Origin of the sequence: Shewanella fidelis ATCC BAA-318, from assembly GCF_000518605.1 — a bacterium.
Lineage (GTDB): Bacteria > Pseudomonadota > Gammaproteobacteria > Enterobacterales > Shewanellaceae > Shewanella > Shewanella fidelis.
The window spans coordinates 458,729-516,399 of the sequence record NZ_KI912458.1 but is presented as its reverse complement, the minus strand read 5'-3'; the positions used below and the strand labels follow the sequence as shown (position 1 = coordinate 516,399).

48 protein-coding genes and 1 pseudogene are annotated in these 57,671 nt (G+C 42.3%); 19 read left to right on the top strand and 30 right to left on the bottom strand.

Translation table 11 applies throughout. The features are described 5' to 3' along the window. Positions 1-142 precede the first annotated feature (142 nt). The 4 genes from L884_RS0115775 to L884_RS0115760 all read left to right on the top strand — a co-directional run bounded on the left by L884_RS0115775 (position 143) and on the right by L884_RS0115760 (position 3,672). Positions 143-1,651 (top strand): serine hydrolase domain-containing protein, encoded by a 1,509-nt coding sequence (locus tag L884_RS0115775; protein WP_037411019.1) that lies wholly within the window; start codon positions 143-145, stop codon positions 1,649-1,651. Between the two features lie 139 nt (positions 1,652-1,790). After that, the gene (locus L884_RS0115770; protein ID WP_028768400.1) at positions 1,791-2,303 is read left to right on the top strand and encodes a ClbS/DfsB family four-helix bundle protein; all 513 of its coding nucleotides are present in this window, start codon (positions 1,791-1,793) and stop codon (positions 2,301-2,303) included. A 138-nt stretch (positions 2,304-2,441) separates the two neighbouring features. Further along, positions 2,442-2,972, top strand: a complete 531-nt coding sequence (locus L884_RS0115765; RefSeq protein ID WP_028768399.1) for a GNAT family N-acetyltransferase — start codon at positions 2,442-2,444, stop codon at positions 2,970-2,972. 271 nt (positions 2,973-3,243) lie between these two features. Then, positions 3,244-3,672: a hypothetical protein gene (locus L884_RS0115760; RefSeq protein WP_028768398.1), complete on the top strand. Its 429-nt coding sequence runs from the start codon at positions 3,244-3,246 to the stop codon at positions 3,670-3,672. Positions 3,673-3,787: 115 nt separating this feature from the next. On the opposite strand, the gene sohB is transcribed toward L884_RS0115760, so the two are convergent. Together sohB and L884_RS0115750 are read right to left on the bottom strand one after the other, a co-directional pair. Next, positions 3,788-4,816 carry a protease SohB gene (gene sohB / locus L884_RS0115755; protein ID WP_028768397.1) on the bottom strand — a complete coding sequence of 343 codons (1,029 nt, stop codon included), beginning with the start codon at positions 4,814-4,816 and terminating at the stop codon, positions 3,788-3,790. Positions 4,817-4,959: 143 nt separating this feature from the next. After that, positions 4,960-7,446, bottom strand: coding sequence for a VolA/Pla-1 family phospholipase (locus L884_RS0115750; protein ID WP_028768396.1), 2,487 nt, complete (start codon positions 7,444-7,446; stop codon positions 4,960-4,962). A 261-nt stretch (positions 7,447-7,707) separates the two neighbouring features. Here L884_RS0115750 and L884_RS0115745 point away from each other — a divergent pair, with 261 nt between their 5' ends. Next, the gene (locus tag L884_RS0115745; protein WP_028768395.1) at positions 7,708-8,445 is read left to right on the top strand and encodes a YciK family oxidoreductase; all 738 of its coding nucleotides are present in this window, start codon (positions 7,708-7,710) and stop codon (positions 8,443-8,445) included. Between the two features lie 67 nt (positions 8,446-8,512). On the opposite strand, the gene rluB is transcribed toward L884_RS0115745, so the two are convergent. The 5 genes from rluB to rnm all read right to left on the bottom strand — a co-directional run bounded on the left by rluB (position 8,513) and on the right by rnm (position 12,343). Further along, a complete protein-coding gene (gene rluB, locus L884_RS0115740; protein ID WP_028768394.1) occupies positions 8,513-9,385 on the bottom strand; it encodes a 23S rRNA pseudouridine(2605) synthase RluB in 873 nt (290 codons plus the stop codon). After that, positions 9,378-9,992, bottom strand: coding sequence for an SMC-Scp complex subunit ScpB (gene scpB / locus L884_RS0115735; protein ID WP_037411017.1), 615 nt, complete (start codon positions 9,990-9,992; stop codon positions 9,378-9,380). Before scpB ends, rluB begins: the two co-directional genes overlap by 8 nt. Continuing rightward, entirely contained in the window at positions 9,976-10,764 is a 789-nt protein-coding gene (locus tag L884_RS0115730; protein ID WP_028768392.1) for a segregation and condensation protein A, read from the bottom strand. The genes scpB and L884_RS0115730 overlap by 17 nt, the downstream gene beginning before the upstream one ends. Before the next feature lie 89 nt (positions 10,765-10,853). Beyond that, entirely contained in the window at positions 10,854-11,474 is a 621-nt protein-coding gene (locus L884_RS0115725; protein ID WP_028768391.1) for an L-threonylcarbamoyladenylate synthase, read from the bottom strand. Next, positions 11,471-12,343 (bottom strand): RNase RNM, encoded by an 873-nt coding sequence (gene rnm, locus L884_RS0115720; RefSeq protein ID WP_028768390.1) that lies wholly within the window; start codon positions 12,341-12,343, stop codon positions 11,471-11,473. Before rnm ends, L884_RS0115725 begins: the two co-directional genes overlap by 4 nt. A gap of 399 nt (positions 12,344-12,742) precedes the next feature. On the opposite strand from rnm, the gene L884_RS0115715 reads away from it, so the two are divergent. After that, positions 12,743-14,146 carry a multiheme c-type cytochrome gene (locus L884_RS0115715; RefSeq protein WP_028768389.1) on the top strand — a complete coding sequence of 468 codons (1,404 nt, stop codon included), beginning with the start codon at positions 12,743-12,745 and terminating at the stop codon, positions 14,144-14,146. A 248-nt stretch (positions 14,147-14,394) separates the two neighbouring features. On the opposite strand, the gene L884_RS0115710 is transcribed toward L884_RS0115715, so the two are convergent. Then, the gene (locus L884_RS0115710) at positions 14,395-14,760 is read right to left on the bottom strand and encodes a cupin domain-containing protein (protein WP_028768388.1); all 366 of its coding nucleotides are present in this window, start codon (positions 14,758-14,760) and stop codon (positions 14,395-14,397) included. 349 nt (positions 14,761-15,109) lie between these two features. Here L884_RS0115710 and L884_RS0115705 point away from each other — a divergent pair, with 349 nt between their 5' ends. The 3 genes from L884_RS0115705 to xthA are packed head-to-tail and all read left to right on the top strand — an operon-like array spanning position 15,110 to position 16,776. Continuing rightward, entirely contained in the window at positions 15,110-15,655 is a 546-nt protein-coding gene (locus L884_RS0115705; RefSeq protein WP_028768387.1) for a septation protein A, read from the top strand. Then, positions 15,655-15,954 (top strand): YciI family protein, encoded by a 300-nt coding sequence (locus L884_RS0115700; protein WP_028768386.1) that lies wholly within the window; start codon positions 15,655-15,657, stop codon positions 15,952-15,954. Before L884_RS0115705 ends, L884_RS0115700 begins: the two co-directional genes overlap by 1 nt. A gap of 15 nt (positions 15,955-15,969) precedes the next feature. Then, positions 15,970-16,776, top strand: a complete 807-nt coding sequence (xthA, locus tag L884_RS0115695) for an exodeoxyribonuclease III (RefSeq protein ID WP_028768385.1) — start codon at positions 15,970-15,972, stop codon at positions 16,774-16,776. Between the two features lie 71 nt (positions 16,777-16,847). Here the strand turns inward: xthA and L884_RS0115690 are convergent, their stop codons facing one another. Both L884_RS0115690 and L884_RS0115685 read right to left on the bottom strand, forming a co-directional pair. Then, positions 16,848-17,339, bottom strand: a complete 492-nt coding sequence (locus L884_RS0115690) for a DUF1097 domain-containing protein (protein WP_028768384.1) — start codon at positions 17,337-17,339, stop codon at positions 16,848-16,850. A 289-nt stretch (positions 17,340-17,628) separates the two neighbouring features. After that, entirely contained in the window at positions 17,629-18,273 is a 645-nt protein-coding gene (locus L884_RS0115685; protein ID WP_028768383.1) for an MBL fold metallo-hydrolase, read from the bottom strand. Positions 18,274-18,574: 301 nt separating this feature from the next. On the opposite strand from L884_RS0115685, the gene L884_RS0115680 reads away from it, so the two are divergent. From L884_RS0115680 to L884_RS0115670, 3 genes are all read left to right on the top strand, one after another. Beyond that, a complete protein-coding gene (locus L884_RS0115680) occupies positions 18,575-19,876 on the top strand; it encodes an alpha/beta fold hydrolase (protein WP_028768382.1) in 1,302 nt (433 codons plus the stop codon). 231 nt (positions 19,877-20,107) lie between these two features. After that, positions 20,108-20,302 (top strand): DUF4250 domain-containing protein, encoded by a 195-nt coding sequence (locus L884_RS0115675; protein ID WP_028768381.1) that lies wholly within the window; start codon positions 20,108-20,110, stop codon positions 20,300-20,302. A gap of 219 nt (positions 20,303-20,521) precedes the next feature. Beyond that, positions 20,522-22,450, top strand: a complete 1,929-nt coding sequence (locus tag L884_RS0115670; RefSeq protein WP_028768380.1) for a B12-binding domain-containing radical SAM protein — start codon at positions 20,522-20,524, stop codon at positions 22,448-22,450. Positions 22,451-22,726: 276 nt separating this feature from the next. Here the strand turns inward: L884_RS0115670 and L884_RS0115660 are convergent, their stop codons facing one another. After that, entirely contained in the window at positions 22,727-23,155 is a 429-nt protein-coding gene (locus tag L884_RS0115660) for a GNAT family N-acetyltransferase (RefSeq protein ID WP_028768379.1), read from the bottom strand. Between the two features lie 189 nt (positions 23,156-23,344). On the opposite strand from L884_RS0115660, the gene L884_RS0115655 reads away from it, so the two are divergent. Next, positions 23,345-24,238 (top strand): LysR family transcriptional regulator, encoded by an 894-nt coding sequence (locus L884_RS0115655; protein ID WP_028768378.1) that lies wholly within the window; start codon positions 23,345-23,347, stop codon positions 24,236-24,238. A gap of 70 nt (positions 24,239-24,308) precedes the next feature. Here the strand turns inward: L884_RS0115655 and L884_RS0115650 are convergent, their stop codons facing one another. Continuing rightward, entirely contained in the window at positions 24,309-26,333 is a 2,025-nt protein-coding gene (locus L884_RS0115650) for a DNA topoisomerase III (RefSeq protein ID WP_028768377.1), read from the bottom strand. Positions 26,334-26,525: 192 nt separating this feature from the next. On the opposite strand from L884_RS0115650, the gene L884_RS0115645 reads away from it, so the two are divergent. Further along, the gene (locus tag L884_RS0115645; RefSeq protein WP_028768376.1) at positions 26,526-26,792 is read left to right on the top strand and encodes a hypothetical protein; all 267 of its coding nucleotides are present in this window, start codon (positions 26,526-26,528) and stop codon (positions 26,790-26,792) included. Positions 26,793-26,852: 60 nt separating this feature from the next. Here the strand turns inward: L884_RS0115645 and purF are convergent, their stop codons facing one another. The 10 genes from purF to fabB form a co-directional block, all read right to left on the bottom strand. Next, positions 26,853-28,367: an amidophosphoribosyltransferase gene (gene purF, locus L884_RS0115640; RefSeq protein ID WP_028768375.1), complete on the bottom strand. Its 1,515-nt coding sequence runs from the start codon at positions 28,365-28,367 to the stop codon at positions 26,853-26,855. A gap of 98 nt (positions 28,368-28,465) precedes the next feature. After that, positions 28,466-28,954, bottom strand: coding sequence for a CvpA family protein (locus L884_RS0115635; protein WP_028768374.1), 489 nt, complete (start codon positions 28,952-28,954; stop codon positions 28,466-28,468). 115 nt (positions 28,955-29,069) lie between these two features. Continuing rightward, entirely contained in the window at positions 29,070-29,681 is a 612-nt protein-coding gene (locus L884_RS0115630; protein ID WP_028768373.1) for an SPOR domain-containing protein, read from the bottom strand. Beyond that, positions 29,674-30,939, bottom strand: a complete 1,266-nt coding sequence (gene folC / locus L884_RS0115625) for a bifunctional tetrahydrofolate synthase/dihydrofolate synthase (protein ID WP_028768372.1) — start codon at positions 30,937-30,939, stop codon at positions 29,674-29,676. The genes L884_RS0115630 and folC overlap by 8 nt, the downstream gene beginning before the upstream one ends. Before the next feature lie 84 nt (positions 30,940-31,023). Next, positions 31,024-31,809: a tRNA pseudouridine(38-40) synthase TruA gene (truA, locus tag L884_RS0115620; RefSeq protein ID WP_028768371.1), complete on the bottom strand. Its 786-nt coding sequence runs from the start codon at positions 31,807-31,809 to the stop codon at positions 31,024-31,026. Positions 31,810-31,967: 158 nt separating this feature from the next. After that, a complete protein-coding gene (locus L884_RS0115615) occupies positions 31,968-35,237 on the bottom strand; it encodes a FimV/HubP family polar landmark protein (protein ID WP_028768370.1) in 3,270 nt (1,089 codons plus the stop codon). 182 nt (positions 35,238-35,419) lie between these two features. Next, a complete protein-coding gene (locus L884_RS0115610) occupies positions 35,420-36,436 on the bottom strand; it encodes an aspartate-semialdehyde dehydrogenase (RefSeq protein WP_028768369.1) in 1,017 nt (338 codons plus the stop codon). Positions 36,437-36,438: 2 nt separating this feature from the next. Further along, positions 36,439-37,569: a 4-phosphoerythronate dehydrogenase gene (locus L884_RS0115605; RefSeq protein WP_028768368.1), complete on the bottom strand. Its 1,131-nt coding sequence runs from the start codon at positions 37,567-37,569 to the stop codon at positions 36,439-36,441. A 184-nt stretch (positions 37,570-37,753) separates the two neighbouring features. Continuing rightward, positions 37,754-38,119, bottom strand: a complete 366-nt coding sequence (locus tag L884_RS0115600; RefSeq protein WP_028768367.1) for a metalloregulator ArsR/SmtB family transcription factor — start codon at positions 38,117-38,119, stop codon at positions 37,754-37,756. A 156-nt stretch (positions 38,120-38,275) separates the two neighbouring features. Further along, a complete protein-coding gene (gene fabB / locus L884_RS0115595) occupies positions 38,276-39,487 on the bottom strand; it encodes a beta-ketoacyl-ACP synthase I (RefSeq protein ID WP_028768366.1) in 1,212 nt (403 codons plus the stop codon). Positions 39,488-39,717: 230 nt separating this feature from the next. On the opposite strand from fabB, the gene mnmC1 reads away from it, so the two are divergent. Beyond that, entirely contained in the window at positions 39,718-41,628 is a 1,911-nt protein-coding gene (gene mnmC1, locus L884_RS0115590) for an FAD-dependent 5-carboxymethylaminomethyl-2-thiouridine(34) oxidoreductase MnmC1 (RefSeq protein WP_028768365.1), read from the top strand. 54 nt (positions 41,629-41,682) lie between these two features. Here mnmC1 and L884_RS0115585 read toward each other — a convergent pair whose 3' ends face one another. From L884_RS0115585 to prmB, 7 genes are all read right to left on the bottom strand, one after another. Next, entirely contained in the window at positions 41,683-42,384 is a 702-nt protein-coding gene (locus L884_RS0115585; protein WP_028768364.1) for a DUF3313 family protein, read from the bottom strand. A gap of 132 nt (positions 42,385-42,516) precedes the next feature. Then, on the bottom strand, positions 42,517-43,044 hold the full coding sequence (locus L884_RS0115580) for an RNA methyltransferase (RefSeq protein WP_028768363.1): 528 nt from the start codon (positions 43,042-43,044) through the stop codon (positions 42,517-42,519). 92 nt (positions 43,045-43,136) lie between these two features. After that, entirely contained in the window at positions 43,137-43,406 is a 270-nt protein-coding gene (locus tag L884_RS0115575; RefSeq protein WP_028768362.1) for a YfcL family protein, read from the bottom strand. Between the two features lie 138 nt (positions 43,407-43,544). Then, positions 43,545-44,678, bottom strand: coding sequence for an ATP-NAD kinase family protein (locus tag L884_RS0115570; protein WP_028768361.1), 1,134 nt, complete (start codon positions 44,676-44,678; stop codon positions 43,545-43,547). A gap of 46 nt (positions 44,679-44,724) precedes the next feature. Beyond that, a complete protein-coding gene (locus L884_RS0115565) occupies positions 44,725-45,903 on the bottom strand; it encodes an MFS transporter (protein ID WP_028768360.1) in 1,179 nt (392 codons plus the stop codon). Beyond that, positions 45,903-46,997: a chorismate synthase gene (aroC, locus tag L884_RS0115560; protein WP_028768359.1), complete on the bottom strand. Its 1,095-nt coding sequence runs from the start codon at positions 46,995-46,997 to the stop codon at positions 45,903-45,905. Before aroC ends, L884_RS0115565 begins: the two co-directional genes overlap by 1 nt. A 165-nt stretch (positions 46,998-47,162) precedes the next feature. After that, positions 47,163-48,107: a 50S ribosomal protein L3 N(5)-glutamine methyltransferase gene (prmB, locus tag L884_RS0115555; protein WP_028768358.1), complete on the bottom strand. Its 945-nt coding sequence runs from the start codon at positions 48,105-48,107 to the stop codon at positions 47,163-47,165. A 79-nt stretch (positions 48,108-48,186) separates the two neighbouring features. Between prmB and smrB the strand changes: the two genes are divergently transcribed. Then, a complete protein-coding gene (gene smrB / locus L884_RS0115550; RefSeq protein WP_028768357.1) occupies positions 48,187-48,717 on the top strand; it encodes an endonuclease SmrB in 531 nt (176 codons plus the stop codon). A gap of 382 nt (positions 48,718-49,099) precedes the next feature. Here smrB and sixA read toward each other — a convergent pair whose 3' ends face one another. Further along, positions 49,100-49,570 carry a phosphohistidine phosphatase SixA gene (gene sixA, locus L884_RS0115545; protein WP_028768356.1) on the bottom strand — a complete coding sequence of 157 codons (471 nt, stop codon included), beginning with the start codon at positions 49,568-49,570 and terminating at the stop codon, positions 49,100-49,102. 348 nt (positions 49,571-49,918) lie between these two features. Here sixA and L884_RS0115540 point away from each other — a divergent pair, with 348 nt between their 5' ends. From L884_RS0115540 to L884_RS23190, 3 genes and pseudogenes are all read left to right on the top strand, one after another. Further along, positions 49,919-52,708 carry an insulinase family protein gene (locus tag L884_RS0115540; protein ID WP_028768355.1) on the top strand — a complete coding sequence of 930 codons (2,790 nt, stop codon included), beginning with the start codon at positions 49,919-49,921 and terminating at the stop codon, positions 52,706-52,708. A 302-nt stretch (positions 52,709-53,010) separates the two neighbouring features. Continuing rightward, positions 53,011-57,282, top strand: coding sequence for an EAL domain-containing protein (locus tag L884_RS0115535; protein ID WP_028768354.1), 4,272 nt, complete (start codon positions 53,011-53,013; stop codon positions 57,280-57,282). A 99-nt stretch (positions 57,283-57,381) separates the two neighbouring features. After that, positions 57,382-57,671 (top strand): annotated as a pseudogene (locus tag L884_RS23190) (hypothetical protein); the annotation flags it as partial.

The following is a 57,671-nucleotide window of genomic DNA, read 5'->3' as shown; positions in this document are numbered from 1 at the left end:
TTATTCTGAATTGCTTATCGCCCGCAAAAAACATGGGCTGGACTCGCTAACGCTCGCCTTTATATGGGCGTTGGTTAGCTTACCGATGTCTTCAATCGGCAAAGCCTAAATAGCAAGATTAATTTTTAAAAGGACTTAAATAATGAAAGTTTTCCCCCTTCTAGTATCGTTGTCTATCTGGGCAAGTAGCTCTTATGCGATGGATGATTTCTCTGCCATAGATAAATATGTAAACGCAGCGAAAAAGGAAGTAGGCTTGCCTTCTGGCACCGCTATTGCTGTTGTTAAAGAAGGGAAAATTGTTTATGAAGGGTATTTTGGTTACGCTAACATCAAAGAAAACAAGCAAGTAACAGCTGAAACAGCATTCTATATTGCCTCAATTACAAAACCTATGTTCGCTTTGTCTACTTTACTGTTGGAACACAATGGAGATATTAAAGACAGCACTTCAATGGCTGAAATGTTCCCTAAGCAAGACTTTCTGAAATTTGATGCCGACAAAATTCAATTAAAGCACTTAATGTCATGCTCTTCAGGCATAGAGAATGATGCACTTTTAAATACTTTAGCTTTCACGGGCAACCATAATCTTAAACAGCGTCACAGGCTTTTAAGTGCATCGGTTAAAAATCAAAGAAACCCTTTGGGGAAATTCGAATATACTAATCTTGGCTTTAATATTGCCAGTATTTGGGTTGATGACTTTTACTCGCAAGGCTGGCAAAAGATATTATCAGAGACAATTTATCAACCACTTGGCATGAATAATACTAGTTCCTACATGAGTGATGCCGCTAAAAAAAGTATTGAGGTAGCTCGTCCTTATGGATTAACAGGTAACGATCCTACAACAATTTTACCATTTGAAAAAAGCGATATAACTATGCATGCAGCTGGGGGAACAATTGCAACGGCGGCTGATCTCGGACTATTTTTAATCGCGCAACTCAATCAGGGAAAAGTAAATGGCAAACAAGTGTTCCCTGCTGAAGTAATTAAAAAATCTCACCAACAATTAGTATCACACAATGCGAGTTTTCTTGATTTTAAACGCACTGGTTATGCGTGGGGCTGGCAAATAGGCCCATACAAAGGAAGTAGAATGCTTCATCATTTTGGTGGGGTTTCTGGTACTCATACCCACAGTTCTTTTATTCCTGAGCATAATATTGGTTTAGTGGTATTGAATAATGAAAGTCAAATTAGTCAATATTTAACGAATGCTGTAAGTGACATAGCTTATAGTATTTTACTTGATAATGGTGATGCCAATATAAAGGCAGAAGAGCATATTTTAGCGATGCGAAAAATAGTTTCTGAAGAAAAAGCAAACATTAAAAAATGGAATGATATAAAGGCAAAAAAAGCATCATCTAGAGTTATGCAACTTAGCCTCGATAAACAAAAATATGTTGGAGTATTTCATCATCCTCTTTGGGGGCAATTAAATATTAAGCTGCTTAAGTCTGGTGCTTTTGAAGTAAGATTAGGTGAAATTAGTACAATAGCAACAGCTTATACTAAGTTGGATACAATGCGGATCGAGTTCTCTGAAATGAATGAAGGAGGCAAAGTATTAACATATAAATTAAAAGATGGTGAAGTTAAAGGCTTATCGCTTTTCGGAGAAAACTTTAACAAGGTATAACTAAAAAACTGGCGTAAAAGCCAACAAACAAGAAAATCAACAAGCACATGTAACAGTTGGCTGCTTTGCAGTTCGCAGCATAATTTTAGCCAATTAATACTTCCCCTGTTATTAAGGCGTTATGTTAATGGAGGTCAATATGTCTTCTATACCCAAAAATAAGGATGAACTGGAGCTAGCTATAAACTCGATATTTGCGAAACTTATGGCTGACTATCGTTCGACTCCAGAAAGTAACGTTCGTATATCAGGCGTGGAGGGAAACATCAAAGGTACACTCATTAGCGTGAGTGATACGCTGGCTTATCTAATTGGTTGGGGCAAGCTAGTACTAAAATGGCATCGGCTAAAATCCCAAAATCAACGAGTAGATTTTCCGGAAACGGGTTATAAATGGAACCAATTGGGCTTACTCGCTGAAAGCTTCCACGAAGAATACCGTGAGTGGCAATACGATGATTTGCTTATTGAATTTGAGACTACGGTTAACGAGATACTTTTACTTATTTCAAGCTTAAGTGACCATGAGTTATATGGCGTCGCGTGGTATGAGCAATGGACTTTGGGGCGTATGATTCAGTTTAATACATCATCACCGATGAAGAACATGCGTACAAAAGTTAGACGTTTCAACAGAGAATTCAAACCATAATGCGTTTAAGATGGATTCTCAAGGCTTGGAATTTAGCTTATCTTAAGCTAATAGCCTATGTCACAGTGATTTAAGCAAATTTGATTGTATTGCTCACCACTTAACCCAGCGTAATAAGGCTTTATTGGATGTAAGTATATGGAAACAGCTAGACTTAAACTGCTACCTCCTTCAATGGACTATCAGCCTTTAATGCTTGAAGCTATTCAGGAAAGCCAAGATGAACTAAGTGTCTATCTTCCTTGGGTTCCGTTTGCATTAACAGAAACTGAATCAATCGAAAATACACAGCAAGCTATCGAGAACTATGAGAAGTTTGAAGGTGAGTTACGCTATTCAATCATAGAAAAAAGTACTGGACGCTTACTTGGCGCAATAGGGCTAATCATCCGCGATAAAACTGTACCCTACTTTGAAATTGGTTATTGGCTACGTAGTTCCAGTGTAGGTAACGGCTTCGTTTCTGAAGCTGTTAGCGCATTAGAGACATATGCATTTAACGAACTTGGTGCAAACCGAGTTGAAATTAAAGCTGCAGAGCATAACTTAAAAAGCCGAACTGTAGCAGAGCGTTGCGGATATGTCCTAGAAGGAGTCCTACGTAATGACCGAAGATTACCGTCAGGTGAATTAAGCAGCACAGCCGTTTATTCAAAAACGAACATTTAACAACAGACTAAGGCGTCAACAACAGCTTTGGACGATAATAATGTAAATAATACCGTTTACTCAGACTTATTGGCTAAGTAAACAATCCTCCCCATAAAACAGTTATTCGAGCCAGATTTTCTTATCATTAGATGATTGATTATCTGCTTAATTCACAGCAATCAAGGCTAGCTATTGATAAGTGAAAAGTAACCTTGTTATGTTATTGATTAATCTTGATTAGCTAGTGATTAATCATCTTAAAATTAAACAATTACATTGGACGTATAATATGTTTAAAAAAGTACCTTTATTGGCACTATTAGCGCTTCCTGCTTTTGTTGGTTCAAGTTCTACTTATGCTGCTGAAGCATTTATCGAATATTGTGAAAACTGTTCTGATAGTCAAATGGATAGCATAATAACAGCTAAGTTTTCATACAATAAAAATTGCCCATATGCCAAAAAAGATGAGTGTTTTGATGCAGAGTTTAAGGAATACAAACTGTTTATTGCTAACTCAGAACACTCTGCAGTGACTAAGTATGACATCAAACACGGAAAATACTTTCTTGATTATAGTAAGAGTAAGCTTACCAATGATGAGAAAGACTTTTTTTACGAACTTAGAGAGCTGAGAAAACGGTTACTCAAAGACTCTGAGTCAGGCGGTAATTTGTTGCCTCACTCTGGACCTATGAAAGGAAATAGTAACCAGTAGTAATTGCTCCGCATACTTTTTCTAATCTCGTTACCCATAAAAAAACCTGCACTAAGCAGGTTTTATATTTTTAACACAAATGTTGTCAAACTCGTTTGCTAAAACCCTGTCTTAATTATTTAAGTGGCTGGTTTTTCTCGGCAAACTTATCAAATATCGCGTTAAACGATAAAGATGCACCGTGGGCAATTTTATCTGATAGCTTCTTTTTAAGCTGGTAGCTAACTTTAATCACAGTGCGTTCGCTGGCAAGTTTCATAATCACATCATCGCTGGTTGCGATTTCATCAACTAAACCAAGCTCAATTGCTTGCTGACCATACCAATGCTCACCTGTTGCCACCTTTTCAAGATCTAGCTCTGGGCGATACTTTGCGATAAACGCCTTAAATAGCACGTGAGTTTCTTCAAGCTCTTGCTGGAACTTTTCACGGCCTTCGTCGGTGTTCTCACCAAAAATAGTTAGGGTGCGCTTAAAATCACCTGCAGTGTGCTGTTCGTAATCAATATCGTGCTTTTTAAGCAGACGATTAAAGTTTGGCACCTGTGCCACTACGCCAATAGAACCAACGATGGCGAAAGGTGCTGAGTAAATCTTGTTTGCCACACATGCCATCATGTAACCGCCACTGGCAGCAACTTTGTCGACACAAATGCTCAATGGGATCTCAGCTTGTCTTAAACGGTCTAGCTGGCTTGATGCAAGACCATAGCCATGAACCATACCGCCGCCACTTTCAACATTAACAATCACTTCGTCGCCCTTTTCAGCTATAGCTAAAATTGCGCTGATCTCTTCACGTAGTGATGCCACCTCACCTGCGTCGATGCTGCCTTTAAAATCGACAACAAAGACTTTAGGCTCTGTTTCTTCAACCTTGTCTTTTTGCTCTTTCTCTTTCGCTTTTTCGTCAGCTTTTAATTGCTTTTCATAAGCTTTAAAAGCTTTTTTCGACATTAGCTCTTCTTTTAAATCATGCTTTAGTGATGTTAGCTTATCACTTAGGTTGGTCAGCTTAAGCTCACCTTTTTCGGTTTTATGCTTGATTGTTGAAGCCAGTACCACAATCACTACTGCTAGGATCGCTACAACGATTGTCACCGCCTTCGCTAAAAACAAACCGTACTCGTACAGAAATTCCAAAATACTCTCCAGCTTAAACTGATAATCTCTTCAATTGGCGCCTATTCTAGCAGCCTATTTGGCAATAAAACACGCCAATAAAAAACCCAGCTTTCGCTGGGTCTTTTTTTGTACAAAAACTATCGAAAATAGACGTGTTTTGCCTATGGGCAGCTTTGTAACACTGAGCTATCTTGCACTAAGATAGTTGCAGAGCCTTTACCAGCTGTTAGCGCAAATGCGGCAACCTGTTGCTGCATTTCAACTGTAGCTTGTGCCGCTTTACCGTCTGTTACCCCATCAATTTCATCTGGGCTAACAATTGAGCTGTGGTGACCTTTACTAAAGCGCACAGCCCCTGAGCCAGCTTCTGTAGCTGAAACACACTTAAGGCCAAGGTTGGCAATCAACGGCTCTGTACCTGATAACGGGAAGCCTTCTACTGTATTTGGTAATACTTGGTCAGGCTTGTTGGTAGCATCACCTACAACTTCAATTAAGTGAACTGGTAGTTGAGTGCTAGCAAGCGATACAGCGTGGTTAATTGGATCGGCACTATCAAATGCTGTTTGTACTGCAAATGCAAAGGTTGGGATAAACTCAGCATATACTGCAGCCACAATAGCATTGTACTCATCACTACCAGGCTCAGCACCATTTACGTTGGCTTCATCAACCAAGGCTTGGAAGTCCTCTGTAGCAACAATCGTATCAAACAATACTGGACCAAATGTTGGCGAGCCTGCAAAGGCACCAGCTAAGCCGCCTGCAGGAGCAACCAGTGACGCCGCATTCAAGCCATAAGCATTTGGCAGCTCAGTGCCACTCGCTGGGTCGCGTAGTCCTGTTGCAGCGTAGTTAGCGAATGTTGAACCAACAATACCGCCTAAACTTAAGCCTTGTGCACTAATTTGGCTAATATCGAAAATTTGCTGACCACCTGCTTGGGCAATCCCCATGTATAGACCCGTTAGCGCTGCACGTAGAGCAAGATGATCTACCGTTGCTTGGCGGAAATTATCACGTACGGTTAACGTGCTACCAATATTAACAAAGGCTAGCGGGTTACCGTTTTTAAACGCATCTGGCGTACCAACAACTGCCCCATAACTTGGGTCTGTTGCTGACACTTCGTAGATACCATCGCCGTCAGCATCAAATGAACGCGCGCCGTGCAATGGCATATCAATCGCAATCGTCGCAATACCAGAAGCGGCATAAGTACCAGCATATGCTAGCGCCATCTCTTTACCGCCGCCTAAGCCATGCATAGCGACTGTTGTTGGCCAACCATTAGTTGGTGGCGTAAATGGCAGACCTTGCTGTTGATAAAAACCAGCTAACTTAACCGCGTTTGGTAAGGTAATTTGAATCGCTACCTTCTCATAGCCTTTGATGGCTGGAATTGGGTTAAATTTAGTTAAGTGTTTAGTGGTATCTGCTGGGGTACCGTCATCAAGTAACCATGCCTTACCAGCAAGTAATGCAGGATTAGCAATGCCTGCAGCAGGATCAATACCATAAGCCATTGCTTGGCCTGCGTAATTAGCTTGGCTTAATGTACCTGACTCTAGCGCGAGTAATACCGAAACCGGGCTATCGCCTTGTGCTTTCCAGTGGCCATTAATCAATGGGTTTAGATTAGCGTCCAAACAAGCTGTAGATGAACAATCGCCATAAATTGGAATTTGAATCTCAGCTGCATATACATCAGCTAAATCAGATACCACATAAGCTAAGCCGTCTGCTGGCGTTAGGCCTGCTGCTTGTGCAACTGTCACACCGAGTGGTGTAGGCATTGCTGTTAGCTTAGGTGCGTAAGGGTTACCGTCTGTTGGGTCAACCATCAATAATTTAGTGGTTTCATACACATCTGCTACAGACTGAGTGGTAAATAAGCCTGAATAAGTCACCTCTTCTACGCTTGGGCCACCAGCTGCAGCCATGCCTTTTTCATAGCTGTTTACTAGCGTTTGTAAAAATAACTGATCAGGTGTTTCTAATGGCTTAGTTTCAATATCAAGCTTTAATAAAGTGTAAGTCGCTGATGGCGCAATTGAGCGGCCAGCAGAATCTTGAATAAGTGTCGTGGTCGCGTAGATATAAGACTGACCGGCTTTAAGCGGCTTGAGTGGAATAATCGCCACTTTGTTGCCTGACGCTTGCGAGATATAGTCGACACCAAATTGCAGTTCAGCACCGACTTTACATGCCGACACTGAAGGCGCATCGCTACACTCAGGATCAGATGAAAGCGCTCCACCTACTGTTGCCTCAAATACACGTACCGCACCCGGTTGTGCAACTGACGCGGCGTCAATCGTTAACACAGTGCCATCATTATCGGTTGCAGGTACAACATCAATGGTAATTGGTGATGTCAGTGACCAACCATCTAATGCACCTAAAGCAATTTGCGGATCAACATAATCACCAGACTCTTCTCCCGGAATAGCCAATGTGCCGTCAGTTGTACCATTAAACAATAAGTCATTTGGTAAAGGCAGTTCAGCATTTGCAGGATCAAAGACAAAAACGGACTGTGGCACCAGCGGCTCGGTTTTGTCTACTAACTCGTTATAACTGTCTTCACTACAGGCTGTAAGCCCCAGTGCTGAGGTGATTGCTACGCCCAAAAAGAGTTTTTTCATCTTTTTTCCCCAAATCTTGTTGTAATAGTTTTGTTTTCTCTAAGAAATTGGTCACAATAGTCAACAATGTATACCAATAGGACTTATTGTTAGTCCTTAGCTAAGTTCAAGTTAACGTAAAATTATTGACTTAGCTACATTTTTGTCACAACCAAGTGTGAATTGAACGCATAAAAATTAATCGTTTGTTTAAAACAGCTGTTTAACATATCAGCGATTCTAGAAGTGACGGGCGTTTGAGCTCTGAGGAAGTATTAACTCATGTTGGAATATCAAGCAGCAAAAGATTTACTAAAAAACAAGACTATCTTGGTAACCGGTGCTGGCGACGGCATAGGTAAAGCAGCCGCGATAGCATTTGCGAAACATGGCGCCACGGTGATCTTATTAGGCAAAACAGTAAAAAAACTAGAAGCAGTTTATGACCTAATTGAGCAAGCCGGCTACCCAACACCTGCTATTGTGCCGCTCGACTTGAAAGGTGCTACCGAACAAAATTACCAAGACATGGCCGAAACCATTGACGAACAGTTCGGTAAACTTGATGGCCTACTACACAACGCTAGCTTGCTTGGCGTATTAGGGCCGTTCGAGCACATTACCATGAGCACGGTAAATGATGTACTCCAAGTGAACTTGGTTGCTGAGATCATGCTGACCAAAGCTATGTTACCTATCATGCGTAAGTCTGAAAGCGCATCACTGCTATTTACTTCAAGCAGTGTTGGCCGCCAAGGCCGTGCATACTGGGGCGAGTATGCCATTTCAAAGTTTGCGACTGAAGGCATGATGCAGTCGCTAGCTCACGAATATGAAGGCAGCGTTATTCGCGTTAATAGCATTAACCCAGGCGCGACTCGTACTGGCATGCGTGCTAATGCTTATCCAGCTGAAAACCCACAAACCCTAAAAGCGCCTGAAGAGATTATGGCGACCTATCTGTATTTGATGGGTGACGATTCAAAAGAGGTAAATGGTCAGCAATTAAACGCGCAGTAATGACCAAGTCATAAAAGATAACAAAAAGGCCGCTAAAATAGCGGCCTTTTTATGTTTGTAAGCAAGATTAGCTACGCTGACGCGTTGGCTTAGCCTTACCTGTAGCAACTTTATGCTTATGTACTGCACGCTTGATTTTAGCGCTACGAACTTTAGCACGAGCCACGCTGTGTTTGTCGGTACCAAGTAGTGAACGGGTTTCTTCCGCCATACCTGCCGTTTTACGCAAGTAGTTCACTTCTTCGATTGGTAATTCAATCCAACCACCACGTGGTAGTGACTTTGGTAACTCAATCATACCGTAACGAATACGGATCAAGCGGCTAACCTGTACCTCTTGAGATTCCCATAAACGACGAACTTCACGGTTACGGCCTTCAGCTAAGCTAACATGCCACCATTTATTCATGCCTTCGCCACCAGCAGCTTTGACTTTATCAAAGTGTGCTGGACCGTCTTCCAACGTTACGCCCATGCGTAAACGTTGAATACAAGCATCGGTCACTTCACCAAACGTACGTACAGCGTATTCACGCTCAACTTCGTTTGATGGGTGCATTAAACGGTTTGCTAATTCACCATCAGAGGTAAACAACAATAAACCAGAGGTGTTAATATCTAAACGCCCTACCGCAACCCAACGTGAGTCACGTGTTTTTGGTAAACGGTCAAATACCGTTGGACGTCCTTCAGGATCTTTGCGACTACAAATTTCACCTTCAGGCTTATGGTATGCAATAACACGACATACCACATCTTCTTCAGAACGAATTGAAACGGCACGACCATCAATACGAATTTTTGCGTCAGTTTCAACGCGATCGCCTAGGCTTGCAATTTCGCCGTCAACACTAACTCGACCTGCAGCAATCCATGCCTCCATCTCACGACGGGAGCCATGGCCTGCACGGGCCAAGACTTTCTGCAATTTTTCACTCATTAGTAGACTCTTCTGTTTTTTCGCTGACACTCTTTTCCGTTGAAAACAGTGCAGCTAATGATTCAGCATCAGATAAAGGCGGTAGATCCGCAATACTATCTAAGCCGAAATAAGCTAAAAAATCGGTAGTCGTTGCATAAAGAGCGGGTCTTCCCGGCACTTCTTTATGACCAACCACTTTGATCCAATTTCTATCGTTTAAACTTTTTATTATATGGCTGCTAATTGCCACACCGCGCACAAACTCAATGTCACCACGAGTAACAGGTTGACGATATGCGATGACCGCCAATGTTTCTAAAGTCGCCCGCGAATATTTAGGCGCCTTTTCTTGCCATAACGGTTGTAAAAATGGACTGAGTTCAGCCAATGTCTGAAAACGATAGCCCCCTGCCACTTTTACTAATTGTACACCTCGATTTTCATAATCGAGTTGTAACTCTTCAATACACGCCTTAATTTTTACCCTAGACACATTAAAGTTGGCTAATACCGTTTCTTTTAATGCTTTTACTGTCATAGGTTTAGCTAGCACAAATAAGCTAGCTTCAATTAACTGCTTAAGCTGATCTGGATTTATCTGCGACAACTTAATAGGCCCTAACATGTATCGTTGAAAACGGCTCAGCTTGTACTAGCTCAACCAATAACTCTTTCACTAATTCCATTAACGCCAAAAAGCTCACTACCACACCACTTCGCCCTTCTTCGAAATCGAACAGAGCCTCAAATGGCAAGTAAGTCTCAGCATTGAGCTTAGCTAAGATCTGTGCCATACGTTCACGAGTTGACAACACTTCACGAACAACATGGTGGCTTTCAGTGGCCTCAACACGCTTTAAAACTGATGAAAATGCCCGAGCAATCTCGGTCAGAGAAACCTCTGGTGGAAGTAATTCTGGCTTGATGTTTGCTGCTGGTATCGCTCGAGCTTGAAACAGATCTCGCTCCATTCGCGGCAACTCATCAAGTTTCTCCTGTGCATCTTTAATCACTTCATAGGCTTTAAGCTGACGGATCAACTGTGCCCGTGGATCTTCTTCATCTTCATGCTCAACATCTGGCTTAGGTAGTAACAACCGTGACTTAATCTCAGCCAATGTTGCCGCCATCACTAAGTAATCTGCTGCAAGCTCGACCTTAGCGCCTTGCAGCAAATTGACGTACTCTAAATACTGTTGAGTAATAGAAAAAATCGGTAAATCAACAACATCAAGCTTTTGTTTACGGATTAAATACAGTAAAAGATCCAATGGGCCTTCAAAAGACTCAAGAAAGACTTCCAATGCCTCTGGCGGAATAAAAAGGTCTTTCGGCATCACCTTAAAAGGCTCACCCCGAACCACGGCTAAAGGCAATTTTTGTTGAACGCCCTCCATCCGTAACACCCTCTATTTTCGCAAACGCGCGATTATACCTGTAAATTGCCAGCGATTAAAGCTGACAATGACATCGCAGCGACCAAGATTTATAAGAAAGGTGTTACGTCACCTGCACCTTCACGGATAACTTCAATCGTGTCATCAGATAAATCAACGACAGTCGTTGGCTTTTCACCTAAATAACCGCCATGAATAATAAGATCCACTTGGTGCTCAAGAATATCGCGAATATGCTCAGGATCTGACTCAGTGAATTCTTGCCCCGGCAAAATCAAACTGGTCGACATTAGTGGCTCACCCAAAGCTTCAAGCAAAGCCAGTGCAATGACATTGTCTGGCACACGAATACCTATGGTTTTCTTCTTTGAATTTTGTAGTCGTTTTGGTACTTCTTTCGATGCTTTAAAAATAAACGTGTACGGTCCCGGCGTATTTTGCTTTAACAAACGATAAGCTTGGTTATCGACACGGGCGTAATTCGCTAATTCAGACTGATCACGACACATCAAAGAAAAATTATGATCGTTGTCAATTTGTCTAATGCGAGCAATTTTGCTCATCGCATCTTTGTCACCAATTAAACAACCAAGGGCATAACCTGAATCCGTTGGATAAACAATGACACCACCGCTTTTAATGACATTCACAGCTTGACTAATTAAGCGCGCTTGAGGGTTTTCCTCATGCATATAAAAGAATTGACTCATTGTGCTACCTTCCATTTTTCTGATTGCCAAACCCAATTCACACCTTGGGGTTGGTACATATTTTTTCCGATCTCAATCCAGCTACCTGGAAAATGAAAATCACTACCCAACGAACACGTTAGGTCATTATTAATACTGAGCGAGATCAGGTTATTACGGTCATCGATGGTTTGCTGACCCAACACCACCTCCATGGCATCGCCGCCGGCCTCTTTAAATTCGCGAACCAAACGCTTAAGCCATTTAGCGGAGAGTTTATAGCCACTGGGGTGCGCTAACACTGCAACACCACCAGCTTGATGCACAACGGCTATTGCACTAGCCATATCTCCCCAATTATTAGGTACATAACCGGTTTTGCAGCGCGCCAAATACTTTTTAAAGACATTGGCTGTGGTAGTGGCATAACCTTTTTCAGCAAGCCAGCGTGCGTAGTGACCACGACTGATCGCCGCATTGCCAGCGTAGGCTTTAGCGCCTTCATACGCACCTTCAATGCCAGCTTTGGCTAAACGCTCACCAATCTCTTTTGCTCGACTTGATCGTAACTCACGTTGGTTAACTAAAAATGCGGCTAACTCGACATTATCGATATCAATATTGAGCGCAACGATATGAATATCAAAATTATTCCAGCGGGTAGAAATCTCAACCCCGTTAATCAGCTCTAAAGGAGTGTCATGCTGTTGATTAAACTGATGCGCCTCTTTTAAACCGTCAATGGTGTCATGATCGGTTATAGCAAACATCTGCACGCCTTTGGATATCGCACGCTCTACGAGTTCTGAAGGGGACAGTTGACCATCTGATGCAGTGGTATGGCTGTGTAAGTCAACCAAGCTTACATCTGTATTATTTTCATCTTTCATGGGCGTATGATACTTGAGTTTAGCCTGTAAAGGTGATTTTAATCCGCTTTTTAATTATTAAATCTAAATTTGGCTTGCGAGGATAGAAAACAGCCGATGAGTTAACCGCTATTGATTAAACCTAAACCATTAATAAATATGCTTTTAATTTACATCTTCAACCTCTCCTACCAAGAATTCACCTTGTCGGGTAGTCAATTGCGCACATTTATTCAATTTCATGACTAAGCTCAATAAATTTAAGCTAATTCAACAACTTTATGTGCTCTAGCTTGCAGACCTATTGCGCCGATTTGATTACCATGCTCGCGCCTGACTAGGCTGACATCTGCCAATCTAAATCAATGACTTAGATTGCGCTTCACCTAATTTAGTTAGTTATTGGATAAGAACAACCAAATGAAAAAAACATACCTAGCGTTAGCGCTGTTATGCGCTATGCCTATGCTAGCTCACGCCGAAAAACAGATGGATTTTGCACCGTCATACCTAAGTGTTGAAGGTGATAAAAAACCAGAACTAAAACAATGGCGCGACTCCAACACCTGTAAAGGTTGTCACCCTCGCCAATGGAACGGCTGGCAAGGATCAATGCATTCAATCGCCTTTATCGACCCTGTGTTTCAAGCTGAGTGGGCTATGGGAGAAAAAGAGACCAATGGTGCAGCGAAAAACCTTTGTGGCGGCTGCCACACGGTACTAGGTACTGTTACACAAACGGTTGAATTTAAATCAGAGTCTGGCAAGTTTGGCGGATTTACAACTCAAGCCATTGCTAACCAAGGTGTCTCATGTGAAGTGTGCCATAGTGTAGTAGACACAAATATGCAGCATACGGCTATGGGTGAGCACGGTAATGCTTCATTAGAAATTGCCAACGACAAAGTGAAACGCGGCCCATTTGATGACGCTAAACCTCGTGGCCATAAAGCAGAGTATTCAGAGCTACACACTAAATCAGAGTTCTGTGCCAACTGTCATAACGTATTTAACCCAGTGCATGATAATTTTGCCCTAGAGCACACCTATGACGAGTGGAAAAAGTCTGACTACGCTAAAGCAGATATTCAGTGTCAAGACTGCCACATGGTGCCAGTTGAAACTGCAATGCGTGTTGCTGATGAAATGCTACCAGCGAAAAAGCTTGCAGATCACCGCTTAGGTGGCAAAGCAGCTCGTGGCGGCCCAGTACGTTCTTTAGTGCATGATCATGGCTTTGTTGGCGGAAACGCCGTTATCGCGCCACTGCTAGGTGTTAAAAACGGCCAAGCACATGCAGACGAAGCAGTTAAACGTTTGAAATCAGCTGCTGCACTTGAGGCAACAGTGACAGGCTCTGCCAGCGCGCCAGTACTTGAAGTAACGGTATTTAACCGCCGCGCAGGTCATGACTTACCAACTAGCTTGACCTTCATTCGCCAAATCTGGTTAGAAGTGATTGTTCGTGATAACAATGGCAACGAGCTATTACGTTCAGGTACATTAACCGCTGATAACGCACTACCTGCAGGCACAGTTGTATTCCAAGATACAGCGGTTGACGTACACGGTAAGTCTGAGCATAAGCCATGGAAAGTGGCGAGCTTCTCGGTAGAAAACACCATCCCAGCAAAAGGCTCTAAAACGGTTAAGTATCCATTTACTCTACCTGCTGGCGTAACGGATTACAGTGTGGAAACTAAACTTCATTACCGCTCTTTCGATCAAAGCGTTGCTGATCTGCTGCTTGAAGATAAAGTGATTGTGCCTTCGGTTGAAATGGCAAACTTAAGCCAAAACTACCAAGGCTTAAAGGCACTGTAATTTTGGCTTAAATTCAGGGGCTTTTACTTGAAATGAGTACAAGCTAGTTAGTATTAAATTATTAACGTCTAGCTGGTTTTACTTAACCAGTTTAGGCCCCTAGCGAAGCGAGTATTACATTATTAGCTGTCATTGTTGATTAGGCCTGACAGCTAACATCACTGCCTTTGCAATAGCAACTCCAGATAGCTTCTTAGCTAATAACGCCCTAGTAAACCTAATACTGCTGTGTTTTTTCAGTCCACAGGTTAGATCCAAGCTTGGTCAACAGTATCCACTGTTAATTCGCTGACAACACTTCCAGTATGTGCCGTTGATTTAGGTTCTACCATTAAGAAATGCGTCTCTTCGGTCGCTTTGGGACAATGTTCAACCCCTTTAGGCACAACATACATTTCTCCAGGATTAAGCACTATTTCCGTCTCTCTCATCTGCAGTATTAATTGCCCCTTAAATACCAAGAACAATTCATCTTCATTATCATGTTTATGCCAAACTAACTCGCCATGACCTTTAGCTATTTTTACAAGCTGTTCATTTGATTCTGCTATAACTTTTGGAGACCATAACTCAGAAAACAAACTAAACTTCTGTTCAATGTTGATTTTATTCACTGTATTTCCTCCATTGATTTAATACCCTTGATAACCTACACCGAATCAAATCTGCTTAAAACTTAAACAACCCATTGGTTTCAAATCTTAATGTCACGTAATAATGACAATACAAAAATAAGGGATATGCATTTGAAGTACTCCTACAACTTCTTCATTAAAAGTCACCCCGAAATTAGCTTAGTGTCGGTGTAAAAAATTCACCCAACACGATCTATTCTTTAACGCTTTATCAGAATTGATAACGCTTGCGCATAACCTCTAGTGAACAATGGGCTTGCACTTTTTCCCTATAAGCTTGCGTGCTACACTCGGTCGCACTTTTGATTTAAAAACTGAATAGTCTCCTATGAAACAGTTGCTCGATTTTCTGCCTCTTATCATTTTCTTCGCCGTCTATAAGTTTTTCGATATCTATATTGCCAGCGGCGCATTAATCGCAGCCACCGCATTGCAACTTGTTATCAGCTATATGCTGTATAAAAAAATTGAAAAAATGCACCTAATCACTTTTATCATGGTGGCAGTATTTGGCACATTAACCCTTGTGCTTCACGATGATTCATTTATTAAGTGGAAAGTAACCATAGTGTATGCCCTATTTGCTATCGCACTCGGGGTAAGCCAAATGATGAATAAGCCGATTTTAAAAAACATGTTAGGCAAAGACTTAGTTGTTGCTGATAAAATATGGGCACGTGTCACCTGGTACTGGGTAAGCTTTTTTGTTGTCTGCGGCCTAGTGAACATCTATGTGGCATTTAGCTTATCGCAACAAACTTGGGTCAATTTTAAAGTATTCGGCCTAACAGCCCTCACCCTGATTAATACAGTGCTCACTGTTGTGTATTTATTTAAGAATATGTCTGAAGAAGATCGTAAGGAACTCAAATAATGTGGTATATGATTTCATCGCAAGATGTTGAAAATAGCTTGGAAAAACGCCTATCTGTTCGTGCTGACCATTTAGCACGCCTACAGCTTTTAGCGGATGAAGGCCGTCTACTCATCGCTGGCCCTCACCCTGCAATTGATAGTGAAAACCCAGGAGAAGCTGGTTTCACAGGCTCACTCGTTGTTGCCGACTTTGCGTCGTTAGAAGATGCACAATGCTGGGCAGATGCAGACCCTTATATCGCGGCTGGCGTATATGAAAGCGTGATCGTAAAACCTTATAAACTGGTTTTACCTTAATAGAAGGATCGTTTAATGAAAATTGTTTCATTCAATATCAATGGATTAAGAGCAAGGCTACACCAACTACAAGCACTAATTGACAGCCATCAACCTGATATTATTGGTTTACAAGAAACTAAAGTACATGATGAAGCTTTTCCTGTTGCTGATGTTGAAGCCATGGGCTACAAAGTACATTACCACGGTGGTAAAGCCCATTATGGTGTGGCAATGCTGTCAAAACTTGAGCCTGTTAAGCTGCAAAAAGGCTTCCCAACGGATGAAGAAGATGCGCAGCGCCGTATGATTATGGGCACCTTTACCCAAGACAATGGCCGCCCACTGACTGTACTGAATGGTTACTTCCCTCAAGGCGATAACATCAGTCACGAAACTAAGTATCCTGCAAAACGTAAGTTCTACAAAGATCTGATGCTGTACTTAAACGAGTACCATAGCGCTGATGAAGATATCGCTATCATAGGTGACATCAACATCTCTCCTATCGATCTGGATATCGGCATTGGTGAGCCTAACGCCAAGCGCTGGCTAAAAACCGGTAAATGTAGTTTCCAACCAGAAGAGCGTGAGTGGCTAAAAACCTTAATGGATTGGGGGCTAGTCGACACATTCCGTGAGCTACACCCTACTCGCACAGATCGTTATTCGTGGTTTGATTACCGCAGTAAAGGCTTTGATGACAATCGCGGTCTGCGTATCGACGTGGTACTAGCAACTCAATCTTTAGCAAAGCGTTTAGTTGAGTCTGATGTTGACTACGATCTTCGTGGCATTGAAAAACCTTCAGATCACGCGCCCATTTGGAGCAGCTTTAGCTAATCTTAGGTACCACAAAAAATGCCAGCAATCATTGCTGGCATTTTTTTAATTATTTATCTAATCATATACAACTAACTATTATCAGCAGCTTGCTCGGTCACAGCACCTTGAAACTTATTAGTTAAATTGATCAGTTGCCCTGTTAATAGACTCATACTGTACCCCAGCACTGCGCCAATCAATAAAGGCGGAATAATCGCAGCAATGTCAGCTGCCATCGCAAAGGTGATACAACAGCCAATGAACGCACCGGGAATAAATGCCAGCTTCTGGTAGCTTGCTTGCAAACACATGGCAGAGGTCGCAATAGCGGTAAAGATATAGCCAAACATTGGCGACACAAAGAAACTACTACCTGAGATAATCAACCAGCCCCAAAAAACACCCGATAAATTGGTACTCATAGCCATCAACATGCCTTTTAAGCCGGAATGGGTTTGCGCAAAAAACGTGCTACAACTTAAAAAACCGATCCAAGTTACTAATTGAAATGCATCGGCTACACCAGCCCAAACACCAGCAAGTAATCCTGCTGATATTGCAATTTGCCAACGATGTTCCATAGCTCACCTCTTTTACATAGCGCTCAACCCACTGACTACTCGGTAACGAATTTGACAGCGAGTTAAATTGAGGCCAGCTAAACTACCTTTTTTATCAGTAAAAAAACACGATCTAGAACCAAATACTGCATTTAAATGGCGATTAATCGCACAAAAAGCACTATTTTGTAGTAAAAATACCTACAAGTAGTTACTTTGTAATTTCAAAAGCGGCTAGTTAGGTAACAAAAAAGCGCCATAAAGGCGCTTTCTCAATATGACTGCTCTGGTATTAAACTACTCTCGTTAACTATCCAAAAAGTTGATCGGCAACAAACGGGTTCTGCATCCGTTCGTCACCAAAAGTAGATAATGGTCCATGGCCTGGAATAAATTGAACATCTTTACCCAATGGCCATAGTTTTTGGGTTATTGACTCAATTAAATCTTGATGATTTGACAATGGAAAGTCTGTGCGGCCAATTGAGCCTCTAAATAGCACGTCACCTACCCATGCAGTTTTACTCGATTCAGCAAAAAAGACGACATGGCCGGGAGTGTGGCCGGGGCAATGTAAAACCTTTAATACTTGTTCACCAACAGTTACCTCATCGCCCTCTTCTAAATACTGAGTTGGCGCAAAAGCATCACAATGCACAAAACCAAAATGCTGACTCTGCTTCGGTAAACTCTCTAGCCAGTAGTCATCAGCTTTATGTGGACCAACAATAGGAACATTTAGTTGCGCTGCAAGTGCTGCGGCACCGCCCACGTGATCTATGTGGCCATGAGTTAGCAATACCTTTTCGACCACCACATTGTTTTTAGCGACTTCTTCCAAAATACGTTCAATGTTGCCACCGGGATCGACAACAGCCGCTTTCATGGTTTGCGAACACCAAATTAAACTACAATTTTGCTGAAATGGGGTGACGGGTATTAGCTGATACTTCATCGATAAACACCTAAGGCTACTTTTTGCTGTGAATGGCTAAAGAGTACGTTATGTTGGCCAATTCCACTATCTATTATTGGGATAATTTGTCCTATCGCTCACAAAAACTGCATTATATTTTTTACTATTAGGTCTTCAGTTCGTGGCATTTTGTTTCCATACACACAATCTTCATAAAACCATCATCTTTTGGTATACAATCAACGCAGCTTACCCATTATCTTGATGAATTTTTGGGTGGTTATCCATTAGACTTTCATCGATTAGAACATTATTCGAGCATAATTATAAGGTCATGACCATGAACTCAACTTGTTTAGCTGAGCTTACTTTCGCAGGTATAGTTGCCCGTAAACACTATTTCGATCTGCCTTTAAACTATGAGCAGCCTGATGGCGAAAAAATCACCATATTTGCGCGTGAGCTATCAAGCCCTGATACCCTAGATAAAGACTTACCTTTTATTGTATTTTTCCAAGGTGGCCCAGGTTTCGGTGCAGTGCGGCCTGCCGCCAATGGGGGTTGGATAAAACGTGCTCTGCAAGAATACCGAGTATTATTGCTCGACCAACGCGGTACCGGGCTGTCAACACCAGTGAATTTTGCCAGCTTGTCGCACCTGACAAGTGATGAGCAGACTCAATATTTGAGCCATTTTCGCGCCGACAATATTATTCGTGACGCCGAAGCCATTCGCCAGCAACTCACCCATGGCCAAAAATGGACAATTCTAGGGCAAAGTTTTGGCGGCTTTTGTGTATTAAAATACTTAAATGATGCACCCGAGGGACTAGCTGAAGCCTATATTACTGGTGGTATACCGTCATTAACTCGCCACGCAGATGAGGTCTACCAAGCGACTTACAAGCGAGTTTTAGCTAAAAACCAACACTTTTTCAATCGCTTTAGCGATGCACAAGACTTACTTACCTCTCTTGCGGAGCATATCGAGAATCACCCTGTTCAATTAGCAACTGGCGAGCGCTTAACGGTTGAAATGTTGCAATTGCTGGGGATCAATATCGGCATGGAACAAGGCCCTGAGAGTGTCTATTACCTGATTGAACAAGCATTAATAGAAACACCTTCTGGCACCCAAGTTAACCCACTATTTTTGGCGCACTTCTGCCATCTACTGGACTTTAATACCAACCCAATTTTTGCGTTACTGCATGAATCAATTTACTGCCAAAATAGCGCATCAAACTGGGCAGCCCATAGAGTGAGAGAGACTTATCCTGAGTTTAACTACCAAGCTGGCAAGCCATTCCTATTCACCGGTGAAATGGTGTACCCATGGATGTTTGAGCAGTTTACTAACTTAAAGCCACTTAAGCAGACTGCGGAGCAACTTGCACACAAGCAAGACTGGCCGATGCTTTATGATGTCAACAAACTAGCACAAAATCAGGTGCCTGTTTGCGCTGCAATTTACAGCGAAGATATGTTTGTAGAAATGCAATATAGCTTAGAAACCGCTGCACAAGTAGGCAGTCTAAAATACTGGCTTACATCGGAGTATGAACACAATGGTATTCGTATGGATGGCGAACATATTTTGGATAGATTAATTGCAATTAATCGTGGGGAAAAGCTGCGTTAATTAATAAAGGCTTAAGCTTAATAGGACATTATGTAATCTGTTCCTCACCTGTATCACTTTAGCAAGTCTTAACCAAGACTTGCTTTTTTTTACGCCGATAAAAACGCGACCTTTCCCTCTTGCTAATCAATCGTAAGCCGTGCTTATGACTGGCGATTTCGTCATACAGCGCACATACTTTAGCTATATTCACTAACGTCATGCTAATCAAAGCGACATTATGGAGGCTTTATGCATATTGATAATCTCAGTTCACTGCCTGTAGAGATCTTGCTTGGTATTGCCAATGAGCAGTTACGTCTAAATTGCAAAGATAAAGCCGCGTTATTTTATGATCTCGACATTAATAGTGAGCTGCTAGAGCAAAAACTTGCCGCCGGTGGCTATGAATATGATCCCACCAGCAACCAATATAAAATTCGCTGACACAAACAAATGGCCTATCCCAAGTTATACCATCGCTCCACAAGCAATACTCATCGCTCTTGCCTAGGCGACAATTTTACTCGCCGCTAATTTTCGGGTTTTTATCACTGACATTTGCTAGAATCCGGGCTAATTTTCTGCGGCCATAACTGATTGCCGCTCTCAGTGCTTGAAAATGACTTGCAACTGAGTCTCAAGGTTTACTTATTAAGGCAGGCTATGACCGTTCTTTTGATGACTCCACCTATGACCCAGCTGAATACGCCCTATCCGGCAACAGCGTATTTAACGGGCTTTTTACGCGCTCGCGGCTATGAGGCGGTGCAACGTGATCCTGCAATAGAACTGTTTTTAGAGATGATGACAGCGCCAGCGCTAGAGATTATTCGTCAACATGTAGAACATAATTTTGAGCATTTTGAAGATGATGAACTCCCTGATGCCATTTTTAACTTTCTAGCCGAATTTGACCGCTATCAACTAACAGTCGAACCTGCGATTCGCTTTTTACAAGGCAAGGATCCTAGTCTTGCGATGCGTATTAATTCGCGACGCTTTTTGCCTGAAGGGCCTGCATTTGATGCCATCGCCCAAATGGAAGCCGTATCTGGTGATGTATTGCAAGCTGCCTTTGGCAATCTTGGCGTGCAAGATAAAGCTAAGTATTTGGCAACCTTGTTTATTAATGATCTATCAACTGTTATCACGCAAGGTGTTGACCCCTATTTTGAAGTCAGTCGTTACGGCGAACAGTTAGCAGCCGCCAACCCTAGCTTTGATAACCTCTACGACACGCTGATGGATGAGCCAAGTTTTAGCTCAGAAATTTTAGAGCAACTGGTTGAGCAGTACCTTGAAGAAACTCAACCAAGTGTGGTGGCGTTAACTGTGCCTTTCCCCGGCAATATGCTTGGCGCACTTAGGATTGCACAAACCTGCAAAGCGATTAATCCAGAACTGCCTATTGTTATGGGCGGCGGATTTATTAATACCGAGCTACGTGCATTAAAAGATCCACGTGTATTTGAGTTTGTCGATTTCATTTGTCTAGACGATGGTGAGCGACCACTGCTGACCTTGTTGGAGTATTTTCAAGGTCAACGTGAAGTAGACGATTTAGTCAGAACCTACTTTCTTGCAGAAGATGAAAGTGGTAACGCCTACGTACATTTTAATGAAAATGCTGAGCTTCACGATATTCCGCAAGCTGATGTCGGTGCGCCTATCTATGATGGCCTACCACTAGACGAATACTTGTCATTGTGTGAAATGCTCAACCCTATGCATCGTATTTGGAGCGATGGCCGCTGGAATAAACTCACCATTGCCCACGGCTGTTACTGGCGCAAGTGCAGCTTTTGCGATGTGAGTCTCGACTATATCGATCGTTTTGATTCTGCTAGTGCCGATGTACTGGTAGATAGAATTGAACAACTTATCGAAGAAACTGGCGAAACAGGCTTTCATTTTGTGGATGAAGCCCTACCGCCAAAGCTACTGTTTACCATGGCGAAACGGCTTATCGAACGTGGCGTGGTCATTAGTTGGTGGGGCAATATTCGCTTTGAGCGAACATTCAGTAAAGCCCGCTGTCAATTATTAGCAGATTCAGGCTGTATTGCCGTCAGTGGCGGCCTTGAAGTTGCCTCAGACCGCTTACTTAAACTGATGAAAAAAGGCGTCAGTGTCGAGCGTGTAGCGCAAGTGACCAAAGCCTTTAGTGATGCAGGTATTTTGGTACATGCTTACTTAATGTATGGCTTCCCTACACAAACCGAGCAAGAAACGGTGGACTCACTCGAGATGGTGCGTCAAATGATGCAGCAAGGTTGCTTCCAATCCGCTTACTGGCATCGCTTTGTTGCAACGGTGCACAGTCCTATAGGAATCAACCCTGAGCAGTTCGGCATCACCCTTGAAGAGCAACCAGAGATCTTATTTGCTGAAAACGACGTTAACTTTATTGATCCAACAGGTACAGATCATGAAATGCTCGGTGAAGGTCTGCGTAAAGCCATTTATAACTATATGCATGGTATTGGTTTTGACCAGCCGATGAGCTTTTGGTTTAACCAAAATGTGACACCCACAAAGATGAAAAAAGATCTGATTTCAAGAGCCATTACTAACTTACTTGAAACCGACTAACTGATTAGCTAAGTCCTGCTGTAATGAAAATTTACAAGCCACTGTTTACAGTGGCTTGTTTATTATTAATTAGCTTAAACACTAGATATATCATTACAATAGCAATGACTATTCCCATCCACCGCAATTAAATAACTCAATAGTGGCGAATAACTCGCAGCAAAGCTAAAAGCAACGCTAGATAGGCCCACCGCCAACAAGCCTAATACCATAGCTGGAACATATTTCATCTCAAATCCTTTGCTTAGTCAAAATGATACAGAGCCGAATGCAGACTCAAACCTTAATATATTTGCGTAAGCCTAAGCGGCTATGTCCAGCTGGAAAATTATCAAAACGAGTAAACTCCTCAAAGCCTAAACGCTGATAAAACTCAGGCGCTTGCCAGCTTTGAGTCCACAGCCATAAACCGGACAGTTTTTCGCTCACCGCGTATAGCTCTGCTTGCTGCATCAGCTGCCTTCCCATACCGCTGCCACGGCAACGGTCAACAACCCAAAGCTCATCAATATATAACCACTGCCAAAGCAGCTCAGCAGTTAAGGCAGCAACAAGGTTGCCATGCTCATCTTGCACAGTCCAATTGAGTCGCTGCTGCTCATACGCAGGTGCCAATTGTTGCTGACTATGAGATTCAAACCCAGCGCTTAGCTGTGCTTGTAATTGTGGGGCTAATTGGCCGCTGCTAAATTCAATATTCATCATTTTAATCTCTAAAATCAACCCGCTAAATCTACACCATAAATAGATCAACTTGTCACTATTATCGTCTATTTGTAGGGTTAAACTTATCAATACTTCTCATTTCAATAATGGTAAATTATTATTTAACTTATCAGCTTAATTCAATTCTTGTGCATCTTAGTAAATCTCAGATCACAGTAAGGCCGTAACATGCTTAACCCTACTTGGCTCAATACCTTTAAAACACTGATCGAAGTTGGACATTTCACCCAAACAGCTGAAAAATTGTACATGACTCAGCCCGGTGTTAGTCAGCAAATAAAGAAGTTAGAGCAAGCTTGTGGTCATCCGCTGATCAAACGTATCAACAAGCAATTTGAAATCACCGAGCAAGGGAGACAAGTTTATCAATATGCCTTGGATATCGCCCAACATGAAGCCAAGCTATTAGAAAGTTTAGGCTTTGATGATCCCTATTCAGGACAATGCCGTTTAGCATGCTCAGGTTCTTTGGCTTTATTGTATTACCCAGAGTTTCTCAAGCTACAGCAGCAACACCCTAATCTATCGATTCACTTAGAAGCTGCGCCCAATAGTAAAGTGCTAAAAGATATAACCGAAGCAAGCATTGACCTAGGTATTGTTACTCATAAACCTAATGCCTGTGAGTTTAATACTGAACAATTGGGCTGTGAGTATCTATGCCTTATTCTGCCAAAGCGCTTTGAAGGCCAAACCATTACTGCACAGACATTGATGGAGTGCGGCGTTGTAAAACACCCAGATTCAGCTCATTACTTATCACTCTACTTTGACCAATGTGGCGTAGCCGAATTAGCCGAGATCAATATCGACAAATTACCCACCGCAAGTTATGTCAATCAGCTCAGCCAAATTCTATTACCGGTATCCCAAGGCATTGGCTTTACCGTACTGCCAAAAAGCGCTTTCGACAGCTTTATTCACAAGCAAGCGCTCACTTTACATCAAGCGCCACAAAAAGTGACTGAGCAACTCTATTTGGTCAATAAGCGTAACCGTCAGCTACCTGCGCGCTATCAAACCTTGCTAACAGTACTAAAGGCCAACGTATCACCACTCTAAACGGGCAATGTTCATCAGCAATAACGAAATCCCTTTTGCCCGTCTAAGTTAATAAATATGGTTTCGGCAATTAAGATGATGTCCGCTTGCTTGCGGTGGCCTTTCTTGAACGAGGTTTACTAGCGCTAGTTTTAGCTGCAGCAGATTGACTTTTAGCAGCCCCTTTTTTGGCGCTGAAGCGGCGCTTTTTAAATCCTGCATCGGGTGACTTAACCCCTTGCAACGATGTTGGCAACTGCGCGCCGGCTTGTTCAATTAAAGCGTGGATTGAACTAATCAATGGCTGCATAAAGTTTTGATACTTTGCCTCTTTTCGGCTAATAGCATCAAGGTTATTCTCCCACAATGCCGTCATATCTGGTGTGGTCGCACTTTGCGGTAAACTATTGATCAAGCCTTTGCCCACGTCAGTCGCCAAGATTGACTTACCTTGACGACTTAAATAACTACGCTTAAACAATAATTCAATGATGCCTGCCCGGGTCGCCTCTGTACCTAATCCATCCGTATCTTTGAGGATTTTTCTTATCTCGGGGTCGGTCACATAACGGCTAATCCCCGTCATCGCACTTAACAGTGTCGCGTCTGTAAAGTGTTTTGGTGGTTGGGTTTGCTTTTCGACTAATTCGCCACGCTCACAAAGCAGCACTTGCCCCTTTTTAAGTGGTGGAATATTAGCTAGATGCTCGTCATCATCGTTTTTGCCATCATTGCTATTTGTTTTCTCTTTACTCTGCTTTAATAGCTGCTTCCAACCTAAAGCAACTTCTTGTTTTGCTTTAGTTTTAAATAAGCCACCTGCGATAATGATCTCCACTTGAGTCTCTTTATATAGATACGCAGGATAAAACTGCATCAAGTATTGCCGAGCAATTTGCAGATAAAGCTGTTTTTCTGCCTGAGTCAGACTCGCTAAATTAGCTGTTTTTTCAGTTGGTACAATGGCATGGTGCGCATCCACTTTTTTATCATTCCATGCTTTAGATTTAAGCTTGGTATTTGGTTCATCGCAGCCCGCTATTAACTCGCTTGCCCCACTGATAACCGCACGTACAACACTTGGGGCTAAGCTATGTTGCTCAACCGGTAAATAACGACTATCTGAGCGGGGATAAGTGATCAGTTTATGTTTTTCATACAATGACTGACAGGTATCGAGTACCGCTTTTGCGCTCATTCCAAAACGCTTAGCTGCATCAATCTGCAGCGCAGACAAGCTATAGGGTAACGGCGCATTCTGCTTTTTATCTTGGGCAGTGACCTTAGTAACAGTGCCATTTTGACCACTAATTCGTCCAACCACATTTTGTGCTAGCCCCTTGGCTAGCACTCTACCCTCTTCATCCATATAAGGCTGGCAAGCTTCACTTGGTTGCCATTTTGCACTAAAGCGTTGCTGCTCATCAGTGACTAAATGTGCCAACACCTCATAAAAAGGTTTAGACACAAAGTCGGCTATTTCAGCGTCTCGACGCACGACTAGTCCAAGTACAGGGGTTTGCACTCGGCCTACTGATAATACGCCTTGATAGCCGACTTTACGCCCTTGGATGGTATAGGCTCGGGTCATATTCATGCCATATAACCAGTCGGCACGAGAGCGTGCCAACGCTGAGGTAGATAGCGGTACAAACTCTTTATTTAAGCGTAATTGACCTAGCGCTCTTTTTACTGCTTGTGGATTTAAATCACTAATAAGTAATCGCTGAGCATTCTGCAATTTAGCGCCTTTAACGCCTAAATGAGCAATGATTTCATCAACTAACAGCTGGCCTTCTCTATCTGGGTCGCCCGCATTTACCAACTGGCTTGCTTCTTTAACTAAGCCTCTTAGCACTGCTATTTGACCGCGCATCTTATATTTAGGCTTCATCTTCCAAGCATCGGGTACAATTGGTAGATGCTCAAATTTCCATGACTTGTACTCAGGTGAATAGGCATCCGGCTCAGCTTGTTCAAGTAAATGCCCGACACACCAAGACACACAGTCGCCATTCGCTGCACGAATAAAACCATCCCCCTTCTGCAGTGGTTTTGGCAGCACATCGGCTATCGCCCTACCCAGGCTTGGTTTTTCAGCAATATATAAGATCATTAATAATAAAAAAAGATTACTGTATAAATTAACAGTAACTCTACCCTGAAGTCGCTAAGGGTGCAAACAAAAGCAAACTGTTACAGTAAATTTGCTGAGCAATCGCTGCAGCTTGTTCAAACAATGTAAATTTTATTGAGAATGATTATCAATTAAAGTTTAATTGCTTTATCTTAACAAGGAGGGATCAAGATGCTTGCAACCTTAAGTCAGCATGGAGTTAGGCTAGATAAACTGATGCTATTTCACTTTTTGCTGGTCACAGCTTGGTTATTAACTCTGTCGCCTCTAGTGCATCTTACTTACGGGGCTACACCACTGGTGCTTAGCAGTTTAGTGATCCCATTAACCTGTATCAGCACACTCATTGGCCTAAAGATTGGCCATGGATTTGATAAACTCCCCAGCACGCTTTTATTTAGCAGTTGGATGTTAGTTTGGGCGGTGCACTTACTATAATTAAAAAAGCCGAGCTGACGCTCGGCTTTTTGCTTTCTACGCTCAAATGAGCAAACTGACTTATGGATGGCAGACGTTATGCATCTCTAAGTTAGTGCCAATATCTTTATTACGATTCGCTTTGGCATCGTCATTACGTAACTGGGTGATGTAATCTAAATATTCTTGATTAACATCGTTGGTTACATACTTGCCGTCAAATACTGAGGTTTCGAAGCGTTTAATCGCTGGGTTTTCTTGACGAACCGCTTCGATAAGATCTTCTAGCGATTGGAAGATCATGCCATCTGCACCGATTAGCTTGGTGATCTCTTCAACATCACGGCCGTGAGCAATTAGCTCATTAGTCGTTGGCATATCGATACCATAGACGTTCGGGAAACGGATCTCAGGTGCCGCTGAAGCGAAATACACTTTATTTGCCCCCGCTTCGCGCGCCATCTCAATAATCTGTTCAGAGGTCGTACCGCGTACAATCGAGTCGTCTACCAACAAAACGTTCTTGCCTTTAAACTCAGCATTAATCGCATTCAGTTTACGACGAACTGACTTCTTACGTTCTTGCTGACCCGGCATAATGAAGGTACGCCCGATATAACGATTCTTCACGAAACCTTGGCGATATGGAAGATCCATATGACGCGCAATCTCAAGTGCTATATCACATGAAGTTTCAGGAATAGGAATGACCACATCGATATCGTGATCTTCCCATTCTCTTTTTATCTTCTCACCTAGCATTGTTCCCATATTTACACGGCTGCTATAAACAGAAATGTTATCTATGGTTGAGTCTGGACGTGCAAAATAAACAAACTCAAAAATACATGGCGCATAACTTGGAGAATGAGCACATTGACGGGTAAATAACTCACCATCAAGAGTGATGTAGACAGCTTCACCCGGTGCCACATCACGCATAAACTCAAAACCAACAGCATCGAGTGCAACGCTTTCTGAAGCAACCATATATTCGGTGCCAGTCTCGGTTTCATGCTTACCAAGAACCAATGGGCGAATACCAAATGGATCTCTAAATGCAATTAGACCTTGCCCAATAATCATCGCCACAACTGCGTATGCACCACGCGTTAGCTCATGCACTTGCGTTACCGCATTAAACACGTCGTCAGCGCTCAAATTATGCGTCGTCGTATTTTGTAACTCGTCAGCTAGTAGGTTGAGTAGCACCTCTGAGTCAGATGTAGTGTTAACATGACGGCGTTGCTTCACAAGGCGCTCATGCAGCTCAACCGTATTGGTTAAGTTACCATTGTGCGCCAGTGAAATACCGAAAGGCGAGTTAACATAAAACGGTTGCGCCTCAGATGCACTCGAGCTACCTGCTGTAGGGTAACGCACATGACCAATGCCTGAGTTACCTTGCAGACGTTGCATATGTTTTGGCTCAAAAACATCTTTAACCAAACCATTAGCTTTACGTAATCTAAACGCATAGCCATCTACTGTCACAATGCCTGCTGCATCCTGTCCACGATGCTGAAGCACAGTCAGCGCATCATAAATGGTTTGGTTAACCGATGACTGACCTACTATTCCGACGATACCACACATGGGTGAGTTTCCTCATTGTAAGATGTTCTATTATTTAATATTTATAGTCTTAATCGATCATAAAAATCGATTAAGACCAAGTAATGCTTTAATGCATTTTATATTTTGGGTACAAAGCTTGAGGTATTTTCCAAATAGTCAAAAAACCACTGGATCACAACTCCAAATTCGGGCACGAGCGTAGAACTCTGCCACCAATCTGTATTGGGTGCTCCGGTAAAAGCATCCATAAAAAACAGTAATGCACTTACAATTAGTGCGCCTCTCAGCGCACCAAAACATAAGCCCAAAACTCGATCTGTGCCTGACAAACCAGTTTTAGAAACCAATTGTCCAATTAAGTAGTTAACTAATGCGCCAAGCACCAACGTTGCAACAAATAAGATAGCAATGGCGACGCCATTACGTACCATTTCGTCCTGCATCTGAGTCAAATGTGCGGCGAGCTTTAAGTAGAACTGGCTTGCAATAAAAAAGGCGGCAAACCAAACAACGAGAGACATGGCTTCTTTTACAAAACCACGAACCAAACTAATCAGAGTTGATAGTCCGATAACGATAATGATGGCGTAATCAATCCAAACCATTTAAGAAATAATCCAACAAAGAGGTTGAGACGGCGCGATTCTATCAGAGACAGAGTGATTTCTCACCCTTTGGTAACGAAATAACTTTTTCTCTGATAAAGACAATCGCAATTTACTATTTTTCCACGGGATTATAGGCAACAATCCGCCCTTTTAGCTCCGTGAGTTTATAGATATCGTTCTGCATACGGCTCAATTTATCTTTAGAGATATTTGGCCCCACAAATACTTTAGTTAACTGTCCATCGACAGGTTTTGTCGGCAATGTATATGCAGTAAAGCCCTTTTCTCGTAGACGAGTAACAAGCCCTTTAACATTGCTAGCATTATTAAAACTACCCAACTGAATCGTCCAAGCGGCTTCTGTTTTCGCCACAGGTTTAGGTTGCGGCTTAACATCTGCTTGCTTAACGGTTTGCGCATTTTCGGTTACTTTAGCGCTGGTTTGAGTTGTGTTATCAGCTGGGTTGTCAGCAATATGCCAAGAGTCGTCACTCGTTGATTCTGCTTGCTGTTGTGAACCGAGATCTAAGCTATTAACCTCTTGCTCCGGTAAGCTCTCTTGCTCAGATGAAACAGCTTGTTCAAACTCAGGTCTTAAAGGAATTTCTGCAAATTGCTCTTCTTCTCGTTGTTTTTTACCATCTAAAATATCAGGTAAAAAAATCACTCCCAACGCAACAATCACAATGACGCCAACGAGGCGGTTTTGAAATTGATTAGACAAGCTCTTCCCCCTTAAACACATCTTTAAAACCGGCTACGGTATAAAACGAGCCAAACACAATAACAATATCATCTGCTTGTAACTGAGCCTTAATTGCCTGCCAAGCATCTTGCATTTGAGTAAATAATTGCGTTTTTGCCCCTTGGGGCATCATCGCGTTAAGCTCTTGTGCTGATGCTCCGCGCTCACCAGAAAGATCACATAAGAACCAATCATTTACATCCGTCGCAAGCTCTTGCAGCACTGAGCGCATATCTTTATCTTTAAGCATACCGCAAAGTGCAAATAACCGTCCTTTAGGCATCGCCGCTAAACGCGACTTTAAATAACGTGCAGCATGAGGGTTATGAGCAACATCAACAATCACTTTAGGCGCCTGGCTCAGGTGCTCTAATCGACCAGCTAGCTGAGTTTCACCAATTGCTTTAGCAACGACCTCAGCTGAAATGTTTGGACAAAGATGCTCTAGCACTGCAATAACGGTTGCCGCATTAGGTTGTGGTAAAAATGGCAGTGGTAGTTCGCTTAAATTAAATTGCTTACCTAGGTACTGCCAGTTGTGCTCATTACATTGATAACTAAAGTCCTTACCTACTCGGTAAAGCAGCGCTCCAGTGTTGTAAGCAACTTGAATTAATGACTCAGGACAATCCGCTTCACCGACAATCGCTGGGCGATTCGCTCTAAATATTCCCGCTTTCTCTGCTGCAACTAACTCACGAGTATCGCCCAAATATTCTTGGTGATCTAAGTCGATAGAGGTCACAACGGCGATATCGGCATCAATTAAGTTAGTGGCATCTAAACGCCCACCCAGTCCCACTTCAAGTAATACCACGTCAAGTTTGGCAGCATTAAATAAATACAAGCCTGCAAGTGTTGCATACTCGAAAAAGGTTAGAGAGATCTCAGCTCTGGCTAACTCAATCGCTTCAAATGCTTCAACCAAGGCCGTATCTGTTGCATCAACACCATTAATGCGTACTCGCTCATTGTAATTGAGCAAATGCGGCGAGCTATAAACCCCAACCGTTTGGCCTGATAAGCGTAAAGCCGCTTCAATCATGGCGCAGGTTGTGCCTTTACCGTTGGTTCCCGCTACAGTGACCACCTTGGTATCACCTAAATGGTCTAATCCCAATCGCGCAGCGACTGCTGATACACGAGCAAGCCCCATGTCAATTTCAGTTGGGTGGATCGCCAATAAAAAATCTAACCAAGTGGTTAATGCTGCTCCTTTAGGCGGCGCAGCTTGCACATCTTTCTCAATCACAAAATTTATCCATTAACATCGTAAAAGTCGTAGATCTGGGTAACGCAAATACACTCAAACCAAACGGGATCAATCCAACATAAATAGCGGCCCAAGAGCCAACTTAGGTAATTGGTAATGCTCTGGATAAGTAACATCAACCAGATAAAGACCATTAGGCTTTGCCGTAGCTGCAGCTTGATTTCTATCCTTCAATGCCAGTAGCTGTTCTATCCACTCCACAGGCTGATTGCCATAACCGACCTCAAGCAAGGAGCCAACAATATTACGCACCATATGATGCAAAAATGCATTAGCCTTAATATCTACACAAATATACATGCCTTGGCGGGTTACATTGACTTCGTGTACACAACGAAATGGCGTATTTGATTGGCAATGAACAGCTCTAAAACTGGTAAAGTCTTGCTCACCTAATAAGTATTGCGCTGCTTGATGCATTTTAGTTTCATCAATATCACCGGGATAATGACTAACCCCGCCGCGCAAAATGCCAGGGCGCAACTGGTGGTTGTAAATCATGTAACGGTAACGTCTTGCGGTAGCGGTAAAGCGAGCATGAAACTCATCATCAACAATTTTAACCCAGCGTACCGCAATATTATCTGGAAGGTGAACGTTAACGCCTAAGGTCCAGGCAGTATCTTTACGGACAGCGTTAGTTTCAAAATGAACCACTTGGCCCGTGGCTGAGACGCCTGCGTCGGTGCGCCCTGCGCATTGCACGGCGATAGGCTCGTTGGCAACAATTGACAACGCCTTTTCTAATCGAGCCTGTACAGTGTCAACTTCGGCTTGACGTTGCCATCCGAAATATTGACTACCATCGTACTCTATACCTAGCACAACCCGCATTACACACCTCTATCACTCGGTTAAACTGCTATTTAATTGCGACACTTGCAACGCAATCAAACAGGCTAAATCAATTAATTGGCCGCGATTCTAGCACACTCAAGACAAACGATGAGTATAAAAAAGGCGCCAAAGGCGCCATTTTTAGTTTGTAGAGCTTACACTAAGTCTTTAAGTAAACCGATTGCTTCAGCTTGTTGACGCTCATTACCGTCAAGCTCAACCTCTTGAAGCAAAGCTCGTGCACTATCGTTATCATCAATCTCGATATAGGCTCGGGCTAAGTCGAGTTTGGCATTGACCGAGTTCTCTTCATCATCAACGTCAACCATAGACGAGTTGCCCATTAATGAATTGAGTTCCCCCATATCAACATCAAACTGCTTATATAGATCAACCTCGCCATTATCTTCATCAGCTTCACTGAGCAGCATATCGATATCGATAAAACCGTTGTCACGCTCAAAGTTACTTAAATCTTGTTGTTCACTAGCAACATCTGTTTGTTTATGCTCAACATACTCTTCTGCGTCTAAAGCAGCCAATGCCTCATCAACAGTCATTTTACTGTCACTATCGAGCGTAAAGGCATCATCTGATAAATCTAGCGCGTTATCTTCTGCTTGCGCTGTTGCTGCTAATCTATTTAGAACTTCTTCGTCGCTTAAATCGTTCGAATCGGAGATAGACTCCCAATCAAGCGAATTATCAGTCAACGTCTTATCACTTTTTAGATCATCAAAAAAGCCTGAGTCTTTATCTGCAACTGTTGCTTCACTATCTGCCTCGACGCTACCTTGCGGAGATAAAAACGCATCGAGTTCTGCTTGTTGAGCGCTATCTAATTGCGCTTGCTCAGCAGCTGCATTCTGTAACTCTCGAGTAAGAAAATCTTGCTCGTCGTCTGCTGTACTAATGGTTTCAGGTTGTTGCTTAAACTCAGCTGCGACTTCATGTTCATCAGTATCGATTACAATGCTTTCGTCTTCATCGCTAGCGATAACCGGCTCAACGTCACTCGACTCAATATCCAAGTCGACTAAACCATCATTTTGAGGCTTATTTTCACTGAAATCTTGATGACTAAACTCAAGTACATCAGCCAAGTTCTCATCAACCAAGTTCTCATCAACTAAGTTCTCTTCAACTAAAGACGACTCAGGATCGAGAGGATTTTTATCATCGGCTTGCTGCTCAAGCTCAGTTTCTTCATGCGCTTCGGCTTCAGTTGGCATGTCAAACTCAGCAAGCAACGCATCGATTTCACTGTCTAATTCGCTATCTAGCTTATCTTCCTGAGCATTGTCTTCATCTTCTAGCTCGGCAGCGATTTCAACGCCCAGCGCCAATTCTTCAGCCATTTCGTCAGATAATGTGTCGATATCTTTTTCAGCATCATCTTCACTCTTATCATTATCCAATGACGCTAATAGCGCTTCTAGCTCATCATCCGGCGCAGCCATCGCGTCATAATTAGTTGCTTCTTGTTCAGCTTCAACTTGGTCAAAACCCGCCAGCAGTGCATCGATGTCATCGTCTGCAGTGCTGTCCGCTTCAGCATTAGTTGCTACTTCTTCTGCTTCAACTTGATCAAAACCCGCCAGCAGTGCATCAATGTCATCGTCTGCAGTGTTGTCCACTTCAGCATTAATTGCTACTTCTTCTGCTTCAACTTGATCAAAACCCGCCAGCAGTGCATCAATGTCATCGTCCGCTGTATTGTTGGCTTCAGCATTAGTTGCTACTTCTTCTGCTTCAACTTCATCAAAACCCGCCAGCAGTGCATCGATGTCATCGTCTGCAGTAGTGTCCGCTTCAGCATTAGTTGCTGCTTGTTCTGCTTCAACTTCATCAAAACCCGCTAGCAGTGCATCAATGTCATCGTCTGCTGTGTTGTCCGCTTCAGCATTAGTTGTTACTGGTTCAGCTTCAACTTGATCAAAACCCGCCAGCAGTGCATCGATGTCATCGTCTGCTGTATTGTCCGCTTCAGCGATGGTCGCTACTTCTTCTGCTTCAACTTGGTCAAAACCCGCTAGCAGTGCATCTAAGTCATCGTCTGCTGTGTTGTCCGCTTCAACATTAGTTGCTATTTGTTCAACTTCAGCGTGTATTTCCGTTTGCGGCTCGCTCTGAGGTTCAACTTCATCAAAGCCTGCAAATAAAGCATCTAAGTCTTCTGAGTCGCCAGTCTCCGTCTTCTGGGAAGTTAGCGAGTCAGCCTGATCTTGCTCACCCATCGCTTCGGCCCACAAGTCATCAAGCGACTGACCTTCGTCTTGGCTATCTTCAACAACAATGTCTTGATCATCTGCTAAAGTTGCAGCAGCTGCCGCGCCAACAACTGCAGCCGTTGTCACCTCCTTCAATGGAAGATCATCGGTTGCGCCATCCGTATCAAGATGAACAGCCATATCTTCAGCGTCATCAACTTTCTCAGTAGCGTTACTGTCCGGTTTATCTTCTGGGTCTAGCGCAGGTTGCTCAGCTGACGTTTGATTTTCTGAGGATTGATTTTTGCGGCGTAAGAACAACCAAAATAGTCCAATTACAATTATTGCGGGTAGCACCGCCGCCAAAACTAATAACAGCGGGTTATCCATAATCGTGCGCCACAAATCACTTGTTGGCTGACTTACTTCTTTTGCTGCCGAAACTTGCTGTTGGCTTACTTTTAGCTCTTGCTCTAAGGATTCAGTTTCTGCTTTTGCTTCCTGTAACGCTTGCTTTAACAGCGCATTTTCTTGCTTTAGCTGACTAATTTCATCTTGAAACGCAGCCGTATCAGAAGAGCCTACTACGATCTCATCGCTGGCTCTTGCCAGCTCATCAGTTAACTCTAAATTTTTTGCTTGAATTGACTCGAGTTGCGCGGTTAACGTTTTAACTTCTTCAGATAACTCAGCAATGAGCGGATTAGGTTTAGGCTTCGGGCTTGTATTGCTTGGCTGTGATGGTTTGGACACGACACTTGGTTTAGCCACAGTCACAGCCGATGACCAGCTTTGATCATTACGCTCAGCACGTGCTTTTGCTTCGGCGGCTGGAGTTTGCAGCATTACAGCCTTGTTTGGCACAAGCAAAATCATGCCGCGCTCTAAGCTATTGTAATTCTTGCTAGAAAAAGCATGAGGGTTAGCATCAAACAATGCAGACATAACCTGATAAACCGTAACACTATTATCGGGTTTTACTGCTTGAGCGATACTCCAAAACGTATCTGACGAGGATGTTGGTCCATATTGGCGAACTGCCTGAGGATCGCCCTGATTAACTTGCGTACCAAGCTGATTTTGAGACTTAACTTGACCATCTGGTCCGGTTATTTTTAATGGCTCAGCGGCCGTCGCAGAATGAATCGAAGGGGCTGCAATAGCCACTATTGTTGTAGCTATTAAGCCAACAAGATACGAAGTGCGAAAGTTCATCAATCCTTCCCTTTAAAGCACGCTTGTGTCACCACCCTGGTGACGAGCTTTAGGCAATTGTATTTATTGAGATTACTATAAACTAGATTGCTGTGCCCTGCTACTGTTCACATCTTTAAAACATAAAAAGCCCGCATAATGCGGGCTTTTTAATCATTCAATTCTTATCTAGTACAAGTGTATTAGTAATAGTCTCGAATAAGTACTTCTGCAATCTGTACACTATTAAGTGCTGCACCCTTACGGATGTTGTCTGATACCACCCAAAGGTTAATACCATTTTCATGAGAAATATCTTTACGTATACGGCCAACATATACTGGATCACTGCCAGCAGCTTCAGTTACTGCGGTTGGGTATTCTTCACTTTCCTCAAAAAGTTCAACCCCCGCTGCGCCACGAAGTACAGACTTAACGTCTTCAGCATCAACAGGTTGAAGTGTTTCTAGGTGAATCGCTTCAGAATGACCATAAAACACAGGGACACGAACCGCAGTTGGGTTTACCACAATGCTGTCATCAGCGAAAATCTTTTGCGTTTCCCACACCATTTTCATCTCTTCTTTGGTGTAGCCGTTTTCCATAAACTTATCGATTTGCGGTAACACGTTAAAAGCGATTTGTTTTGGATATGCTTTTGGCTCTACCGGCAGTCCTTGCAATAATTTCGCACATTGGCCTGCTAGTTCTTCAATGGCGTGCTTACCAGAACCAGACACTGATTGATAAGTTGCAACGTTAATACGAGAAATACCATAGGTATCGTAAATTGGCTTAAGCGCTACCAACATTTGAATCGTTGAACAGTTTGGGTTGGCGATGATATTACGGTTTCTAAAATCAGCAATCGCTTCTGGATTCACTTCTGGGATCACCAAAGGTACGTCAATGTCGTATCTGAAGTGCGAAGTATTATCGATCACAACACAACCATTTTCAGCGGCAATTGGTGCCCACTTTGCAGAGACATCGCCACCAGCAGAGAAGAAACCGATCTGAGCCTGTGACCAGTCAAAGGTGTCTACGTCTAAAATTTCGACCTGTTTACCGTGGAAGCTGACCGTATCACCGGCACTGCGACTGCTGGCTAATGGATATAAATTTGCAACCGGAAAGTTACGCTCTTCTAGGATCTCAATCATTGTTTGACCCACTGCGCCCGATGCACCTAATACGACAACATTAAATTCCTGCGACATAATTACAGCTCGACTCCTGAAAACCCTAAATTGGACAACCAATTTACATCAGTTTGCCCCGTGTTGCCTACCTTTAATGCACTAAATTCACGGCGATGTGTGTGATTTTTTCTCATCTGATCAAACCCCTGAGGATTTAGGAACTGTTTTCTAAATAATTCGTCATCATCGCGTAAATCATAGACAAATCTAGCCAGCTGTAATAATGCTCTTTCATTGCGCATTTCAGCGACTGAAACCTGCTCACTCCACAAACTCGGCAGTAAGCTGTCCATTTGTTTGTCAGCCTTAATATTTAACACTTTAGCTAATTGCTGATAAAGCATGTAAGTCCCGCGAGCTTTGCCCTCCAACGAGTAACCAGCGATGTGCGGCGTACAAAATTCAATATAAGGTACAAGTTCAGCCATCGGGTTAGGCTCCCCTTCCCATACATCGAGTACAACTTTGACATCGTCTCGCTGTTGTTTAAATTTTATTAGCGCGCGATTATCAATAACTTCACCACGACAGCAATTAAGTAGCCAAGTATTTTGCTTTAAACTATTTAAACGTTGTTCATCGAACAAATACCAAGTTTTGTGTTCACCCTGTTTGGTTATCGGCACGTGTAAACTAACGATATCTGCTCTGGCAATTAATACATCTATAGATACAAACTCACGCCCGTCGCCACTTTGCTGCAATAGCGGATCACATAACAGCACCTCAATTCCATAAGCTTCAAGGCATTTAGCCACTGCGGTACCGGTATTGCCAGCCCCCACAATCCCCACCACTTTACCTTTTAGGGGACTATTAAAACGTTGGGCTAACTCAAGCATGGCAATAAAGGCAAACTCACCCACAGCTGTTGCATTACAACCCGGAGCATTTGAAAAAGGAATATTACGGCTTGCTAGAAAATCTAAATCGATATGATCGGTACCAATTGTTGCGCTACCCACAAATTTCAGCTGGCTATTAAGTGCTAACAATTGCGCATTTACTTGAGTAACAGAACGAACTAATAACACATCAGCATGTTGTACTTGCTCAGCTGTTAGCATCCTACCGTTTACTGTTTCAATCGTACCGAGATCGGCAAATAACTGTTGTACATAAGGCATATTTTCATCGGCAAGGATTTTCATTAATAGATCCAATAACAGCGAAATTAAGTGTTGGGCATTCTAACAAGAGCAATCATCCAATAGAAACAAAGGATTAAAATAAAAAATTCGAAATCGCAACTCTCAGAGAAACGAGTAGAAGTCCTAACCTAGGAAATTAAAACCTATAAGCCATACAACATAAACTGAAAACAAAACTGAGTTTTTACTTTGACTTACATAAGATCTTTGGTCGTGCTTCATGCTCGCCGATCTTATTAAGCTTGGCCAATGCCTGCTCAATAAACGCTTGATTACCCGAATATGTGTCTGTTAAAACCTGCTGTGCCCACTCAGGTAGTTGCTGATTAATTGAGTAGTAGATCCACTGGCCTTGACGACGGTTAACCACCAATCCGGCGGTTTTCAATAACGCGAGATTGCGCGAGATTTTAGGCTGAATTTCATCTAAGGCTTCACTAAACTCACACACGCAAAGTTCTTTTTCTGCATGTAGCAGTAAAATAATTGATAGGCGAACTTTATCAGTTAGCGCCTTAAATAGGTTGATTGGGTCAAGCTGACTAGTCATGGGATTTTCTGTTTTGAATCGAAGCGTCTATTATGAGTTGTAAATTCATTTAGTCAATTTCGCCATGGTATTATTAGTAGAAAATGTAATATCAATCAGTGAATAAAAAAGGGAGCTAATCGCTCCCTTTCAACATAATCACTGTCTTAGCAATGCTTATTTGTACTTACGCATCACCAAAGTTGCGTTTGTACCACCGAAACCAAAGCTGTTACTCATCACTGTGTTTAGCTCTTTTTCAGTCATTTCAGTGACAATTGGCATGCCTGCAGCTTTTTCATCTAGGTTATCAATGTTGATGCTTGGTGCAATGAAATTGCTTTCCATCATGATTAAGCTGTAAATTGCCTCATGTGCACCTGCTGCACCTAATGCATGGCCAGTCAAAGACTTAGTCGACGCGATTGCTGGTAGGTTCTCACCAAAGGTTTCACGTAACGCTTCAAGCTCACGCATGTCACCCACCGGCGTAGACGTACCATGAGTGTTGATGTAATCGATTGGTGTATCAACATCGGCAAGCGCCATCTGCATACAACGAACAGCACCTTCACCTGATGGTGCAACCATGTCATAACCGTCTGACGACGCGCCATAACCAACCACTTCAGCGTAAATTTTTGCGCCACGTGCGAGTGCGTGTTCAAGCTCTTCTACAACTAGAATACCGCCGCCACCAGAGATAACGAAACCGTCACGATCTGCATCATAAGTACGAGATGCTTTAGTTGGCTCGTCATTATATTTAGTCGATAGCGCCCCCATAGCATCAAAGCCCATGGTTAGCGTCCAATCGACTTCTTCAGAACCACCAGCAAAAACCATGTCTTGCTTACCCATTTGGATAAGTTCAACTGCGTGGCCGATACAGTGTGCACTGGTTGCACAAGCTGAACTGATTGAGTAGTTCATGCCTTTAATTTTAAATGGTGTTGCCAAACACGCGCTAGCTGTGCTCGACATAATACGCGGCACTATGTATGGCCCAACGCGCTTAACGCCTTTTTCACGTAATGTATCTGCAGCTTGCACTTGATTTGCTGAAGATGCGCCGCCCGTGCCAACGATGATACCGACACGAGGGTCTGAATACTGCTCTTCTGTTAAATTAGCGTCTTTAATCGCTTCTTGCATAGCGATATGTGCATACGCTGCTGCATTGCCCATAAAGCGCAAAGCTTTACGGTCAATATATTCTGATGGGTCAATCTTAATGTCGCCCCAAACATGACTACGCAGCTTCATTTCTTCAAACTGATCTGAATGGGTAATACCACTACGACCCGCTTTTAATGATTCAGTGACTTCTTGCTTGTTGTTACCGATACTTGAAACTACGCCAAGTCCGGTGATCACGACTCTTTTCATTATTAACTTTCCATTCTGTACATCTAGTACCAATTTTGCTGAGCCAATGGTATCGCTTTTCATCCATATAAGTGGTCAGCTTTCCATAAGGAACACAAAAATAATGTCTATTATGAGACCTTACGTATAATCTTTGCCAAAGTCTGCCAATAAAAAAGGTACACTTTCGCAAGTAAAAGCGATTGTAACGCATATTTGTGAGCGTTTAATTTAACATTAAAGACGTAACCATGACAGTAAGTAAAATTGTTCGGCAAATTATTGATACAAAAAACAGCGATTCAGTTGTAATAGCCCAACTGGGATTAGGCTCACTTGAGAATGCCAAAGCACTGGCGTTAAGCCAAACAAACGCTAGAGTAACCTTAAAAATATTTTGTCCGCTCAACCAGCAGCTCACTAAGGCGATAGAAGATAAGTTATTTGAACAAGTTTTCGAAGAAAGCCATTTTTTGCCATTGCTCGCTATTGAGGGCTGCCAACGCAGAATACTCAATAATGGGCGCTTAGTGATAGATTTTCATTTCGGTCCATTACTACAACAATTACAGCGTATTCCCTTAGTTAGCACGGGCTTTATCGCACATTGGTTCATTGCTAACAACCTCGCGCCTGAATTACTCACACTTGATGTATTTTGGCAAATGGCCAAACTCAGCTTAGATACAGCGCAAATTGAGTTAAACAATCTTGCTGGTATCGCAACTAACAACAAAGCGGATACCGAGCATGACCTGATATCCTTGGCTAAGCTTGTCGGTCTTTATCAAGAACATGCACTTAAAGCCGATGACATCGCCTTTTTAGAGCGCGCAGCAATACGTTCACAACAACATCAAAAGCAAGCGCCTTACCCTATTATCAGTCGTGATGAGAAAGCCACTGATAACGACCTGCCTATCGCGATTATTGGTGGTGGTGTTGCCAGTGCAAACTTAGCGCTGTCACTGGCCGAACGAAACCAGAAAGTTCAGTTGTTTTGTGAAGACAGCGCATTGGCTCAAGCTGCATCTGGCAATAGACAAGGTGCAATTTACCCGTTGCTCACACCGGATAACAATACCTTAAGCCAGTATTTTCAACAGGCTTATTTATTCAGCTTACAAAGACTCAAAACATTAGCCTCACAAGGCCACTCAATTGATTATGAACTTTGTGGTGTGGTACATACAGGCCACGATGAGCGCAGTCGTAAGCGCGTTGCTAAAATCATCGATAGCTATAATTGGCAGCCGCTAATCGCAAAGAAAATCACCGCAGAACAAGCTTCTGAAATAGCCTCAGTAAAAATAAACGATAGCGGAATTCTCTATCCATTAGGTGGTTGGGTATCCCCCCAAGACTTCACACAAGCAGCATTTAAACAAGCGCAAGCCATTAGCGATGTTAGGCTAACACTGAACACCCAAATTATTGATATCAACTACCTAGACGGCGCCTGGTATCTCAATAGTCAACAGCAACAGTTTGGTCCTTTTAGTGCGTTAATTGTTGCCAATGGCAAATCATTAACTGAGTTTGAGCAAACAAAATACCTACAAGCTACCGGCTTTAGAGGTCAAGTAAGCCATGCTCCAAGTCGAGCTAAGCTTTCAAAACTCAGTACTGTACTATGTGCTCATGGTTATATGACTCCTAGCAATAATGCCCTGCATTGCTTGGGGGCCAGTTATGTCAAAAATGCGACTCATCTAAATTATTGCCCAACAGAGCAAGTGGAGAACCTTAACAAGATCCAACATAGTTATGTCGATCAAGATTGGGTTGAGGATATTGATATTTCAGGTCATAGCGCTCGAGTTGGTGTACGCATGGTCACTCGAGATCACGCACCAATGATGGGACCTGCACCAGATATAGATAGCATTCTGTCACTCTATCAAAATCACCAACTTACACCTGAAAGTCGCAAGTTTTGGCAATCACACCCAGCTCCAATTTACCCAAACCTTTATATATTAGGTGGATTAGGCTCCCGTGGTTTAAGCTCTGGACCATTGGCGGCAGAAGCCTTAGCCGCACAGATCTGTGGTGAAAACCTACCTATCAGTGCAGATTTTGTGGCACTACTCAACCCAAATAGAATGTGGTTACGAAAACTATTAAAAGGCAAAGCACTGGATACCAGTGAAGCTAACTAATTAGTATTAATTGTGCAGTTAGCAAAGTAAAAGCGCCGATAAGGCGCTTTATCTTTATTTAGCACCAGCTTCCATTAGTGCATTTTTAAAATCATTCACCCATCGGCGATAAACGGTTTTGACATCTCCCCAATTAAATACCTGAGTATTTTGACGCCATTGCTGGAATCCTTGGCCTCTATCAGCAGCTTTTGCCAACACCTCACCTGTTTCACCGTCTTTTATTACCGCCAGTAACATCATGGAGCCTGAGCTTTCGGTATAAGTGCGACCCATAGAATTATAACTGCGACGACTAGACTCAATAGGCGCACTTAAGCGAATATCGGTTACAGCAGCTTCTATAACTAATGTGTTTGCTCCCGCTTTATCTACAAGCTCAAATGGCTGCTCACTGTTAAATACATCTTTTACTGTCGTTTGAAATTGTGCCGACATTTTCTCTAACGCTTCTGGTGGCAGATCATAAGTTGCATTTAATCCCTCGGCTCTTCGATCAATGCGAGGTGGTTTATAATCTGCAGGGTGGTCATTGGTTACCTGAACCGGGGCAAAATATAACTTAGTGTATTTTTGCCAATCAACGTTTGGTCTTGCATAGGACAAATCAAGTTTTGAGTGGTCTACTTTAACTAAGCCATCTTTGGTTGTCTCAGCATCAACACCTTGCTGCAATCGTGCAGGCTCGCTGTTAGTACATGCCGTTACAACAGTTAACCCTAATAGCAGTGCCATAGCTGTAATCGCATTGTTCATTAATAGAAATCCCTATTATTAGTTGTTCCTAAAAGATTAACTATGGCAGTTACACAACAAGAGTCAAGTTTATGAATAACAAATAAAAAAGCCACTATTTATAGTGGCTTTAATGTAAACAGAGTATTCGATTTACCCCTGCTTTACCCGCACTCGATTATTAGTATCACGGCTTGAGCGAATAAGCTCGTCACTGGCAATGGAGGCTGACTTTGCTAGACGGTCATATAACAACACATTGACTGATGCTGCTAGATTCATACATCCTATGGTTGGAACATAAACCACCGCATCAGCACTGTTAACAACTTGCTGACTAATGGTGCCATCTTCCGGGCCAAAAATATAAATCGCTTTTTCTGGGTGCTCAAATTCCGGCAGTGGGATAGCACCTTCAACTAGATCGACACACACCACTTTTACATCTGGCTCAATAGCCTCAATTAAAGAGTCAACTTTAGTTAAAGGAATTGAGCTGCTCGCCCGTTTAGTATCCGTATTATATTGGGCGGTGCGATTACTGGCCGCTAACTCATAACGCTTACCGGTAAAATACACCGCATCTGCACTATAACAGCCTACCGCACGCATAATACCACCGACATTAGTTGGACTTTTAGGGTTAACTAAGCCAATGGCAACAAAACTATTTTTACTCATAAAACGGTAAACTCATTCACTCTCTAGCTGGTAAACACCTGAACAAGCATGCTTACCCTAACGGCAAAAGCCAAGCCTCTACGGCCAGACTATTAGGCAGCCAATTTAGTACTTAATTGCACCCAAGCATTGTTAACAAGCGCGTAGTCAGCGTCATCAAGCTCTTCTCTTGCTAGCGCTAAACACTCAGTCATCTTGGCTTCAAGTGCCGCTAGATCTTGCTCAGCTTCTACCTCTAGCTGAGACAAAACCACTGCAAAATGCCCTTGTAAATAGCCACTAGCAAATAGTGCATCGTCGCCGCCTTCAGCAACGATGTGCTCAATCCAATCTTGTAGTGTTTGCTCGTACTTCTCTATCATCGAGTGCTCCGCATTTTTAGTTATCAACGCGACGCTACATTTGCTGGCGTCAGGTCAACATATTCAATTCAATTTTAGCCAGTCATCGCAATGTCAATGTACATGGCCAATTAACAAGACTCATTAACGATGTGTAAATCACTCCAAACCTAATAACAGATCGGGGTTCGCCACCTGATACATGACGTAATCATGGTAGCCTGTGACCACTTTATAATAGCCTGCTAGTTCAATATCCAATTCAGGGTCGCCACTATCCACAATTAATGGCCTGCCATCAAGTGCTTTTAACTTTGTTTTTGTCGCTAAGATGACGATGTTGTCCTTTCCTACTCGCTTAACAAGCTCGGGACTTAGCTGTTGATTACCTCTTCCGAGTATGTGACCTTGCCCACCAATCAATGTAATAAACAGCTTCAATGATTTATCTTCTGTGAGCTGGAGTAATTCAGTTGCTGATAAATCACTTGCTAGTAGAGTTTCATCTTGGATCAGATCGACCCCCAATAGGGTGTTATCAAGCCCTAACTCGCTCATTACCGCAGCAACTGTGCTACCTGAGCCCATAATGCACAAATGATCTTCCATCTGCTCAATGGCTTCAGCGGCAATATCGGCAAGAACCAGCTCATCACTCTCTTTACCGCCCATTTTTACCGCCTGAACATATCTTGGTTCTGCTGGCACTTGCATTTCACCAAAACGGCGAGCACGAACCACTCCAGTCCTAAATGCTACCTCATCAATATCCATAACATCTGCACTCATAAGGCTAACGAGATCACCATCGAGTAGCATTTTGACCACCATACCTGATGCATGCGGGGTGATACCGTATACGCCGGAATGGATCTTTACTCCCGCTGGTACGCCTAAAACAGGCAATTTGTCATCTGCAACGGCATACACATCGCGTGCGGTTCCATCCCCACCTGCAAACAATAACAAATCTAACGTTTCATTCAGCAGCTCACTCACCACCTTTTGTGTATCTTGTGCTGCAGTGGTTTCAGGTGTTTGATAAACGACACGCGTACTAAAGCCCATAGATTTGGCTAGAGTTTCTCCCATGTCGCCTGATGCAGTAATGATCTCTATACGACTCTTATACGCTTCGATAACCGCTAGCGCCTGTTGCATTCTCAGATGTGATTTTGGGACAGCTCCTTTGGCGATAGCCTCAGATGCTACGCCATCGCTGCCTTTAAGAGCTACACTACCACCAAGACCTGCAAGCGGGTTAATGATTAACCCCAGTCGAAATTTACTCACCATCAATACTCCATGTTTGACATTTTATCGTTATTATTTGATTAAGCTACTTTGCAGTTTCAATCTGCTCAGGCGTTGCCTCTTTTGGGATCAAAAACACCGCAAGCATAGATAAAAATGCACATCCTGCAGCAAATATCCAAGTCGTTACCGCACCACTTCCATCCCCCCAGATTATGCCGCAAAGCCAGGTACCGAGAGCACCACCGACACCAAAACTTAAACTGGCGTATAGCGCTTGGCCTTGACTACGTCGGTTAAGATCAAAATGCTTATGCACAAACTGAATTGATGCCGCATGAGTTAAGCCGAAGGTAAATGCATGTAGTATTTGACTAATACTTAGATAAACAATGTTTTCGACGCCATATGCCAACAATAACCAGCGAACGGCAGTTAAGCCGATACTCACTATCAGCAACAGTTGTACACCAAAGCGACCGAGTAACTTTGGCGCATACATAAACATGAAAATTTCAGCCACTACACCAAGCGCAACAAAAATACCCGCAGCCGATTCCGTGTATCCCGCTTGTTTAAGATACAGTACAAAGAAACCGTAAAATGGCCCGGCACTCATTTGCAGCAACATGGCTGAGATTAAAAACCAGATCAACGCTCTATCAAACACTAACGGCTTACGCTTAACCGTGTTATCAACCACAGCCCGGTTTGATGGCAAAGGTAAGGCGCTTATCAGCATGCCAATAAACAATGTCATACCAATATAGGGCAAAATTTGCGGCCCGAAGTGAGCAATTGCAAAACCACCGCTGACCACCAGTACGATATAGCCCACACTGCCCCAACTGCGAATAGCGCCATAACGGTTGGCATCGTCACCAAGTGTTTCAAGGGTAATCACTTCAAGTTGAGCAAGAATAGCATTCCAAAAGAAGGTATAAACCGCGAGGCTAACAGCTAAATAGATTATACCGCCGTCATAAAAGAAGGTGAGATAAGTGAGTGCCGCCGCGCCAGCGCCTATTTTTACCAGCTCAGAACGCATGCCGGTTTTGTCGGCAACAATGGCCCAAAGGTTTGGCGCTATGATGCGCGTCCCCATTAGAATAGCCATTAACAAGCCTATCTGTTGCGCATCAAAGCCGCGACTATCAAAAAAAACACCGAGATAAGGCACCATGATGCCTAAAATAGAAAAGAAGAAAAAATAGCATGCACAGAGCCAGCGAAGCTGCTGCTCTGTGCTTTTAGGTTGAAACATTAACGCATTCCGATAACAGGGGTACTGCTGTTGACATCCAAGTTTTGCGCACGATGACGTAATAAGTGATCCATCAATACAATGGCTAACATCGCTTCCGCAATGGGTACAGCCCGAATACCAACACAAGGATCATGACGCCCTTTAGTCACCACTTCTGCGGTTTCACCTTGAGCTGTCATACTTTCACCCGGCACACTTATGCTTGAAGTAGGCTTCATCGCAATATGGGCAATAATAGGTTGACCAGATGAAATACCACCTAAAATGCCTCCAGCATGATTGGAGGCAAAGCCTTCTGGTGACATCAAATCACGGTGCTCAGAGCCTTTTTGGTTTACCACTTCAAAGCCGTCACCAATTTCAACACCTTTAACGGCATTAATTCCCATTAAAGCATGGGCAATATCTGCATCGAGTCGGTCAAATACTGGCTCACCAAGACCTACAGGTACGCCTGTTGCCACAACAGAGACTTTCGCACCTATTGAGTCACCGCTCTTTTTAAGATCGCGCATATACTCATCTAATGAATCGAGTTTAGATGCATCAGGAAAGAAGAAGGCGTTTTGCTCAATTTGGTCAAAATCAACGGTTTCAGCCGAAATAGGTCCAAGCTGTGATAGATAAGCATGGATCTCTACCCCGTGAACTTGTTTTAGGTATTTCTTAGCTACAGCCCCTGCGGCAACCCGCATAGCGGTTTCGCGCGCAGACGAGCGACCGCCGCCACGATAATCACGCTGACCGTATTTTTGCTGGTAGGTGTAATCGGCATGTCCCGGACGGAACAGATCTTTAATATTTGAGTAGTCTTTACTGCGTTGATCGGTATTTTCAATCAATAGGCCAATTGATGTACCAGTTGTTTGACCTTCAAATACACCAGAAAGAATACGCACTTCGTCAGGCTCACGGCGAGCAGTGGTATAACGAGATGTTCCCGGACGGCGTCTATCTAGGTCGTGCTGCATATCCGCTTCTGTCAGCTCAACTCCTGGAGGACAGCCATCAATAATACAGCCAATTGCGACGCCGTGGCTTTCACCGAATGTTGTTACTACGAAATTTTGTCCAATACTGTTTCCCGACATTCGCTTTATCGCCCTCTATCGCATTATTCTATTTTTCATTTACCCGCGTTTTGTCGGTAAATTCCTCAACTAAACCAATCTAATGTAGGAGTACTGATTGGCATATATCCAAATAACCTCAAGCTCATGGATATGAGCCGCAGTGGTTACTGCGGCTAAACACTATTATTCACTATCTTTGTAGATGGCGAAAAGTGATTCATTTTCAACTAACTGATCACGAGTTAAAACAAACACACCGTCACCGCCATGTTCAAAGTTAACCCACGTGAAAGGTACATCTGGGAACTGCTCAATTAAGTGTACCATTGAGTTGCCAACTTCAACTACCAGTAGACCATCTTCAGTTAAGTAGTCAGCAGCATTCGCTAAAATGCGTTTAGTCAAATCTAAACCATCACGCCCCGATGCTAAGCCAATAGCAGGTTCATGGTGGTATTCATCTGGCATATCACCAATATCTTCAGCATCTACATAAGGTGGGTTTGATACGATTAAGTCGTAATGTGGCCCTTTTGGGATCGCTGAAAATAGATCAGACTCCATTGGGAACACTCTATCCATCACTTCAAGTGTTTCAATGTTAATTTGTGCAACTTCAAGTGCGTCAACACTGATATCAAGTGCATCAACTTCTGCGTCTTCAAATTCATAGGCACAAGCAATAGCGATACATGCACTACCCGTACATAAATCTAAAACGCGATTAACCGGTTTATTGTATAGCCAAGGGCTAAAACGATTTGCAATAAGTTCAGCGATTGGTGAACGCGGCACTAACACACGTTCATCAACATAAAACTCTAAACCGGCAAAGCGTGCTTGATTTGTCAGATATGGAACAGGTAAACGCTCTCTTACACGGCGAATGATCAGTTCAACAATTTTATGCTTTTCACTAATAGTTAGATTAGAGTGAATAACCTGCTGACCAATTTCTTCTGGTAAGTGTAAGGCATGAAATACTAATGCAACGGCTTCATCCCACGCATTATCTGTACCATGACCATAATAAATATTTGCATCATTAAAACGACTGACACCCCAACGTAACATATCGCCAATAGTGCGTAATTCTGTAACCGCTTCGTCAACAAAAATCTTATCCAAAATTCACTCCAACTTTTTAATTCTGAATCATTGTAACTGAAGTCTATTCATAAGGCATCGGATTCAATAAAATAGAGTTATGAATAAAAACAAAGAAAATGATGATCTGGCCCTTTTTGCAGAATTGACTAAAGGCATAACCCCTTTACATCAAAATAAACGCCATTTTATCGCGGCAACTAAAAGCCGTAAAATCATAGAAGAGAAAGAACAGCAACTGCATGCTGATAGCTACTTCTCTGACACCTACCAGCCATTGCTACCCGTTGATGGCCCGATGAAATGGGCTCGTGATGACGTTGATAGTTATGAAGTGAAGCGTCTTAGACGAGGAGATTACGTGCCTGATCTTTTATTAGACATGCACGGGATGCGTCAAACAGAAGCCAAACTTGAGCTCGCAGCCCTAATCCAAGCCTGTATAAAGCAGCAAAGTCACTGTTGCTGTGTAATGCATGGCCACGGCACCGGAATATTAAAGCAGAATATTCCTATGTGGTTAGCACAGCACCCTCATGTCAAGGCGTTTCATCAAGCGACCAAAGAATGGGGAGGCGATGCGGCGCTACTGGTACTCATTGATATAGGCGATCAGCCTTATCGTCGTTAATACTCTTTTTAGCACTAAAAATCAGCCAATAAAAAAGTGAGCCTCTCTAAATAGATTGACTCACTTTTTATTCATCACCACTAGCGATGTAGTAATAATACCAATCAGTATAAGAATTTGATCAGCTCAGAACGATTTTTGGCAATCTAATTCAAGGCGAATAACTGAAAGAATGGTTGCTCCCTTGTGAAGTTATTCAACGCAGAAGTAGGCAGCCAAAAACGTTCCAGAATGGCGAGTTTTAGCGATTCTGATGCTGTGACTCTTAATAAACAAAGAGGGAACTTGAACCTAGTTCAACTATGCTCTTCATTCGTTGCCTTGCCTCAAAACCGCTAAACTCTCGCTGAGCGACTAAATGTTTATACTGATTGGTATAATGTCAACTTATTGAATGAGGAGCATGTTGCCAAATTAAGTTGTTTTTATCTGCCACACGCTCAACCAATGTAACTCCAGATGTAGCAAAAAGTGGCGGTTCAATACCCGGCACAAGTTCACTCACCAGATAACCTAGTAATGGCATATGCGATAGCACTAACACGCTTTGGGCCTGATATTGCTCTGCATAAGCGATAACCAGATGCGCCACCTGCTCAGGATCACCAGAGGGTACCAATTCATCTAAGGTAATCCATTTGTTAGGCTCAGGAAAATGCTTACTGACCTCTTGCCAGCTTTGTTGCGCCCGTAAATACGGACTGACCAAAACTAAATCGAACGCTGTGGTTGTTTTGCCTAGCCAGTTACTCATCAAAGCGGTGTGATGCCGGCCAATATCTGTCAATTGACGCTCTCTATCTGAATGAGCGTTGTAACCCGCTTCACCATGACGCATTAAAAATAGCTGCATACTGCTTGGCTACTCCCAATTATTTATTGTTATAGGTTAATTGTAGTCTGAATCCTACCCGCAACATACCGTTATTTAATTAATAATTAGTCGAATACCGAGCAAGCAACTAAAATGTGATCTTATTAAAAGCCTGCAACCTGCAATAAGTTGTAGCAATTTTAATCAAAAGCCATTTTATTTATGCTTTTATCACTGTTGTGTTTGAAGATAGCCAGAAATAATGGCAAGTTAAGTCAATCGGTTAGCTTATTGTGTTTATATTCATGAGTATTCAAAGCTACCCCTTAATCTTGGCATAGAGCAGCGACATAGCCCTTTCGCTGCTTACGAAATCGGAGCCACGCCTTGTCAGATATAAAGCAGATTAAAACTAGCCCTAATGATCATCGTCAATATCGCCATTTAACCCTTAAAAATGGTCTGTCGGTGTTGCTGGTTGCAGACAAACACGCGACTCAATCTGCCGCGTCAATGGCTGTTGCTGTTGGCCATTTTGACGATCCCGTTGAACGACCTGGCATGGCACACTTTCTCGAACATATGTTATTTTTGGGCACTGAAAAATACCCAGAGTCAGGCGAGTATTCGGCTTTTATCAATCAACATGGCGGTACCAATAACGCATGGACCGGCACAGAGCATACAAACTTTTTCTACAGCATTAATGCTGAACAGTTTGAAGCGTCTCTTGACAGATTCAGCCAATTTTTCATCGCGCCATTGTTTAATAAAGATCTCGTTGACAGAGAGCGACACGCGATTGAATCCGAATTTAGCATGAAGCTAAAAGACGATGTGCGCCGTGTTTATCAGGTACAAAAAGAAACGGTCAATCCAGCTCATCCATTTTCAAAGTTTTCAGTGGGTAACCTAAAAACCCTGAGTGGTGAGGAGTCCGAACTTCGCCAAGAGTTACTGCATTTTTATCAACAAAAATACAGTGCTAATATTATGACTTTATGCTTGGTCGCCCCACAAAGCTTAGATCAATTGGCCTCGTTAGCTGAGCAATACTTTAGTCAAATTCGTAACCAGCAGCGCACTGACAGCTACGCAGATGTTGCCATATATTTGCCAGAGCAATTACAAAAGCAAATCAATATTATTCCTCTGAAAGAGCAAAAACGAGTTGCAATTACCTTTGCATTGCCGGAGCTTGAGCGCTTCTATAAACATAAGCCACTCACTTTTATCAGCCACCTGTTAGGTTATGAAGGCAAAGGCAGTTTACTGTCATATTTAAAAGAATCAGGGCTTGCCAATAACCTTTCTGCAGGCGGGGGCGTCAATGGCTATAACTTTAAAGATTATAATATTAGCATTCAGCTTACCGACCGTGGCCTCGCTAATTTAGATGAAGTAATCAGCGCCACATTTGAGTATATCAACTTAGTCAAATGCCAAGGGCTGCAAGCTTGGCGTTATGATGAGCGTGCCGCTTTACTTAAAATTGCATTCCAATATCAAGAGCAGGTCAATGCACTCGATCTTGCCAGCCATTTAAGTATCAATATGCATCACTATGATATTGAAGATGTCATATTTGGCGACTATCGTATGGACGGATTAAATCTTGCCGAAACAAAAGCGCTATTGGCATTAATGACGCCAGCCAATATGCGTTTACAATTGATAGCACCAGAGCTAGATGCCAACCAAAAAGCGGCTTGGTATCATACGCCATACCAAGTACAGGCCATTTCACAGCAACGCTTATCGATATGGGCTAACCCTACCGTCCGTGAGCAGTTATATTTACCCAATAAAAATCCATTTATTATTGATGAATGTATCGCTCGCCCTGATAAAAGCAATTACCTCGTTCCAACTGTTGTTGCGCAAAAGCCTGGTTACCGGATCTGGCATCGCAAGGATGATGAATTTAACGTGCCTAAAGGACACTTATATTTATCCCTAGATTCAGCTCAAGCGGCAGCCACACCAAGACAGGCGGCATTAACAAGACTGTACGTTGAAATGCTACTCGACTATTTAACCGAGTATACTTATCAAGCAGAAGTGGCCGGGCTAAGTTATAACATTTATCCTCACCAAGGTGGGATCACCCTGCATCTCACTGGCTTTACAGGTAAACAGGAAACCTTACTTGAGTTAGTTATCGAAAAAGCCCGTGAAAGAAATTTTACTCAAAGCCGTTTTGACCTAATTAAACGACAAATATTGCGCGCTTGGTACAACCACTCTCAAGCAAAGCCTATTTCACAATTATTTACTAGCCTCACCGTTACTTTACAAAAACGTAGTTTTGAACCCAGTAGAATGGCTGAAATACTGGAGGAGATAACACTTGATGATCTGCACGCGCATGTCAAAAGCTTCTATGAAAAAATCCATCTTGAAGGTTTAGTATTTGGTGACTGGTTGGAAAGTGAAACCCACGTATTAGGCGAACGTTTAGAGCGTATTTTATCTCTAGTAACAACCCCTAGCCGAGAGTCATCAAGGGAGTTAATTAACCTGTCTAGTAAAGGTACTCTACTTAGAGAGATCTCCGTATCCCATCCAGATAGCAGTATCATCGTCTATTATCAATCTGATACCGCAACTCCTGAGAACATGGCATTGTTTAGTTTGTTAAATCACACCATGTCATCGACTTTCTTTCATGAACTTAGAACGAAACGACAACTAGGGTATATGGTTGGTACCGGTTATTTGCCGCTTAACCGCTACCCAGGTGTCATTTTCTATATACAGTCACCTACCTGTGGCCCACAACTATTGCTTGAAGCAATTGATGAATTCATCGCAGATTTTACTTATGCAGTGTTACAAATCACCAATGAGCAATGGGAGGCAACTAAAAATGGTTTGGTTAATCAGTTACTCATCAAAGATTCAAGTCTTAAAGTACGCAGTCAACGCTATTGGTCTAGCATAGGTAATAAAGACTATAACTTTAATCAACGTGAACTAGTTGCAGAGCAGATTAAACAACTGACTCGTGCAGACCTGATTAAGTTCATCATGCAAAGAATGCGTACTAAACACTGCGACCGCCTCGTTTTATTCAGTACCGGCGACTCACATCATGAACAAGTGCCATTAGAGTCTGACAAAATGATTACTGACTTAAGAGCATTTAAGCAAGAATCCGCACAGTTTGAGTACTAAAAAATCAAAGGTTGGCTACGTCTTCATCATGACGTCATAGTCAACCTCTGATATTTTGAGTTAATTAACACAAAAAACAAATCACACAATACAGTCAATTACGCCAATCATAGCCGATATAACATAGTAGATTACCTACAAACTAAACCATCTATAGCACTTTTATTAACCACAAGATTAAAGACTTAGCGTTTACAGACTACAATTCACCCCCATTTCTTTGACAATGGCGTCACTTTCTGAAAAAGTGTATTCAACAAATAATTTGTTCATTAAATTGGCGAATAATCAAACAAAAACATATGCCTAAAATTATTTTAAATACAATTCTCTTATTACTGATCAGCTTCTCAACGCCAACAGTCGCTCTTACACTCAAAGCGACTGAGTTAGGTGTACCCGACGGATTATCTCAGAGTAATGTAACCTCAATTGTTGAAGACCGTGATGGTTACATTTGGGTTGGTACGGTAAACGGCCTTAATCGCTTTGATGGCAAAAATTTTAAGCATTATTTTCCATCTGTCGATCACCAACTCCCAAGTGCCTTTATCCGTAGTTTGTTTATAAGTGATAGTGGCACGCTGTATATCGGAACCGATAAGGGCCTCGCTGTATATGATAAAATGAAAGACAGAATAATCTCAGCCAAGGAGCTAGGCGTAAAAATTGATAGTGCAATCTGGAGTATCACTCAATCTAACAATAAAATCTACTTAGGCTCTGAAAACGAAATAACAATTGTCACAGAGCGTAACTCTTCCCCTCTACAACAATTAATGCACAAAGAAACTATCTCAGGACAGTTCGGAGCAATAAAACAAATAATAGAGCAAAATAATGACATTTTAATAAGAAGTTATTCTGGGAAAGTCTTTTCCTTATCAAATATGTCTGCACCGCTACTAGAACACTCCAACTCCATAACGAAATTTAATAATGAAGTTTACTTTTTTACGGAAGACGGAGTTTTTAAAACTGAAATAAACGAACTAAAACTCGTCAATGATAACGTATACCAAAGCTCAAACTCTAATAAATACGGTTTATTTGCACTATCAAAAAATGAACTTTTTGACTTGTCAGATATATCTAAACCCAAATTAGTTGGAGTAGTAAATCTAATTGGCAATAGCCTTAACTCACCACAACTAATAACAAGTAAAAACAAGGCTCTAATAATAAATCAAAACAACGGCTTTATTATTGTAGATAAAGATAAAAATATAATTAAAACCAAAGAACTAGAACCGATAAACATATGGTCGATAGCAGCTCATGATGACAATTTTATTATTGCAGCAGATGATCCGTTCGTTAAAGTTTTCAATACTAATTTCGAACAGTTAGCACGCTACGATTCAGGTGCTCAAGGAGCTAAGTCAGCAATAAAGATCGGTGGAAAGATATATGTAGCAAGTTCTTCCGGTGTTATATCGATAAACACCAAAGATAACAGTATTCAACAGCTTTCAGATGAACCGTCATTTATAATAAAAGCTCATAAAACTCAGTCATCGATTTTAATCGGCACAAACTTTGGTTCACTCATAATTTACGACCTCATTACACATGTTAAAGATACAATTGTTATCGATAATGGAAATCCAATTTTTGAAATTAAAAGCTATAAAGATGATATATTCATCGCTACTCAAGGTGGGCTTTTCAAGCTGTCTAGAGGTGAAGTTTCGACTATTTATTCTGAGCAACTTGTTATAAGTTTAGAATTATTAAAAGATCAAATTTATTTCGGCACTGGTACAGGGCTAAATTCGGCCAACATTTACACAGGTGAAATAACAGAAATATATACCAACAACAAACCTATATTCTCTATATCTAAAAACTCACACAATATTGTCGCATCATCAGTTAATGAACTAATATTTAAAGATGAAAATAGCATCTATACATTAAACACAGATTTTGGTACACAACAAGAATACAACGTTCACGCCATATTAAGCAACAATGATAAAACCTATGTTGGTGGCTACGGTAATATAAGCATTATACCGATAAAAGAGTTAACGAAATATTTATCTAATAGTACTCCTCCAAAAGTTGTTTTAAGTGACCTAAAAATATTCAATATTTCTGAAAAGGTTGACCAAGGTATATTGAGCAGCCAGTTATCTCAAACTAGCAGCATTAAACTAAAATATTCCGACTACCCTTTTACTATCTACTTCAATAGCCCAGGAAGTGTTTTTAATAATATTGATTATGTCTATCAAATGCAGGGGCTTTCAGATTCATTAATTCACTCAAAAGGTACAAACTCTGCAACTTACACTAACCTATCTCCCGGTGAGTATCATTTTGTTATCTATGCTCTTGACCCTATAACCGGAAAACAAGGTGAAACCAAAACACTGCAGATAGAAGTTACCCCTCCATGGTGGCTATCAAACTCAGCAAAGTCAGTATACTTTCTTTGCGCTTTACTGATTTCTATATTAATCATAAAAGCCATTCTTCGACGCAGAGAAGTCCAAAAGCAGATAGCTAAAAGTGAGGAACGCTTAAAGCTTTCGCTATGGGGCAGTGGTGACGAAATGTGGGACTGGGACATTGAAACTGGTCAAATTTATCGCTCCAATATCTGGGGTGCACTAGAATTCCCTCAAGATGGCCAACGCTCAGGTAACGACAACGGTGAAAGCAATATTCATCCGATGGATCAAGAACGTGTCAGAGAGGCATTAAATAAACATTTTTACGGTGAAACCGACCATTTTGAAGCTGCTTACCGGGTAAAGGGCAAACATGAAGGCTGGATATGGATCTTAGATCGAGCAAAAATTGTAGAGCGCGATGAACACGATAACGCACTCCGTATGACAGGTACCATTAAAAATATTACCAATTTCAAGCAAACAGAAGAGCAGTTAAAACTATTTGAACGAGCTATCCAAAACATTTCTGAGGGGATGTTTATTCTTGATAGTGAGTTCAAGTTTGTTGAAGTCAATGAAGCTTGTTGTGATCAGATCATGCTTAGTAAGCAAGAGTTCACAGGTACCCTTTTCAACTTTGATTTATATCCGGATAGTTATTCAGAGCAGATCCGAGCAATTCTTAAACAACAAGGACGTTGGAATAACGAAGTCGAAGTGTTAAAAGGCAATGGCACAAGTTTTCTGATGGAGCTCTCAATTGATGCTATCTATGACGAGCAAGGAGAACTTTCTCATTATGTTGGAGTATTTTCTGATATCAGTCGCAGAAAACAGCAGGAAGAGGAGCTTAGAAAACTCACCAACAATGACTTACTCACTAACTTGCCTAACCGTTCAAACCTAATGGTAACCTTAGGTAACTTAGTAAAAAGAGACTCACACCATACCCTTATGGTGTTGGATTTAGATAATTTTAAGAAGATAAATGACTCGCTAGGTCATCAAATTGGTGATGACTTATTAGTCCAAGTTGCTAACCGAATTCAGGCAGCTATACCTAGTCATACTAGTATTTATCGCTTAGGTGGTGATGAATTTGCAATTCTTATAGATAAGAACCCAGACATAGGCACAAGCGCTGTAATCGCAAAAACAGTTATTCATGCATTTGAGACTCCCTTTGAATTAAGCCCTGAAAAGGTCGTTGTTGGCGTCAGTATCGGTATTGTGCTTTATCCCGAAGACGATCAAAATGAACAAGCGCTGCTGCGTAAAGCCGATATTGCTATGTATCATGCAAAATCAGCAGGCGGTAATCGTTATCAGTTTTACTCAGAATCTTTAAACAAAAACGCGATTAGACAGCTTGAAGTCGAAAACCTTATTCGAGAAGGTTTAAAAGACGACCTTTTCGAAGTTTACTATCAACCAAAAATCGATCTTAAAACTGGCCAGATGGCGGGTATGGAAGCATTAGTCCGACTTAACCATCCAGAGCATGGGCTTATTGCACCAAATAAGTTCATTCCACTTGCTGAAGAAAACGGACTCATAGTCGAAATTGGTGATCATGTATTGAAAAAAGCCTGCTTTGCAGCGCAAAAATGGCGTAGCCAAGGCTTATTCAATGGACGTGTTGCTGTCAATTTATCGTCAAAACAGTTTGCACTACCCGATCTACAACAGCGAATAGAGTCAATTTTACGACTCACTCAATTACCTGCCGCGAATTTAGAGCTAGAAATTACCGAGGGAACCGTGATTAGAGAGCCTGAGAAAGCCATCAAGGTAATGCAACAGCTTTCAAAAATGGGTGTAAGTTTAGCACTCGATGACTTTGGTACAGGCTACTCTTCACTCTCTTATTTAAAACAGTTCCCTATTCATACCTTGAAGATAGACAAAGCATTTGTCGATGACATAGACAAGTCTGATCGCGATCTAAAGATGGTCGACTCTATAATTACTATCGCCCATAACATGGGACTTTCTGTTGTCGGAGAAGGCGTTGAAGAAACCTCACAATTAAACATCCTTAAAGCACTTAATTGCGAGGAAATACAAGGGTTTATATTCAGCAAGGCTGTGACGGAAAATGAATTTACTAAGTTATTGCGCCTAGATGCAAACAAGCAATATCTCTCACCAATCAGCGCTCAAGGAAACTAAACAACAACAAAAAAACACCATTGGCACAACATCTGCATTTACCTTCTCATCAAGTCAAAAATATAACTTTATATTTAATACTCTACGAGAAGGTAAGTCATGAAAAATACAATTAAAGGATTAATCACGTCAGTAGCACTTATTGGAGCTTTTTCAGCTACAGCATCACAAAATAGTGTTCCAGTTGCTCAAGATATAACCTCATCGAATATTAGCCTTTTAGCGGGCATTCCAAATATTAAAGTAAAGCCTGAACAAAGCGCGGCTATCCCGAACATTAAGGTTAAGCCTTTACAAACAGCTGCAATCCCGAACATTAAGGTTAAGCCGCTACAAACAGCCGCTATCCCGAACATTAAGGTTAAGCCTGTACAAACTGCCGCTATCCC

Coding starts and splice junctions, on each gene's coding strand:
- L884_RS0115680 (WP_028768382.1), top strand. CDS start 18,575: ATGAACTCAACTTGTTTAGCTGAGCTTACTTTCGCAGGTATAGTTGCC.
- L884_RS0115575 (WP_028768362.1), bottom strand. CDS start 43,406: ATGATAGAGAAGTACGAGCAAACACTACAAGATTGGATTGAGCACATC.
- sixA (WP_028768356.1), bottom strand. CDS start 49,570: ATGCAGCTATTTTTAATGCGTCATGGTGAAGCGGGTTACAACGCTCAT.
- scpB (WP_037411017.1), bottom strand. CDS start 9,992: ATGTTAGGGCCTATTAAGTTGTCGCAGATAAATCCAGATCAGCTTAAG.
- L884_RS0115750 (WP_028768396.1), bottom strand. CDS start 7,446: ATGAAAAAACTCTTTTTGGGCGTAGCAATCACCTCAGCACTGGGGCTT.
- L884_RS0115645 (WP_028768376.1), top strand. CDS start 26,526: ATGCTTGCAACCTTAAGTCAGCATGGAGTTAGGCTAGATAAACTGATG.
- L884_RS0115650 (WP_028768377.1), bottom strand. CDS start 26,333: ATGATCTTATATATTGCTGAAAAACCAAGCCTGGGTAGGGCGATAGCC.
- L884_RS0115715 (WP_028768389.1), top strand. CDS start 12,743: ATGAAAAAAACATACCTAGCGTTAGCGCTGTTATGCGCTATGCCTATG.
- L884_RS0115610 (WP_028768369.1), bottom strand. CDS start 36,436: ATGTCGCAGGAATTTAATGTTGTCGTATTAGGTGCATCGGGCGCAGTG.
- truA (WP_028768371.1), bottom strand. CDS start 31,809: ATGCGGGTTGTGCTAGGTATAGAGTACGATGGTAGTCAATATTTCGGA.
- L884_RS0115765 (WP_028768399.1), top strand. CDS start 2,442: ATGGAAACAGCTAGACTTAAACTGCTACCTCCTTCAATGGACTATCAG.
- L884_RS0115615 (WP_028768370.1), bottom strand. CDS start 35,237: ATGAACTTTCGCACTTCGTATCTTGTTGGCTTAATAGCTACAACAATA.
- aroC (WP_028768359.1), bottom strand. CDS start 46,997: ATGTCGGGAAACAGTATTGGACAAAATTTCGTAGTAACAACATTCGGT.
- L884_RS0115705 (WP_028768387.1), top strand. CDS start 15,110: ATGAAACAGTTGCTCGATTTTCTGCCTCTTATCATTTTCTTCGCCGTC.
- L884_RS0115535 (WP_028768354.1), top strand. CDS start 53,011: ATGCCTAAAATTATTTTAAATACAATTCTCTTATTACTGATCAGCTTC.
- L884_RS0115655 (WP_028768378.1), top strand. CDS start 23,345: ATGCTTAACCCTACTTGGCTCAATACCTTTAAAACACTGATCGAAGTT.
- L884_RS0115585 (WP_028768364.1), bottom strand. CDS start 42,384: ATGAACAATGCGATTACAGCTATGGCACTGCTATTAGGGTTAACTGTT.
- L884_RS0115760 (WP_028768398.1), top strand. CDS start 3,244: ATGTTTAAAAAAGTACCTTTATTGGCACTATTAGCGCTTCCTGCTTTT.
- rnm (WP_028768390.1), bottom strand. CDS start 12,343: ATGAAAGATGAAAATAATACAGATGTAAGCTTGGTTGACTTACACAGC.
- L884_RS0115605 (WP_028768368.1), bottom strand. CDS start 37,569: ATGAAAATCCTTGCCGATGAAAATATGCCTTATGTACAACAGTTATTT.
- xthA (WP_028768385.1), top strand. CDS start 15,970: ATGAAAATTGTTTCATTCAATATCAATGGATTAAGAGCAAGGCTACAC.
- L884_RS0115745 (WP_028768395.1), top strand. CDS start 7,708: ATGTTGGAATATCAAGCAGCAAAAGATTTACTAAAAAACAAGACTATC.
- L884_RS0115670 (WP_028768380.1), top strand. CDS start 20,522: ATGACCGTTCTTTTGATGACTCCACCTATGACCCAGCTGAATACGCCC.
- L884_RS0115700 (WP_028768386.1), top strand. CDS start 15,655: ATGTGGTATATGATTTCATCGCAAGATGTTGAAAATAGCTTGGAAAAA.
- smrB (WP_028768357.1), top strand. CDS start 48,187: ATGAATAAAAACAAAGAAAATGATGATCTGGCCCTTTTTGCAGAATTG.
- L884_RS0115660 (WP_028768379.1), bottom strand. CDS start 23,155: ATGATGAATATTGAATTTAGCAGCGGCCAATTAGCCCCACAATTACAA.
- L884_RS0115775 (WP_037411019.1), top strand. CDS start 143: ATGAAAGTTTTCCCCCTTCTAGTATCGTTGTCTATCTGGGCAAGTAGC.
- L884_RS0115675 (WP_028768381.1), top strand. CDS start 20,108: ATGCATATTGATAATCTCAGTTCACTGCCTGTAGAGATCTTGCTTGGT.
- purF (WP_028768375.1), bottom strand. CDS start 28,367: ATGTGTGGTATCGTCGGAATAGTAGGTCAGTCATCGGTTAACCAAACC.
- L884_RS0115725 (WP_028768391.1), bottom strand. CDS start 11,474: ATGAGTCAATTCTTTTATATGCATGAGGAAAACCCTCAAGCGCGCTTA.
- rluB (WP_028768394.1), bottom strand. CDS start 9,385: ATGAGTGAAAAATTGCAGAAAGTCTTGGCCCGTGCAGGCCATGGCTCC.
- L884_RS0115635 (WP_028768374.1), bottom strand. CDS start 28,954: ATGGTTTGGATTGATTACGCCATCATTATCGTTATCGGACTATCAACT.
- mnmC1 (WP_028768365.1), top strand. CDS start 39,718: ATGACAGTAAGTAAAATTGTTCGGCAAATTATTGATACAAAAAACAGC.
- L884_RS0115580 (WP_028768363.1), bottom strand. CDS start 43,044: ATGAGTAAAAATAGTTTTGTTGCCATTGGCTTAGTTAACCCTAAAAGT.
- L884_RS0115730 (WP_028768392.1), bottom strand. CDS start 10,764: ATGGAGGGCGTTCAACAAAAATTGCCTTTAGCCGTGGTTCGGGGTGAG.
- fabB (WP_028768366.1), bottom strand. CDS start 39,487: ATGAAAAGAGTCGTGATCACCGGACTTGGCGTAGTTTCAAGTATCGGT.
- L884_RS0115685 (WP_028768383.1), bottom strand. CDS start 18,273: ATGAAGTATCAGCTAATACCCGTCACCCCATTTCAGCAAAATTGTAGT.
- L884_RS0115770 (WP_028768400.1), top strand. CDS start 1,791: ATGTCTTCTATACCCAAAAATAAGGATGAACTGGAGCTAGCTATAAAC.
- L884_RS0115600 (WP_028768367.1), bottom strand. CDS start 38,119: ATGACTAGTCAGCTTGACCCAATCAACCTATTTAAGGCGCTAACTGAT.
- L884_RS0115565 (WP_028768360.1), bottom strand. CDS start 45,903: ATGTTTCAACCTAAAAGCACAGAGCAGCAGCTTCGCTGGCTCTGTGCA.
- L884_RS0115690 (WP_028768384.1), bottom strand. CDS start 17,339: ATGGAACATCGTTGGCAAATTGCAATATCAGCAGGATTACTTGCTGGT.